47 protein-coding genes (1 of these 47 running past the window's edge) are annotated in these 57,671 nt (G+C 34.2%); 16 read left to right on the top strand and 31 right to left on the bottom strand.

Translation table 11 applies throughout. The features are described from left to right. Window positions 1–220: the 3' portion of a DUF3817 domain-containing protein gene (locus tag C6368_RS12120; RefSeq protein ID WP_107039477.1), read on the top strand. It extends 95 nt beyond the left edge of the window; only the last 220 of its 315 coding nucleotides appear in the window; its start codon lies beyond the left edge, outside the window; the stop codon is at window positions 218–220. A gap of 463 nt (window positions 221–683) precedes the next feature. Here the strand turns inward: C6368_RS12120 and C6368_RS12115 are convergent, their stop codons facing one another. The 3 genes from C6368_RS12115 to C6368_RS12105 form a co-directional block, all read right to left on the bottom strand. Then, window positions 684–1,871, bottom strand: a complete 1,188-nt coding sequence (locus tag C6368_RS12115; RefSeq protein ID WP_234369136.1) for a 1-deoxy-D-xylulose-5-phosphate reductoisomerase — start codon at window positions 1,869–1,871, stop codon at window positions 684–686. 501 nt (window positions 1,872–2,372) lie between these two features. Then, the gene (locus C6368_RS12110; RefSeq protein ID WP_107039476.1) at window positions 2,373–4,775 is read right to left on the bottom strand and encodes a TonB-dependent receptor; all 2,403 of its coding nucleotides are present in this window, start codon (window positions 4,773–4,775) and stop codon (window positions 2,373–2,375) included. 157 nt (window positions 4,776–4,932) lie between these two features. Beyond that, complete coding sequence (locus C6368_RS12105) at window positions 4,933–5,472, bottom strand: hypothetical protein (protein ID WP_107039475.1); 540 nt, start codon at window positions 5,470–5,472, stop codon at window positions 4,933–4,935. Between the two features lie 215 nt (window positions 5,473–5,687). On the opposite strand from C6368_RS12105, the gene C6368_RS12100 reads away from it, so the two are divergent. Then, window positions 5,688–6,284: a hypothetical protein gene (locus tag C6368_RS12100; RefSeq protein ID WP_107039474.1), complete on the top strand. Its 597-nt coding sequence runs from the start codon at window positions 5,688–5,690 to the stop codon at window positions 6,282–6,284. Window positions 6,285–6,409: 125 nt separating this feature from the next. On the opposite strand, the gene C6368_RS12095 is transcribed toward C6368_RS12100, so the two are convergent. From C6368_RS12095 to C6368_RS12085, 3 genes are all read right to left on the bottom strand, one after another. After that, a complete protein-coding gene (locus C6368_RS12095) occupies window positions 6,410–7,438 on the bottom strand; it encodes a hypothetical protein (protein WP_107039473.1) in 1,029 nt (342 codons plus the stop codon). Window positions 7,439–7,512: 74 nt separating this feature from the next. Next, window positions 7,513–8,673 (bottom strand): iron-containing alcohol dehydrogenase, encoded by a 1,161-nt coding sequence (locus C6368_RS12090; protein ID WP_107039472.1) that lies wholly within the window; start codon window positions 8,671–8,673, stop codon window positions 7,513–7,515. Between the two features lie 919 nt (window positions 8,674–9,592). Then, entirely contained in the window at window positions 9,593–10,225 is a 633-nt protein-coding gene (locus tag C6368_RS12085) for a nitroreductase family protein (protein ID WP_107039471.1), read from the bottom strand. A gap of 125 nt (window positions 10,226–10,350) precedes the next feature. On the opposite strand from C6368_RS12085, the gene C6368_RS12080 reads away from it, so the two are divergent. The 4 genes from C6368_RS12080 to C6368_RS12065 all read left to right on the top strand — a co-directional run bounded on the left by C6368_RS12080 (window position 10,351) and on the right by C6368_RS12065 (window position 14,165). Then, complete coding sequence (locus C6368_RS12080; protein ID WP_107039470.1) at window positions 10,351–10,734, top strand: TraR/DksA family transcriptional regulator; 384 nt, start codon at window positions 10,351–10,353, stop codon at window positions 10,732–10,734. A gap of 13 nt (window positions 10,735–10,747) precedes the next feature. Beyond that, complete coding sequence (locus C6368_RS12075) at window positions 10,748–11,398, top strand: signal peptidase II (protein ID WP_107039469.1); 651 nt, start codon at window positions 10,748–10,750, stop codon at window positions 11,396–11,398. 395 nt (window positions 11,399–11,793) lie between these two features. Then, entirely contained in the window at window positions 11,794–13,104 is a 1,311-nt protein-coding gene (locus C6368_RS12070) for a M43 family zinc metalloprotease (RefSeq protein ID WP_107039468.1), read from the top strand. A gap of 113 nt (window positions 13,105–13,217) precedes the next feature. Beyond that, window positions 13,218–14,165 carry an NAD-dependent epimerase/dehydratase family protein gene (locus tag C6368_RS12065; protein WP_107039467.1) on the top strand — a complete coding sequence of 316 codons (948 nt, stop codon included), beginning with the start codon at window positions 13,218–13,220 and terminating at the stop codon, window positions 14,163–14,165. A gap of 210 nt (window positions 14,166–14,375) precedes the next feature. Here C6368_RS12065 and C6368_RS12060 read toward each other — a convergent pair whose 3' ends face one another. The 8 genes from C6368_RS12060 to C6368_RS12025 form a co-directional block, all read right to left on the bottom strand. Next, the gene (locus tag C6368_RS12060; RefSeq protein ID WP_107039466.1) at window positions 14,376–15,212 is read right to left on the bottom strand and encodes an ABC transporter permease; all 837 of its coding nucleotides are present in this window, start codon (window positions 15,210–15,212) and stop codon (window positions 14,376–14,378) included. 7 nt (window positions 15,213–15,219) lie between these two features. Next, the gene (locus C6368_RS12055; protein ID WP_107039465.1) at window positions 15,220–16,506 is read right to left on the bottom strand and encodes a glycosyltransferase; all 1,287 of its coding nucleotides are present in this window, start codon (window positions 16,504–16,506) and stop codon (window positions 15,220–15,222) included. Window positions 16,507–16,576: 70 nt separating this feature from the next. After that, complete coding sequence (locus C6368_RS12050) at window positions 16,577–17,440, bottom strand: polysaccharide pyruvyl transferase family protein (protein WP_107039464.1); 864 nt, start codon at window positions 17,438–17,440, stop codon at window positions 16,577–16,579. A 7-nt stretch (window positions 17,441–17,447) separates the two neighbouring features. Beyond that, window positions 17,448–18,251: a GT-D fold domain-containing glycosyltransferase gene (locus tag C6368_RS12045; protein WP_107039463.1), complete on the bottom strand. Its 804-nt coding sequence runs from the start codon at window positions 18,249–18,251 to the stop codon at window positions 17,448–17,450. Next, entirely contained in the window at window positions 18,248–19,417 is a 1,170-nt protein-coding gene (locus C6368_RS12040; protein WP_107039462.1) for a glycosyltransferase, read from the bottom strand. Before C6368_RS12040 ends, C6368_RS12045 begins: the two co-directional genes overlap by 4 nt. Next, window positions 19,414–20,535: a glycosyltransferase family 4 protein gene (locus C6368_RS12035; protein WP_107039461.1), complete on the bottom strand. Its 1,122-nt coding sequence runs from the start codon at window positions 20,533–20,535 to the stop codon at window positions 19,414–19,416. The genes C6368_RS12040 and C6368_RS12035 overlap by 4 nt, the downstream gene beginning before the upstream one ends. A gap of 106 nt (window positions 20,536–20,641) precedes the next feature. Next, on the bottom strand, window positions 20,642–21,382 hold the full coding sequence (locus C6368_RS12030; RefSeq protein ID WP_107039460.1) for a class I SAM-dependent methyltransferase: 741 nt from the start codon (window positions 21,380–21,382) through the stop codon (window positions 20,642–20,644). Between the two features lie 6 nt (window positions 21,383–21,388). After that, the gene (locus C6368_RS12025) at window positions 21,389–22,480 is read right to left on the bottom strand and encodes an ABC transporter ATP-binding protein (RefSeq protein WP_107039570.1); all 1,092 of its coding nucleotides are present in this window, start codon (window positions 22,478–22,480) and stop codon (window positions 21,389–21,391) included. Between the two features lie 330 nt (window positions 22,481–22,810). Between C6368_RS12025 and C6368_RS12020 the strand changes: the two genes are divergently transcribed. Beyond that, entirely contained in the window at window positions 22,811–26,290 is a 3,480-nt protein-coding gene (locus C6368_RS12020; protein WP_107039459.1) for a PKD domain-containing protein, read from the top strand. Between the two features lie 191 nt (window positions 26,291–26,481). Here the strand turns inward: C6368_RS12020 and C6368_RS12015 are convergent, their stop codons facing one another. The 12 genes from C6368_RS12015 to C6368_RS11960 form a co-directional block, all read right to left on the bottom strand. After that, on the bottom strand, window positions 26,482–26,670 hold the full coding sequence (locus tag C6368_RS12015; protein ID WP_234369137.1) for a DUF559 domain-containing protein: 189 nt from the start codon (window positions 26,668–26,670) through the stop codon (window positions 26,482–26,484). A gap of 247 nt (window positions 26,671–26,917) precedes the next feature. After that, the gene (locus tag C6368_RS12010; protein WP_107039458.1) at window positions 26,918–27,295 is read right to left on the bottom strand and encodes an endonuclease domain-containing protein; all 378 of its coding nucleotides are present in this window, start codon (window positions 27,293–27,295) and stop codon (window positions 26,918–26,920) included. Between the two features lie 269 nt (window positions 27,296–27,564). Beyond that, on the bottom strand, window positions 27,565–28,578 hold the full coding sequence (locus C6368_RS12005; RefSeq protein WP_107039457.1) for a lipoate--protein ligase: 1,014 nt from the start codon (window positions 28,576–28,578) through the stop codon (window positions 27,565–27,567). A 116-nt stretch (window positions 28,579–28,694) separates the two neighbouring features. Beyond that, entirely contained in the window at window positions 28,695–29,153 is a 459-nt protein-coding gene (locus tag C6368_RS12000; protein ID WP_107039456.1) for a peroxiredoxin, read from the bottom strand. Between the two features lie 183 nt (window positions 29,154–29,336). Next, window positions 29,337–30,635 (bottom strand): cryptochrome/photolyase family protein, encoded by a 1,299-nt coding sequence (locus C6368_RS11995; RefSeq protein WP_107039455.1) that lies wholly within the window; start codon window positions 30,633–30,635, stop codon window positions 29,337–29,339. A 151-nt stretch (window positions 30,636–30,786) separates the two neighbouring features. After that, complete coding sequence (locus C6368_RS11990; RefSeq protein ID WP_107039454.1) at window positions 30,787–31,425, bottom strand: flavin reductase family protein; 639 nt, start codon at window positions 31,423–31,425, stop codon at window positions 30,787–30,789. 29 nt (window positions 31,426–31,454) lie between these two features. Then, window positions 31,455–31,889, bottom strand: a complete 435-nt coding sequence (locus C6368_RS11985) for a 6-pyruvoyl trahydropterin synthase family protein (RefSeq protein WP_107039453.1) — start codon at window positions 31,887–31,889, stop codon at window positions 31,455–31,457. Continuing rightward, on the bottom strand, window positions 31,882–32,415 hold the full coding sequence (gene idi, locus C6368_RS11980; protein ID WP_107039452.1) for an isopentenyl-diphosphate Delta-isomerase: 534 nt from the start codon (window positions 32,413–32,415) through the stop codon (window positions 31,882–31,884). Before idi ends, C6368_RS11985 begins: the two co-directional genes overlap by 8 nt. After that, window positions 32,415–33,251 carry a phytoene/squalene synthase family protein gene (locus C6368_RS11975; protein WP_107039451.1) on the bottom strand — a complete coding sequence of 279 codons (837 nt, stop codon included), beginning with the start codon at window positions 33,249–33,251 and terminating at the stop codon, window positions 32,415–32,417. The genes idi and C6368_RS11975 overlap by 1 nt, the downstream gene beginning before the upstream one ends. Next, on the bottom strand, window positions 33,252–34,739 hold the full coding sequence (locus C6368_RS11970; RefSeq protein ID WP_199851636.1) for a phytoene desaturase family protein: 1,488 nt from the start codon (window positions 34,737–34,739) through the stop codon (window positions 33,252–33,254). It lies immediately after the preceding gene. After that, window positions 34,739–35,251 carry an RNA polymerase sigma factor gene (locus tag C6368_RS11965; protein ID WP_107039450.1) on the bottom strand — a complete coding sequence of 171 codons (513 nt, stop codon included), beginning with the start codon at window positions 35,249–35,251 and terminating at the stop codon, window positions 34,739–34,741. Before C6368_RS11965 ends, C6368_RS11970 begins: the two co-directional genes overlap by 1 nt. A 189-nt stretch (window positions 35,252–35,440) precedes the next feature. Further along, a complete protein-coding gene (locus C6368_RS11960) occupies window positions 35,441–36,292 on the bottom strand; it encodes a MerR family transcriptional regulator (RefSeq protein WP_107039449.1) in 852 nt (283 codons plus the stop codon). Window positions 36,293–36,489: 197 nt separating this feature from the next. On the opposite strand from C6368_RS11960, the gene C6368_RS11955 reads away from it, so the two are divergent. Both C6368_RS11955 and C6368_RS11950 read left to right on the top strand, forming a co-directional pair. Beyond that, window positions 36,490–37,032: a hypothetical protein gene (locus tag C6368_RS11955; protein WP_107039448.1), complete on the top strand. Its 543-nt coding sequence runs from the start codon at window positions 36,490–36,492 to the stop codon at window positions 37,030–37,032. Between the two features lie 47 nt (window positions 37,033–37,079). Continuing rightward, complete coding sequence (locus tag C6368_RS11950; RefSeq protein ID WP_107039447.1) at window positions 37,080–37,571, top strand: hypothetical protein; 492 nt, start codon at window positions 37,080–37,082, stop codon at window positions 37,569–37,571. Window positions 37,572–37,910: 339 nt separating this feature from the next. Here C6368_RS11950 and C6368_RS11945 read toward each other — a convergent pair whose 3' ends face one another. Continuing rightward, entirely contained in the window at window positions 37,911–39,158 is a 1,248-nt protein-coding gene (locus C6368_RS11945) for an LETM1-related biofilm-associated protein (RefSeq protein WP_107039446.1), read from the bottom strand. 136 nt (window positions 39,159–39,294) lie between these two features. Here C6368_RS11945 and C6368_RS11940 point away from each other — a divergent pair, with 136 nt between their 5' ends. Beyond that, window positions 39,295–40,125 carry a hypothetical protein gene (locus tag C6368_RS11940; RefSeq protein ID WP_107039445.1) on the top strand — a complete coding sequence of 277 codons (831 nt, stop codon included), beginning with the start codon at window positions 39,295–39,297 and terminating at the stop codon, window positions 40,123–40,125. Next, window positions 40,122–40,787, top strand: a complete 666-nt coding sequence (gene hxpB / locus C6368_RS11935) for a hexitol phosphatase HxpB (protein WP_107039444.1) — start codon at window positions 40,122–40,124, stop codon at window positions 40,785–40,787. The genes C6368_RS11940 and hxpB overlap by 4 nt, the downstream gene beginning before the upstream one ends. Before the next feature lie 41 nt (window positions 40,788–40,828). Here the strand turns inward: hxpB and hemL are convergent, their stop codons facing one another. Continuing rightward, a complete protein-coding gene (hemL, locus tag C6368_RS11930) occupies window positions 40,829–42,118 on the bottom strand; it encodes a glutamate-1-semialdehyde 2,1-aminomutase (protein WP_107039443.1) in 1,290 nt (429 codons plus the stop codon). 294 nt (window positions 42,119–42,412) lie between these two features. Between hemL and kynU the strand changes: the two genes are divergently transcribed. From kynU to paaZ, 5 genes are all read left to right on the top strand, one after another. Continuing rightward, window positions 42,413–43,690: a kynureninase gene (gene kynU, locus C6368_RS11925; protein WP_107039442.1), complete on the top strand. Its 1,278-nt coding sequence runs from the start codon at window positions 42,413–42,415 to the stop codon at window positions 43,688–43,690. A 172-nt stretch (window positions 43,691–43,862) separates the two neighbouring features. Then, a complete protein-coding gene (locus C6368_RS11920) occupies window positions 43,863–45,797 on the top strand; it encodes a WG repeat-containing protein (RefSeq protein ID WP_107039441.1) in 1,935 nt (644 codons plus the stop codon). Between the two features lie 138 nt (window positions 45,798–45,935). Continuing rightward, the gene (locus tag C6368_RS11915; RefSeq protein ID WP_234369134.1) at window positions 45,936–47,009 is read left to right on the top strand and encodes a saccharopine dehydrogenase family protein; all 1,074 of its coding nucleotides are present in this window, start codon (window positions 45,936–45,938) and stop codon (window positions 47,007–47,009) included. Window positions 47,010–47,429: 420 nt separating this feature from the next. Further along, window positions 47,430–50,249 (top strand): DNA polymerase I, encoded by a 2,820-nt coding sequence (gene polA / locus C6368_RS11910; RefSeq protein WP_107039440.1) that lies wholly within the window; start codon window positions 47,430–47,432, stop codon window positions 50,247–50,249. Window positions 50,250–50,327: 78 nt separating this feature from the next. Next, window positions 50,328–52,397, top strand: coding sequence for a phenylacetic acid degradation bifunctional protein PaaZ (gene paaZ, locus C6368_RS11905; protein ID WP_107039439.1), 2,070 nt, complete (start codon window positions 50,328–50,330; stop codon window positions 52,395–52,397). 213 nt (window positions 52,398–52,610) lie between these two features. On the opposite strand, the gene C6368_RS11900 is transcribed toward paaZ, so the two are convergent. The 3 genes from C6368_RS11900 to C6368_RS11890 form a co-directional block, all read right to left on the bottom strand. Next, window positions 52,611–54,878: an OmpA family protein gene (locus C6368_RS11900; protein WP_107039438.1), complete on the bottom strand. Its 2,268-nt coding sequence runs from the start codon at window positions 54,876–54,878 to the stop codon at window positions 52,611–52,613. A 20-nt stretch (window positions 54,879–54,898) separates the two neighbouring features. Continuing rightward, window positions 54,899–55,822 (bottom strand): PorP/SprF family type IX secretion system membrane protein, encoded by a 924-nt coding sequence (locus C6368_RS11895; protein WP_107039437.1) that lies wholly within the window; start codon window positions 55,820–55,822, stop codon window positions 54,899–54,901. A 35-nt stretch (window positions 55,823–55,857) separates the two neighbouring features. Then, on the bottom strand, window positions 55,858–57,671 hold a 1,814-nt coding region (locus C6368_RS11890), incomplete at its 5' end, for a gliding motility-associated C-terminal domain-containing protein (RefSeq protein ID WP_159038581.1).

The following is a 57,671-nucleotide window of genomic DNA, read 5'->3' as shown; positions in this document are numbered from 1 at the left end:
TATGTATGAAATGCCAATGCCGAACAAAATTGTAGGAATGGCACATGGATTCTTATTTATCTCTTATTGTATTATGGTTTTTGTTGTAAATCAAGAGAAAAAATGGTCACTAATGACAAACTTTTGGGCGTATTTAGCTTCACTTATTCCTTTCGGAACTTTCGTGGCTGATGCGAAGATCTTTAAGAAAGAGCAGGAGAAAGAGTTGAAAACGCTTTAGTTTGTGATGGAACGTGGGCCTTCTACGAGCTCACATTCGGCAAGCTCAGTAACCGCAGTCACCGCAAAAACGGATGCAAGCAACGCGGATACGCGCGGATTTCTTCACCTGTATGATTTAGGGTTATTACCGATTTTGAAATAGCATTGATTGCAGACATTATATAAGAGCGTTGTGTTTAATTACATAACGCTTTTTTTAGTTTATAAAATCTTAACTAAGTAGGAGTACCTAGACGTTTCCTTTAAACCTAATCAATAGACAGCTGAAATTGTTTAAAAGAGATCCCTCCATTCCTAAAATCACAGATTTTAAGAAATGTTCGGGATGACAGTGGGGTGGGTTTAAAGTCAAAAAAAGGGGAGAAAAATTAGTATAGCGATGAGGATCCTATATTTATCGGATCTCTTTTTTCTTAATAAAAAACGATAAAATCAATTGGAATAGCGCTCTTAAATAATTATCAATTGCCCTCTATCAATCCCTCTGCAAAATCTCTTGCCGCACTATCCACAGAAACGTAATCTTCGTATTTTGGTTTAGCGATATGTGCTACTCCCAACATCGTTTTCTCATTGATGATAGCGATATCTAAGAATCCGATTTTCTTATCTAAGAAAGCTTGAACAGTGATTTCATTGGCTGCATTTAAGGCACATGCTGCTGTTCCTTCCATTTCCATCGCTTTGTATGCCGTATCCAAGTTTCTAAAAACTTCTCTGTTCGGTTGTTCGAAAGTTAGATTTGGGTAGTCCATAAAGTTGAATCTTGGGAAATCTGTTTTCAAACGCTCTGGATAAGTCAACGCATATTGAATTGGCAATTTCATATCTGGCAATCCCATTTGTGCTTTCATACTTCCGTCCTCAAATTGCACCAAAGAATGTACAATCGATTGAGGATGAACAATGACATCAATTTGATCTGGTTTTAAAGCAAAAAGCCATTTCGCCTCAATCACTTCCAATCCCTTATTCATTAAAGTAGCAGAATCAATTGTGATTTTTGCACCCATTTCCCAGTTGGGATGTTTTAATGCTTGTTCTGGTTTTACTGTTTTTAATTCTTCTGTTGTCCAACCACGGAATGGTCCGCCTGAAGCTGTCAAGTAGATTTTTTCAATTTTATTATGGAATTCTCCAACCAAACATTGGAAAATAGCTGAATGTTCAGAGTCTACAGGATAAATATTCACTCCGTTTTCTCGGGCCATTTTTGTGATCATCTCACCTGCCACAACCAATGTTTCTTTATTGGCCAAAGCAATGGCTTTTTTCGCTTCGATGGCATGCATTGTTGGTTTTAGTCCTGCATAACCAACCAAAGCAGTTAGAACGATATCAACATCTGCAAATTCTACCACTTGGCAAAGTGAATCTTTCCCTCCGTAAACGTGAATATCGTGGTCTTCAAGCGCTGTTTTTACTTTCTCAAGCAAATCAGTATTGACAATTACAACAGTATTGGGTTGGAATTTTATCGCTTGTTCAATCAACAAATCAGCATTGTTATTTGCAGTGATGACTTCCAAATCGAATAAATCCGGATAAGCCTCAATCACTTCTAATGCTTGTGTTCCAATAGATCCAGTACATCCTAATATGGCGATTCCTTTTGTCTTTTTTTCTTCTTGTTGAGCTCCTGTAATCACGGTAAAATAGTTTAGTGGACGAATTTAATCAATTACGAATGATTTAATTGCGAAAATAATCAATTACGGATGATTTAATTACGAATTACGAATGAAATAAATCCAGTCGTCGAAGTCCCATAACTTAGTTAATTTCGAGCCGATATATCGAAAGGGAGAATTAAATATGTTGAACATAAATGAAAGGTGTCCTCCCTCTTTATCTCCCTCCCAAGGGAGAAATTAAAATCTTTTCAAGATTTTCTCGTAAAAATGCCGTTCATTATTAAAAAGCAGAATCGAATAAAAGATCCTTCAATCTCAAAATCACAGATTTTAACGATTATCAGGATGACAATCACATGGGGATTAAGGGCAAAAACTGGTTTAGAAACAGTCCAAATTATCATCCTGAAGAAATAATTCTTTATCAACTTGTTGAAAAGGATTATTACGAAGGAACTTTTACCAAAAAAAGGACTGCCCACCGACAGTCCTTCCTAAAATCAACTTTTATGCTTTTTAAAAATTAGCAATCAACGACAAAACAAAGTTTCGTCCAGCTCCAGAAAGTCCAGAACTGTACGTACGGTATCTTTGGTCGGTGATATTTTCTAATCCTCCACTCATTGTGAAATTATCGTGGAATTGATACATCGCTTTTAAATTCACAGTGTACCAACTTGGAGCGTAAGTGTTTCCATTGTCATCAATCGCGTAAATGTCACTTTTCCCTTGCTCGGTCACGGCCAAATCTTCGTGAGCTCGTTCACCTTGATATTGTGCATTAACTTCAAGTTTCAATTTTCGGTAAGTATAGCTAAAACGTGTTACACCAAACCATGGAGCAGCATGGCGAGAAGTACTCAAAGAACCATCGTCCATTTCTTCTTGCCCCATTTGGTAATTGAATTTCGAACTCAGCATAAATCCTTTCGTCAAATTGATTTCAATTCCTGCTTGAATTCCATAAACATCAGCTGTTGCAGCATTTTGAATCGCTTGAACTTGACTCATTGTTCCATCATAAATAATGCTGTCCATTCCGTTTAATTGAAAATCACGGCGAACTAATGCATTATCCAACAAAGTATAATATGCAGTTAAATCCAATTTCAACACATTACCAAATACTCTTGTTAACCCTAAATCAACGTTATAAGCATACTCTGCGCTTAAATCGGGATTTGGAATCACAACTGTTCCTGGTTCAGAATCAAAAACTTTTCCGATATCATCTACGTTTGGCGAACGGAAAGCTGTTGAAGCATTAAAACGGAAAACTGTTTTAGCATCTAAACTATATACCGCACCAATTCCTCCTGTCAAAGCTCCATTATTCAAATTAGCTTCTTGAAACGGGAATGAATAGAAAGTGTTATCGAATTGCGCATCCAACAAATAATGTGTGTAACGCAGCCCTCCTTGAACGGTCAATTTATCAGTAATTTTATGTTCATCATTCAAATAAACACCCATCGATTGCCATTGAGATTGTGGATAGCGCGCCGCAGCTGCATCGGTCACTCCTGTATTGATATTTTCTTCAATTCCAGTGGACACAACATCATTAATCACGTATTCAACACCGTAAAACAAGTTATTTTTGGCACTCAGTCGCTTAGAAAAATCAACATTCGCTGAATAAGCATTTACCTCTTCCACTCGTGTTCTTCTGTTTAAATTATTGAATTTTCTATCAATTCTGCTCTCCCCAAAATTTTGATGAGCAATTTTTATACTCATTTGATCGTAAAGGAAATTGGAAGAATAGTTATTTATGGAAAGTTGATTCATCATCCATTTTTGCGGACCATATCCCCATTCTGCATACTTTGGTTCATCACCTTTCATTTCAAGATGACGGTCATAACGCCCGTATGAACTCGTCTCAGAATAATGAAAAGCATACTCCATGTCCCAGTTTTCATTAGGAGAGTATCTCACTTTTTGCATCAAATTCATTTGACTATACGCACTTGGTGATTGCAACAACTCATCCTCCTGATTTACAACTACATCCATACTGTCAATTCGTTGAACATTGTAGGGTTTCAAATATTCTTCCGGACCATTGCTTCCCTGGCGTAAATCGCCAAATTTATTTGCAGAAACGCTTGTCAAAATGGCCCACTTCTTCCAACCTACATTTACATTGAAATGACCTGTATTTTCGTTGTTTGCCGAAGAATAACGCATCATCGCTTTACCTTTCACAAAGGGTTGATCATCCAAAGAAAATTCTGGTTTCAAAGTTTGAAAACTCATTACCCCTCCTATCGCGTCACTACCATAAATTGTAGAACTCGACCCAAACAAAACCTCTGCACTTTCCATCGCTAATGGATCCAAGGAAATAACGTTTTGAAGGTTTCCACCTCTAAAAATTGCGTTATTCATTCTTACTCCATCAATTGTGTACAATAATCGATTTGTAGAGAATCCACGTATCATTGGACTTCCACCACCTTGCTGGCTTTTTTGGATGAATACATCTCCAGAAACACTCAATAAATCGGCAGCTGTTTGAGGATTCTGTAGCGCGATATCTTTCGCAGTCAAACGACTCACTTTGTAAGGAACATCAGAAGAAATCTGACTCCACTTATTTGCCGAAATTACTACTTCATTCATCATGAATACACTCGCTGTCATCTCGATTTTAAAATTGAGATTTTCTATCTCTGTGTAATCAAATTCCTTAGGTTCATATCCGTACAACCTGAAATTGATATCATTCAACCCATAAAATTCGGTAATATCAGCTTGACCTTGTCCATTTGTAATCAACATTTTTATTGAACCTTTGCTCCCAATTTGAACAAATTCAATAGGTTCTTTTGTTGTTTCATCAATGACAGTAATTTGTTGCGCCATTGATATGGAAATACTGAATAGCATTCCCACGAGTATTATTAATCTCATTTATAATATTTTATTAATTCCTTCGCTTTTCAGCGAAATAAAACGACTATTAATTTGTTGGTTCAATTCATAATTTGAAAAAACCAACAAATATAATTCCAAAGCAAATTTATCCTTTCTAAAATCTAGAAGGATTCAACTACAAGTTGGAATATTTTTAAACGCTAAATTGAGGAGGCGGGGAAATGGGTTTTACATCTCGAGAAATGAGAGAATTATTTACGTTATCATAATTCAAAACGTTATTGCTATTTTCAAAAGGAGAACTCAAAACCACCTGATTATCATCATAATAAATAGATTTCAACACGAATGATATAAATCCATTTTTTGAACTTTCTTCAGAATTTTGATTGATTAGGCTATTGGTTAGTTTAGCTAGTTTTCTATTTAATTCTGTTTCTTCATGATCCCACCACAGGTCATATTTCACAGAGTCAGTAGAATAATATCGCGTCACGACATCATACATTTCACCATTCAATTCGAATTCTTTACCATGTTTCCAATCCAAAATTGTTGATGTGTCACTCAAGGCGAAAGTAAATTGTATCAATTCTTCTTTTGGAATTCCTTCCATCAATTGTCGCTTAACTGTTTTTTGAATTGCAGCTTTTTCAAATTTCAACCAACCATAAATCCCAACAAAAGGCAAGGTAAGCGCCAGAATAAATAATATTGGAATACGGTTTTTCATTAAAACAAAATTAAGCAAATGAAAATAGATAAATATAAATTGTCAATTTTAAATTCTGTATTTGTTTGAGACGGTAGATTTGAATGATTTATATGAACATTACTATATTAAATTATTGGTATTTAACAGTTGGCATAAAATGTGCAAAATGAAGTAGAAATAGAATTTCTTTTTATAGAAGATTATTCTTTACTTTTGCATTAAATATTTAACTGATGAAATTAATCGCTGTACTTTTTATAATGGCTATTGTGCCTGTTTCAATTTCGCAAAATGAATGGTGGAGAATTGGAAAGAGTTCTGAAACTGAAACAAAAACCGAGGAAGAGGTTGAACAAATTCCTGAAAAGGTTGAAGAAGCAACTCCATTGGAAGTTGAAAAACACAACAACCAAGAATGGGTTGAAGATAGTATCGCAGAACCTAAAAATATAAGTCCTGGAAAAATTAACATAGTTAAAAGTTCTGCGGTCGATAAAATAATAAAATTTAAATCCGCAACTATCCCTCCTAATATGGGACCTTTAATGGATGGATATAGAATTCAACTGTTTTTTGATCAAGATAGAAGTGCTGTTGATAAAGCCAGAACTACAATGTTAGGTCTAGATGATAAATCAAGAACATATATTGAATACAAAGCTCCAAATTACTTTTTATTACATGGTGATTATCGAACACAATTAGAAGCTGAGAAATTTCGTGCTACCATCATTTCAGAATTTCCTGCTGCTTTGGTTTTAGAGGACAAAATATATATGCCTGAGATTCCAGAAGAGGAAATAAATGAAGTTGAGGAATTTGATGAGTAGTTTTAGTTAGTTATTAAGTTTTAAAGTTTGATGTAGTTAGATAGTTTGATGTAGTTAGATAGTTATAAAGTTCGAAATAGTTTGGAAACTTGATAACTAACAAACTTGACCACTTGATAACTACCTCAAATAAAATCAAATCCTGTCACGTACGTCGGAGTTTCAAAGGATTTCTTGGCTTTTCCTTTTTGAGTTCTAATAACTAAATCCACCTCTTGTACTCCGTTCACTTTATTCAACAACCCCCAATTCACTTTGTCTTTGTTACTTTTATAAAGCGGCTCTTTTTCATCAACCCACCAAATTATAGTATTGGTTTTCTCTTGGAATAGGATTCCATGGAACAATTTTTCTAAATATTCTGGTTTACTTTCTTTACTCCAAACAGAATCTACAACAGTGAAAATATGAGAATTTGGACGAATTACTTTTCTTAACCCCGGTACAAAAGGAATAATATTTCTCATCAATCCTCCATTTTTACCTGGCAATCTCGTAATTTTCCATTCCGCTCTATGTGATTTTGCCAAAGCAACAATCTCACCGTTCAAAGTTAAGGTATAAAATGGATCATCATTAAAAGTATGATGCGTGAAAAACAATGGATATTTACTATACTTTTCTTGAACTTTTTCGCGTATAAAATCATTGACTTTTACCGCTTCAACTTCTTCTTGTTTCTTCGGTTTTACCCGACTAAAACTTTGCGTTGCTATTTTTGCAGCAGTATAAAATTCAAAGTTCTCACTCATCCACAAGGAGCGCTCATTCCTAGGATCTATGTATGCATAAAACAAATCAGGGTTATCTTCTTCCAACATAAAGACGCTTTCAAAAAAACCACCAATCCTTGTTTTCAGTCCTGAATTCTCCGCTTTTGATCTAGGCTGATTACCCGTGGCTTGCATTCCCAAATTAAAAGCGAAATAACGTACGTACCAATTTTTAGGTCGGCGACAGAAAGTAATGTTTCCTAAAACCTTACCGTTACGTTCCAAATTCATGAACAGCGGGCGGTAAACTTGATTGATACGTTGCTCCAATCGTTGATGTTGATAACGTGCGCCATTCGAACCCAATGTTACGGATTTCAGCAAGTCGAGAACGTCGTCATTATAACTTTCACGCAATACAAATGGAGGCTTTACTTGCATACTTATATAGGTTAAATAATATAAAAACTCCTCATCCCGATTTGATCATTGAGATGAGGAGTCCAATATTAAAATTAAATACTCATTTCAACAATTTTTTCAGCTTCTTTTGGTGTCAAATCTTTTCGTTCTCCAATACCTTCCCATCCTCTATCTTCAAAACGTTTTCTTATCGTTTCAGAAGTTGATTGATAATCATCTGTGTAATCAGAAAGTTTAGTTTTAATTCCTAATGACTCAAAGAAAGTCTTTGTTCTGTGAATTGCTTCCTCGCCACACGAACCTTCGAGTCCAAATATGCGCTGACCATATTGGATTAGTTTTGCTTTTTTATTTTCAAATTTCATGGTGAATAAATTTGGAGCAATAATGGCTAACGTTCGTGCATGATCAATTCCATGTAAAGCTGTTAACTCATGTCCTATCATGTGTGTTGACCAATCATAAGCTACACCAGCTCTTAAGGTTCCATTCAACGCCATAGTTGCACACCACATTAAGTTACTTGCTGCTTTATAATCTCCAGGATCTGCCATAACTTTTGGTCCAATCTCAATCAAAGTTGATAAAATTCCTTCGGCTATTCTTTCTTGCAATAAATTATCAGATGGATAAGTCATGTATTGCTCCAAAGTATGCATATAAGCATCAACAATTCCGTTAGCAATTTGCTTTTGCGGCAATGTTTTAACCACAGTAGGGTCCAAAAATGAAAATTTAGGAAAACCTTGTACTCCTCCCATCGTTCTCTTTTCTTTCAATCTACTGTTTGAAATTACAGCTCCTGAATTCATTTCAGAACCTGTTGCAGGCAATGTTAAAACTGTTCCAAACGGAACTGCATATTCAAATTTACAACCTTTTTTCATTGTTAAAACATCCCAAGGATTTCCATCGTATTTCGCCGCCGAAACAATGAATTTTGTTCCATCAATAACAGAACCTCCACCAATAGCTAATACAAAATCTACTGGGTTATCTTTGATTTGCTCAACCGCTTTCATTAAGGTGTCATACTCTGGATTAGCTTCGATACCTGAAAACTCAACCACTTCATAATCTGAAAGGGATTTCATTACGGCATCATAAACACCATTATTCTTGATGCTTCCACCTCCATAAGTGATCATTATTCGATTTCCCGCAGTGGCAGACTTTATTTTAGTCGGTATTTGATCATAAATATCTTTACCGAAAATTACTTTTGTTGGATTATAATATTCGAAGTTGTTCATTTTACTTTCGTTTTATCTATTTTCATGAAATGCAAATCCTTCATTTGTTTGGATTGCAATTGAGTTTAACAGTATTGTTATAATTATGTTCTCGAAGTTAACGAAATTAGTGCTCTTGATTTGTTAAAATATACGAAGAGATTTCAATTAAATAATCTATCCCTAATAAGGAACCGCAGTTGTCCGCAACACAATGTATTGCACCCCGTGGAGATAAAGCCAATTACGAATTTTAAAAAGTTCAAAATTTATAGCGTCGTACTTTCTGATTGGCAAAAAAAGGATTCCTCGGCGTTTTAATCTTCTTCGAAAATTAAAACTTCGTCGGAATGACGCGCTTTCGTTTGAAGGGTGGTAGAAATTTGTTCAAGCTCCGCTTGAGCAAATTTCTACCCAAAAACACCCCTGAACATCGTCATTCCGATGAAGTGCCAACGACTGAGGAATCTTTTTTTTAAATGCTAAAAAATTATTCGAATATTTAGAGGTTGTTTATAAGTCATTCGAATGCTCGGCATTCCCTTTCCATATAACGACAAGCATAATTCTATTTGACTGGCGAAAAAGGGATTCCTCGGTATTTTAATCTTCTTCGAAAATTAAAACTTTGTCGGAATGACGCGCTTTCGTTTGAAGGGGAGGTAGAAATTTCCTCAAGCGGAGCTTGAGGAAATTTCTACCCAAAAACACCCCAAACATCGTCATTCCGATGAAGTGTCAACGACTGAGGAATCTTTTTTTTAATGCTAACGCACACAACCCAGGATTTGACAACTAATTATCCCTACTAAACTGGTTTGAATAATTAGATGTAAAAGACAAGGCTTGGCTTATTTTTAATTCTCAAGCGTTTATCTTTATAAATAACTGAAATTCAAAATAGGGTATAACGTAGGATTTTACATCTAATTCTTCAAACTCAAATTGTGGAAAACAAATCCTTCATAGGACGACGAACTTTTTTGAATTTCAAGCGATAATCTTCTTCAGAACGATAACCCAATGCAAAAATCACAACTGCATCCAGATTTTGATTGGTAAAACCTAAATCTTCATTTAACTTCTTGCGGTTGAACCCCTCCATTGGACATGCATCAATTTCCTCAACTGCACAAACTGTCATTAAATTTCCTAAAGCAATATACACTTGATTATCCATCCATATCTTTTGTTGTTCCTCAGGAATAGATAAACTCACGCGCAAAGATTTGTCATAATCTTGCATTGATTCATGGGAAACCTCTAATTCATTGGTTAAAGCTGCAGTTTCAATAAAAGAATCTATATCAGTCGATTGAACATCTGTTTTACGACACATAATAATTAGATGAGAAGCATCCTCAATTTGAGGTTGATTATATGCAATTGGGGTTATTTTCTTTTTGATTTCATCAGATTCAACCATTACAAACTTCATCAGTTGCAACCCCATTGAAGTGGGCGTTAACTGCAGTGCTTTTTTAACTTTATTTATTTTTTCATCCGTCAATTTCCTTGAAGCATCGAATTTTTTCACTGCGTACCTCCATTTCAAAGCCTCTATAATGTCCATTTTATCTTGTGTTTTTTTCTAAAATACAAAAATACTTTTTCACATTTGAAAAAAGCCCTTGATTGGAATCGAAATTCGATTATATTTGTTCCTTATCATTTTTAATATCTAAACTATTACATAAAATGGCAAACGAAAAAAACAGATTCTCAGACGACGAACTTTTAGAGTTCAAAGAAATAATTGATGGCAAATTAGTTGAAGCAGCAGAAGATTTGAAAATCTTAAAAAACACGCTTTCTTACAAAGATGACCATGGAACAGATGACACCGGTCGTTCTTTCAATATGATGGAAGACGGTTCAGACACACTATCGCGTGAAGAAATGGCTCAATTGGCATTGCGTCAAGAAAAGTTCATTCAAGCGTTGAAAAATGCCTTGGTTCGTATCGAAAACAAAACATACGGACTTTGTAGGTCAACAGGAAAATTGATCCGCAAAGAACGTTTAAGATTAGTTCCTCATGCTACTTTAAGCATTGAAGCAAAAAATGCACAAGATTCCTAAATTGATTTAAGGTTTGAGAAAACGCTATTTAATTACATTCGGCACGGTTCTTTTGATTTTGATTGTTGATCAAGTGATAAAATTTTGGATCAAAATGAACTTTGCCTATGATGACCCGAGCATTCCTATTCTTGGAGACTGGTTGCATTTAAACTTTGTCGAAAATCAAGGAATGGCATTCGGAACACAACTTGGTGGAGGTATGTGGGGGAAATTAACCCTTTCCCTTTTCCGGATAGTAGCCATAGCCGCAATAATTATTTACATTTTCAAACAAATTAAAAAACCAGAAGTTAAAACAGAGTTCTTTATTGTTGCAGGACTTGTGCTTGCTGGTGCAGCAGGAAATCTCTTCGACTCAATGTTTTATGACTTTATTTTTAGAGATTATTTTGACCCTTGCATTTCATATAATCAAGTTAATGGCTCAGGAGTCTATGCAGAATGTTCTTACTTTGGATACACCGAAATGGTAGAAGTGAGGCACCGTGGTTTTCTCTTCGGAAATGTTGTCGATATGTTTCAATTCAATGTGATTTGGCCTTCTTGGGTTCCTTATTTAGGAGGCGGACAAGTCTTTCCCGCGATTTGGAATGTTGCTGATTTTGCTATTTCATGCGGAATGATCCTGGTCCTACTTAGACAAAAAGTTTACTTCAAATAAACTTTATAGTAGATTGTCTATTTTCCTCTTTTGAAAAAATCCCTCCACAACTGGATACCACATATCTTAAGTAATGTTCCGTATTCTTATATTAGCGTTTTGGAAGTGCAAAAACTCAACAAATCAATAACGTTAAGTAATGTTCGGGATAAAGTTCATTTTTGATAAGTACAATACCCTCATCAGGCATTCTGTCTAACCAATCAAACCGGAACACTGTTTCGGAAAATTGTCAATTATCAATTACCCGATCCACCATTAAAAAACCATTCACACCATTTAAAAAATAACCATATTTAAAATTAACCTTTATTGTATATTTGCTCCTATAAAAAAAAACGTTTAATATTAAACATATAATCGTATCTTTCTGAAATACAGATAAATTAAACAATATGAAAAAAAAATTACTTTTTGGATTCACACTTTTCGCAGGAATTAGTTTTGCTCAGCAAGACGTTCTAGAAATGGAACGCTGTTATTCACATAAATTCATTGAATATCAAGATCAACAAACTCCTGGATTCATTCAACATGTGAATGAACAATTTGAAATCGCTAAGAATAGCCCATTAACAAAATCAACTTGGGAATATAAAATCCCTGTGGTTGTTCATGTAGTTCATTTTTCTGGTGCCCCTGAACAAAATATTCATGACAGTATCATTTTGAATCAAATCGATATTCTAAACGACGATTATAACCGTTGGAATGAAGATACAATTAATATGAGAAGTGATTTTGAAGAAATTGCTGGAAGTCCTAAAATCCTTTTCGGATTGGCATCTATTGACCCTAATGGAAATCCAACTACGGGAATTACAAGAACCGAAACTTCTGTAAGTACTTTCGGTGATTTAGCGATCTTGACTTCTGGAGATTTAAGTGCGGCTGAAGCTGTGAAAAATTCGAGCGAAGGTGGAATTGACCCTTGGGATCAAAGTCGTTACTTAAACATTTGGATTTGTAATATCGACATCTTAGGATTCACACCTTTGTTAGGATATGCTACGCCTCCAACAAATTTACCAAATTGGCCTGCTGGTAGTACAGGTAATTTGAATGACGGAGTTGTTCTTCAATTTCAAGCGGTAGGTTCAAACAACCCAAATGATTTACTTTTAGGTGGTGCAGCGCATGAGGTGCTTGGAAGAACAGCAACCCATGAAGTGGGGCATTATTTAGGTTTACGTCATATTTGGGCTGATGGTGGTTGTAATCAACAAGATGGAATTGATGATACGCCAAATGCAATTGAACAATCAGGAGAATGTGATACAACTGCAAATACTTGTGTAGATGACATTAACGGAATTGATTTGCCAGATATGGTCGAAAACTACATGGATTATTCGGATGAATCATGTCAGAACTCTTTCACAAAAGGTCAAGTTGCTTTAATGAAAGGTGTTTTAGAAAACCAACGATACGATTTGGTGTATAACAACCCTGCTTCTGTATCCAAAAATGTTCTAAATGCTTCAATTTATCCAAATCCAACAACAAATGAATTAAATATTCAATTGGATAACGGACAAATAAAAACAGTTGAAATTTTGAATATGCACGGTCAAACACTAATGCAAACAGAGCAAAATAACGCCGCGGCCAAAATAAATGTAAGCAATTTAACACCAGGCGTTTACATCGTTAAGATTTTAAACTCAAATGGATTGAATACAGTAAACAGATTTATTAAAAAATAAGTTTTATCTGACCATCAGTACGATTAAAATAAAAACCTTTACATAAAAATAACTACCACACAACTGCTTTCGTGTGGTAGTTTTTTTACCTTTATCCCAAATCGCAATACATAATGATCAAAATTTTAATCACTGGAGGAGCGGGCTTTATACCAAGTTGCTTAGCAGATGAGCTGTTGAAAGACCCGAATAATAAAGTTATAGCTGTAGATAACTTCTTAACTGGAAGTCCGGCTAAAATTTCTAAGAGTGAATTCGATAACTATCAATTTATAGAGGGAGATTGCAACAATTATCAACAAATGGAAGCCATTTTTGATGCCTACACTTTTGATTTTGTTTTTCATTATGCTGCCGTAGTTGGGGTAAAAAGAACAACGGACTCTCCAATATCTGTATTAAAAGATGTTGATGGTTTAAATAACATTTTCAAATTAAGTGCCGAAAGAAAGGTTAAACGTATATTTTTCTCTTCTTCTTCCGAAGTTTATGGTGAACCCGTTGAAATGCCACAAAGTGAAAAAACAACACCTTTGAACTCTAAATTACCTTACGCTATTGTAAAAAATCTTGGCGAAGCTTATTGTCGCTCGTATACACATGAATACGGATTGAAATACACAATTTTTCGATTCTTCAATACATACGGACCTAAACAAAGTCCTGATTTCGTGATGAGTAAATTCATTAAGCAGGCTTTAAATAATCAAGATATTACAATTTATGGTGATGGTGCTCAAACGCGTACATTTTGCTATATCGATGATAATATTGAAGCGACTGTTAAAACTTTGAATGAAAATAAATTCGTGAATGATGTAATTAACATTGGAAACGATAAAGAAACCTCTATTCTTGAACTGGCAAGAATAATCATCCAAATTACAGAATCAAAATCAAAAATCGTATTCTTACCTCCTTTAAAAGAAGGTGACATGACCAGAAGACAACCGAATTCTAGTAACATCAAAGGATTATTAAATAGAGATTTTTTACCACTTGAAGAAGGCATCAAAAAGGTCATTAAATCTGAAATTTATAAGAAGTTGAATAATTTGTAATTATTCAGACTTATCGATTGTATAGTAAATAAGGTGAATTAAATGCTGACTTCAATCCCTCTTACTATTTGAAAGCCAACAAGGGTTTTTAGCCATATCTTGGAATGAGAAAACTTAAACGACTTACAAATTATAATAGGAAACCAAACCCATTTATTAATACATGAATTCCCCTCAATTCTCCGATTTCAAAAATGGCTACTGATTCTGCTAAACATAATCCGCCATATCACCTTCTACTTTTCTAAAGTAAAATAGTCCGGAAATGAAGATTACAAGTATCATTAAGATAGAAACCCACATTAATGGACCTGGAGCATCTCCACCAAACATCGACCAACGGAAACCTTGTACCACACCTGCCATTGGATTAAGGTAATAAATTGTACTTGCCCATTCGGGTAATTGTTTAACGGCAAATTCTGCAGGATAAGCAACAGGTGTAATATATAACCCAATTTGCACCATAAAAGGGACAACATGTTGGAAATCTCGGTAACGAACAGTTAAAGCACTCAACCAAATTCCAACAGCCAAAGCAGCAACAACCCCTACTAAAATAAATATTGGAGCCATCCAAATATATTCTGAAGGAGGAACTTGAAAGTAAAACATTAAAACTATCATAATCAACAATGCAACCCCAAAATCGATAAAACCTACAACGGCTTTTGATAGCGGAATAATTAAACGGGGAAAGTAAATTTTCTTGATCATGTTCTGGCTTGCAATAATAGAACTTCCTGAATTGGTCATTACATAAGAAAAATAACTCCAAACGCTCATCCCGGCTACAGTGAACAAAATATGTGGCACTTCTGTTTCAACTCCTACAAATCGACCAAATACTAATGATAGAATTAACAAGGTGATCACAGGCTGAAGAATTGCCCATAAGAACCCTATCGATGTTTGTGCATAACGAACTCTAAAATCACGCCATGCTAAAGTGACAAATAAATCTTTGTACTGATACAACTCTTTAAAATCTGGAATGATAGACTTCTTACTGGCGTCTATTATAGTTTTGTGGACTGGTTTATTCATGAATAAGTTACTTTTCTAACAATCGATCTAAGGCTTCTGCAAGCAATTTAGTTTGGTACTTTCTCGTGTAAAAGTAAGCATTTTTTGTATTTCTAGGACCGATTAATGCTTGACCATTTTTTTTCTTCTCAACTAAACTCTCAAGAATAATCTTACATTCATCCTGAGTATTTGCGATATATCCCGATTCTGTTTCTTCGATAAAATTTTCCATCAAATCATTGTCAGATGGGCAAAGTAAAATTGGCTTACCTGAATTGTAATAATCGTAAATTTTTACGGGTAAAATCCCTGTAAGATTTTGAATACTCGTTAAAACTACAACATCTGAGTTGGCTAGGTAATTTGTAACCTCTTTGTGTTGCACCTTATCCATTAAAGTCACATTCGGACCTAAAATCTTAGTTTTACTTTCCAATGCCTTTTTTCCTTCTTCGTTAGAATATGAACCCAAAAAACTAAGATGAATTTTTGCTTCCTGCTCATTTTTATTAATCTCATTTATAGCCTTAAACAAAATTGAAAAGTTTTGTTCTCCATATAAAGAGCCCATATAAAGAAGCCTTATCTTTTTATTCTGCTTTAAGTTTTCTTCATCAGAAACCGAAATCTCTTTATCAAAACCATTTGCACTAACAATACCGTTTTTAGATATAAGTTTGGAAATATCATTCTTCCAACTTTTTGAAACAGTAATGAATGAAGAGCAATTTGATGTCCATTTTTTCTCGCTTTTCTTTTCAAGATTATAAATTACTTTCTCAAGTGCATTATTTGGAGTAACCCCTTCATTATTTGACCATTTATCTCTATAGTCAGGAATCCAAAGTATCCCTGGGAAATCTTTCTTTAATTGATATCCAATAGAAAAAGCTTGAAATGGTCGGCCACTAACAATTACAATTCTTATACTTGGATCATTCTTAATTAATTCCTTTGAATAATCGTAAAAATTAGAGAATGGTAGACTGCTCAAAAAGTAATTTGAAAAAACCAATTCTTGAAGAGTAAGTGCTTTTTGAATGGGTTTTAATTTAGGGTAATTAGAAAGTCGATCGCGAATACTTCTCTTGTAGGGTAAGCGATGAACTTCGTGAGTTTTAAGTTCTTCAACCTCCAATTGATTATTTCCCTGCTTATCAATTAAATCTGTTTGTCCCTCATTCCATTTACGTGTAATGACAATAGGAAAATATCCAAATTCATGTAAATAATTTGCCCATGCAGCCGTTCGTTGTGCCCCAACAAAGTTCGCTGGAGGGAAAAAATAAGAAAGGATCAGTATTTTTTTCATTTCGGTTTTATTCTAAAAAATAATGATTATAAGTTTAATTGATATCTAAATCATAATTCTGGTATCCTAACTACTTAAATTTGGGAAAGGAATTCAATAAGTTACTTTGAATTTCGGAAATCGTATCTCGGGAAATGGAATAATCATCAATCAGAGCATTAATTTCACTTTGAAATTCACTGGATTTTTCTGGTTTAAAAAATGCTAAATCCTTCAACCCAAAAACAGAATAATAGTCGTTAAATTTATAATTACCGCCAGCTATTTTATCAGAAAAAACAGCTCGAACATTCGGAATTCCTAAACTGTCAGCTGCAATAAGTCCATGCATAGCACTTGAAATAATATTTTCACATTCCGATACTTTTGTTAAAAAGGTAATAGGATCATCCATGATATCTAGAATTATAGATTCATTCAAATTCTTCTGTAAATCGCTAACTAATGGATTATCCTTATCAACATAATGTGGAACAATTCCATATCGGTATTTCTTTATGGTTTTATCGGTATTAATGAGTTTTGAAGCCAATAACCCTGGATCACCTAAAGCAATATCAAAAGGTCTATCGAACATTTGTTCCACACGTTGCTTGCTTGACTGGCCTCTTAAAGCATGAATATTTACTTTTCTAAAAAATGATTCTTGTTTTAACTTAGGGTTGATAATTCTGGTTTCGGGAGGTGCGATAAAACCAGATCCCCAAATATTTAATTGTGGCAATGTTAGTTTCTTAACCGCTAGTTTTATCTTTCCACTCCCATGTAAAAAAGATTCTAGAAGACTTCCAATTGCAACCAATTGACATTTATATACAGATTCAAAAACAGGTTCAACATTCAATATTTTTTGCAATATTGCAATGTTTAATTGATCTCCAAAATTACTGTTTTTATTAAAGAAATATAATGATGTCTTCGGTGATTCATTCATAAATTTATTATTTAGAATAAGGTAAATTTTCAGGTTTTGGAAAATTAAGTACCAAGTTGTCGTAAGAGTTAGTAAAATGACCTAAATCTAATGTTCTTATATTTAATTTACTCAAATCATAGGCTAAAACTGATGCAGTAGGACCTAATGAACAAATCACAATTGGGTTCTCGACTTTATTTGAAACTTCAAGAACTTCTTCAATTGTTTGGTTATATGCTTGCCAAGCATTTACTGGCTGAGAATAAACCATGTGTTTAGTTAACATATTATCAAATAAAAAATGTTCTTCGTTTAGTCGAGAACCTTTTCCTGAGACGAAAATAACATTTCGTTTGTCCCATATTTGTTTCATTAATAGAAATTGTTCTTTACTTAAACTCCTCGTAATATTTGAATTAAAATATGTTTTACCTAAATCTAAGAGTCTACAAATACTGACTACATTTTCATACCAAAACATTTTAGAATAATCACTCAATTTATCATTTGGGAAATTCAATATTGAAACAATACAATTTTCGGTGCTTCCTTTGATTAAGATTTCCCTCATTCTATTACTCAAGGTCTTACTAACTTCTTGAAAACCGATTCCTCTTCCCAAACATAAAGAATATTCACCATCACCAAATCTAGAAATCGATTTATCCGTGTGTATTAATTCGTTTAAAGTTTCTTTTATCCCTAATACCTCTGGATGCTTTTTTTTGAGCCTATGAATACTTCTATATATTCTTTCGTCTGATAGGTTTAACAGTCTTAAAATACCTATTCTAAAAGCACGATTTATTTTAGGTAAGTTTACTCTCATTGAATTACATTTAGTAAAATACGTTCCTGCTGATTCCAGCTGTAAATCAATGCTGCTTCTCTACAATTCTCTTTGAAAGGATGCGTATCTAACGCAATAAGTTCATTTATCGAAGAAGAGATCTCATCAATATTATTATTAGTTTGTATTCCGATTTTAAATTTATTAAAAACAATATTGTTTTCAAAAGAATAACTTGCAATAACTGGAATTGATGAATGTATGTACTCAAATAGTTTATTTGGTGCCGCTAAGGATTTACTTAAATTAAAATTCTCAAGTAAATTAATTCCACAAAAAGCCGCTGAAGTATAACTAGGTAAATCATCGAATGGAACTGCCTTTTCAAAAAACACTCGATTTTCAAGTTTTAAATCTTTCGTTAGTTTAATTAAGTGATCTTTTAATGGTCCATTTCCTAAAATAAATAAAACACATTCTTTGTCAACTAATGGAAAGGATCTAATTAACAAATCCAATCCTCTACCGTTGTTCAACATACCTTGATATAGTACAATTTTAGTAGAAGGTGTCAACCCTAACTTAGAATGTAAATCAATTGTTTTTAAATTCTCTTTAAATTCCGGACAATTCATTACCACATGAATCCCTTTGTAATCATATTTTTTTTCAAAATATTCTTTTACCCCTTGTCCAACTGTAATAAATTTATCCACACTTTTTAGGTACTTTTTTTCAGCTGCTTCTCCTACGTATTTTAAGAACTTGAGGTTGAATTTATAAAAAAGTCCTTTTAATCCTTTTGCTTTTGTTGGCAGAAATTGATTTAAAGTTTCAATATAAATTTCGTGAGAATCATAAATCACCTTGGTGCTTTTCTTAGCCTTAATCAATAAGGCTGGCTTTAAACATGGTAAATCATTTGCGTAAATATAATCGTATTCTTTATTCGTTTTTAATACTTGATGCGAGAGAAAACTGTACTCATTATAGAAAAATGTATGACGAATTATCTTTGTTTTAAAACCTACTTTCTTAACCGTATGATATAACTGTACATTATCATTAAATAACAATTGATCGTCCGGACTTCCATTAATATAGAAGATGTCTACAAAATTATTCTTTGAAATTGTACGTGCTATTTTTATAACTCTAGGGTCATTTTTTATGGGGCCATTTAAGAGAATGCAAATCTTCTTCATTTTTTTATAAAATTTTCATACCGATTAAAGTTAGCCTTAAAAGTATAGTTATTAATTATGTTTTTATTGGCTTTCTTTCCAACAGTTTCAAAGTCTATCTCTCCTTTCAAAAGTTGAATCAAAGTGTCTTCCCAATCTTGAGAATTATAAATCAAAAATGAACTTATTCCATCCTCAACGATTTCTCTATTAATGGTTATTGCACTAGCAACGCTCACAATACCCAATCCCATGTATTGAATGAGTTTAAATCCACCTTTCCCTTTAGATCTTTCATCTTCTAAAAGTGGCATTAAACCAACATCAATTTTATACAAATTTTCTATTTCTGTTTCTAAAGACCACTGAATAAATTCAATTTCAAAATCTGTATCTCTGCTATATTTTTCGCCCCCAATAACAATGAGTTTAAAATTATAAGTTTTCGAAAGTTTGTTGAGCGTTGGCAACAGAGTGTCCAACAAAAAGTAATTGTGATCTCCGCCAATCCAACCAAAAGCCAACTTTTTAATTTCTGAAGGATACTGTTTAGCTGTATAGTTATTATAATCTACACAAGTGGGAATAACTAAAATATTATCGGAACTAAGGTGTATATTTTCTTTCGAAACTTTGTCTTTTAAATAATTACTGGCAACGATAAACTTTTTATATAATCGTAATGTGTCATTAAACTTATTCCCTTCTTCGCCCATTATTTTCCCATACCGATTGGTGATTTTTTTGGGTTGATTTTTAGCTGCAGCGATATCATCATCAAAATCGAGAATTACATTGTCATGAATCTTTAATAGCAATTTATCTAAAAACAAATTACCATAATCGTTATACAATAACAATTCTCTTCTTACAATAACAGTTTCAAACTTACGCGCCATTAAGACATGCTTAAATCTTCTTTTCAAAAAAGTAATAAAGAACTTAGTTCTATTATTTTTAAGCAAGTTATAGAATTCATTTTTTTCAATAGCCGATAAAATATCAACTTTATACCCGGCTTTTTCTAATTCTTCTGCCCACAATTTAACGCGCCAATGATAACCAGCATTTTCCGGAAAAAAAGCAGGTAAAAAAAGTATGGATTTAGGATGTCTATTTGCTTTCTTTACTACGAACAAACTTTTAGAACGATAAATAAAAATCGTAAAAAATAAAGAGATATTTTGCAGAATTCTCAACAGTGAGTCTAGTTCATTAATAAATTAAAAGTGTTAAAGGCCAACGTTACAATAGCGATTTCAAATCTTCAAAAGAAATTAAGTTCATGGATTCTTTTCTATTTTCATTCATAACACCATATTCAAAAAATGGATTTTTTATTGAACTTGCACTTCCGATTTTGTGAGTTTTAGAAATAATTCCTACCCCCCAATCTGTATCAACACAGCACGAAAATAAATCTTTGTTTTGGCGCCATTTCACGAAAGCCTTCCAAGTTGTACCGTTCCAATTATTTCCAGCGGGAGAAATTCGGTATCCATGTTCTTCTCTTGCATGCCATTCTGATGGGGGATTACAATCATGTAAAATGATGAAGCCATCTTCTTTAATAAATTCTAATGCATTTTCTATATCTCTATTAACTTGGTCTGCTAAATGTAGGCCATCAATAAAAATAACATCGAATTTTAAATCCTTGCTTAGAACTTTGTTGGTTCTCAATTGACTAAAGAATTCATCACTTGTCAGTTTAAAATCAACAGGGTTTTCCTTAAATTCTAAACCAGGATCAACACTGTATTTAGTGGTTGATATAATTTTATCATAATTAATTGCGGGATTCCTTACTCCAATTTCCAAATAGGTGGTGTCTCTATTTAGTTTTTGCAATAAAAAATTGATAATATCTGAACGTAAAGGAGTTTTGTCAGCTTCCTTTTTATTTAAATCTGCAACTTTAATGTGAAATGGATCTGTTAAGAAACGACCACCCCAATTATAATAATCTTTTATTTTTTTTATCATTATTGTCTAAATATTACTTTGCCATTTATAGTTTCCAAAAACATTTCCATATTCATAACTTCCATGAATTGCTAATGGAGAAGTTGCATCATAAATTGAAAATCCACAAACATCATTAGCAACATCTATTTGTTCAACTTTAGGTATATGAATAAATGTTGTTATATCGTATTGCCCTCGGGTTAAGAACATTTTATCTAGTTTTAGGACTAAAACCTCGTTGTCGATTGCTTTTTCAACTGAAAAAATCGGAGAACCATATTTATCCTTGAAGATCACAAAGAGTGAATAAGGGTGGTTTTCTTTCCTAACTTCAAAAGAAAATTTTAATAATATTTCATCTTCACAAGTAAATTCATTAGAGTTTTCACCATCTCCATTAAATAATTCAATTGATTTAAAAGCAACTGGAATATCAGGTTTAACGATTTCAGGTTTATATTGATAACTTAATTTTCCTGATTTAATATAAGCCTGGATAACTTCACTAATTTCTCCTTGCTTTATAATCTTTCCATGTTCTAAAAGAATTCCCTTAGTACAAAGTTTTCTAACTGCTGCTAAGTCATGACTTACAAAGATAACTGTTCTACCTTCACCTGCCACATCTTTCATTTTCCCCAAACATTTCTTTTGAAATTCAGCATCTCCTACTGCAAGTACCTCATCAATAATCAAAATCTCTGGTTCCAAATGCGCCGCAACAGAAAATGCAAGTCTAACGTACATCCCTGAAGAATAATGTTTCACTGGAGTGTCAATAAATTTCTTTACACCTGAGAACTGAATAATTTCATCTAGTTTGGCTGAAACTTCTTTTCGAGACATTCCAAGAAGAGTTCCATTCAAATAAATATTTTCTCTTCCAGTAAGTTCAGGGTGAAATCCAGTACCCACCTCTAACAGAGATGCAACTCTCCCATTTATTTCTATCCTCCCTTTAGTAGGTTGAGTTATTTTGGAAAGTATTTTTAGTAATGTCGATTTTCCTGCGCCATTTTTACCTATAATTCCAATTACTTCACCCTCATTTATTTCGAAGGAAACATTTTCTAATGCAAAAAAAGATTCCGTTGAGCTTTCCTTTTTCTTAAGCATTCCAGTTAAAGACTGCCTAAGTGAGGAGTCCTTTTTCTTACCAATTAGATAAGATTTGGAAAGGTTCGAGATTGTTATCGCATTTTCAGTGGTAATCAAAGACTTTGTATTAAGTTATTCATCTAGTTAGCGCTGCTAAATTACTAACTATTATTCAAGTTTTTGTAATTATAACTCAAGCAATCCTATTCTTATCAAATTGTTTTTTGAATTAATGAGTTGGAAGTAGCTATTTTTTTGGTTAATTTGAATGGTTCTACGTAAATTTACGTTTCAGTTCAGTTTTTTTCTAAAAATATAAACCTGCTATTTGAATTGAATAACTTAATTATGTTCAAAAATCTAATAATAATACCGTTAGTAATATTGCTTTCTAGCTTAGCAACTTTTGCACAACCTGGTTTAGTTTTCCCTAAAGCAAACTATGTTTTTGATAGTACTACAATTTATTTTGAATGGAACTCTGTTCCAAATGCTTCTAGTTACGATTTTCAGATTTCAACAAGTGCTAATTTCAGTACGTTAGTAGAAAACGCTACTTCCTTAACCCTCACAAATTTCACATCCTCTCAACTTCCAAGTAACACTCAGTTTTATTGGAGAAGTAAGGCTAACAACAGTTCCTGGTCGGAAGTACGTTCATTTAGAATTGTAGATTTCACAGGGTTTAGCCAATTGGAAATGTGGTTAAAAGCAGATAGTGTTCAAACAGTTTCAGGAAATAGAATTGCCGAATGGAATGATTTATCCGGAAATTCAAATAGTTATTTACAATCATCACCTAGTAACCAACCTTATTTGCTACCTGCTCAAAACAGTATAAATAACCATAACATGGTTGAATTTCAACCAAGTGGCCCAAACTTCTTTCAGCCGATTGACTTTTCCAGCCTAGCTAATGCTGAAATTTTTTCATTAATTAAACTCAAAAATACTCCTGCAACTTCTGCTTCAACAAGTGGCTTGTGGTCTTTTGGAACATCTGCCTCTCAAGATCATTATCCTTACAATAATAATGTTGTTTATTCTGGTTTTGGAAGAGCTACACGATTCACAATAGGTGATATTTCTAATTCCATCGACTTAAAAAAGCCTCACATCTTAAATATTAACTCTGGATCTACTTTCGATTTTAGAATAAACAGTGATTCATTTTTCTCTACCGCTGTTGGTGCACCGTCTTTCAATACAACAGTGTTTTTAGGCCGTTCCACAGGAAGTCATTTCATGGATGGCGAAATAGGAGAAATAATTCTTTTTAATGTTAAACTTTCCGATTCGTTGCGTGAGTTAACACATGAATATCTTCGTCATAAATATGCACCACCAACCAACCTAGGTGCAAATATCTCCAAATACGGTTTTTGCGACACCACTATTTACGCTGGTGAAAGATTTGAGTCCTATTTGTGGTCAGATGGATCCATTGCAGATAGTTTAGTTGTTAATTCTTCAGGAACATATTGGGTTGAAGTTGAAGATGTTTTTGGTTTCATTTCAAGAGATACTATTAAAGTAAACTTGGGTCAATTAAACTACCCTCTTTCCAACCAATACTGCTCCAACGATTCAATAATTTGGAACACCAACTTAGGCCTAAATTATTCCTACCTCTGGTCGGACTTTTCAACTGGTGATACTTTGATCATCGATTCTCCTGGAGATGTACATGTTGTAGTCACAGACACCAACGGTTGTATATTCGCATCAGATACATTAAATTTCACTGAAGATATATTTGCAACCACAGCAACATTAGGTCCAGACACCACAATGTGCTCAGGAAATGATATTGTTCTAAGTTCTGGAGCAAGTAGCGCAACAAGTTACCTTTGGAACACAGCAGAAACAACTCCTCAATTGGAGATTAATACCTCAGGAACTTATAGTGTAATCGTTCAAAATGCAAACGGTTGCGAAGCAAAAGACACTATTGACGTGATCATAACAGGTGATGCACCAATCGTTCAAATGCAAATTCCAAGCAATGCTTGCGTAAACGCTCCGATAAACTTCTCAGACCTTTCCTCTACCACAGACGGCTCAACAATAATTGGTTGGACATGGGCGTTTGGAGATGGAGACAGTTCAACTGTTGCCACAGGTAATCATGCTTATTCAAATAGTGGAATGTACGACATAGATTTAATCATAGAAACGTCTTCGGGTTGTTTCAACAAACTAACGCAAACAATCGAGGTGAAAGAAAACCCGATGTTGACTTTTGCAACTACCAACCAATGTCAATTTGAAGGTATTTTATTTAGTGGAGGTCAAATTAGTCCAACAACTATTTCAAGTTGGGATTGGAATTTTGCAGATCCTTCAAGCGGAATTGAGAACACTGCAAATGGTCAAAATACATCTCATACTTTTAATGATGACGGAGATTTTGATGTATTGTTGGTCGGAACAGATGTTTTTGGCTGTGTAGATTCATTAATTCAAACCATAAATATCGTTCCTGCACCTACTGCTGATTTCATTTTCGATGAAGTATGTGAAGGCAGTATCGTAAACTTCCAAAATACTTCTACAATCGTAGCTCCAGCTGTAATAACTGGAAAGCTGTGGGATTTTGGAGATGGAACAGCGTCAACTCAAAACAATCCTCAAAAACCTTACAGTTCGCATGGAATTTACGATGTTGAATTACTGGTTAATTCAGATAATGGCTGTAGTAATAGTATCACACAAACTGTAAAAATACACGCCACTCCTCAAGTTCAACATTCTGTTGATCAGAATTGTGCAGGATTAGAAACTTCATTTATAGACGCATCATTTGTTCCGAATGGGAGTGTTGCACAAGTGAGTTGGAGATTTGATAACCAAGCACCTTTAAATGGATTTAATATCACCAATAACTTTTCCAATAGTGGTATTTATGAATTGGAGCATGAAGTGACCTCTAGTTTTGGATGCATTAATGCTAATGTTTCAGATGTTACGATTAACCCTTTTTTAAATGCTGATTTCACTTTTACACCTGGAGCATTTATCACAGATTATCCAATTGTTTTTGAAAGTACAGGCTCAGGAGCCAACGAATATTTGTGGAGTTTTGGAAATTTCGCGACTTCTCAACAAGCAGACACAAGTATAGTGTTTGAAGAAAGTCAGATTGGAACGACCCAAATTGTGCAGTTGAAAGTAGAAAACGAATGGAACTGTGTAGATAGTATGCGTATAGAATTACCAGTTTTAGATCAAAGAACAGATTTAGAAATTTCTCAATTGTTTAGTCAGGAAATCAATGGATTCCTAACGATAGCAGTTCGATTAAAAAACAAAGGGACGACTCCAATTACAGAAGTTGATTTAATTTCTCAGAGTCCAAACACTGGATCCATCAAAGAAACTTGGTCTGGAATGTTACAGGCCAACGAGGAAGAAATTTACATTTTCTCAGCATCTCCAAGCGCTCAAATACCAGCAGAAGACACCATTCAAAACTATTTATGTGTGAATGGAGAGATTATTCAACCAGTGCAGTTTATTGAGGAAGATTTGACGAATAACGAGGTGTGTAAAACAATGACTGAAAATCAAGCGGTAATCATCAATCCTTATCCTAATCCTGTAAAAGACCAATTAACGATTAAGCTTGTAATGCCTAAAAAAGGAGCGGTTACATTAAAAGTGTATAACAACCTTGGAAAAATAATCCATGTAATTTCAGATAAACAAGCATTAGATAAAGGCTTGACCGTTTTTGTATTGGAAACAAGCAGCTGGGCGAATGGAAATTACAGGATAGTTTATGAAGGAGATGGGAATGTTGAGGCAGTTGAGTTTGTGAAGATTTAAGTTTTAGTTGGGAGAATCCTCCCCCCATTCCTCCCCCCAGCCCCCTCCAAAGGGGGAGATGAAAACAATCTGGTTTTGATGAATAAGAATGGAATTAGCTTTTTTATTAAAGCAAAAAAGCAAGGTTGCGAAGCCCTAATTCCCCCTTTGGAGGGGGATAAAGGGGGAGGATAATCCAGTGGAAGGAATTCTCAATCTACTCCTTTTCTACTTTTCAAAACTTCAATTGCTTTTATGATTGTGTTTTCTACATCAGGGTAGCGGTGAATTACTTCTCCTTCTTGAAAACGAATAACCGTGCAGCCTAATGATTCTAATTTATCTTGTCTGTATCGATTATATAAACCTTTCGCGTCATGTGAGCTACCATCTACTTCTATTATTAATCCTATTTCTGCACTGAAAAAATAGGGTAATTCAATGATTTTCAGTATTCATTTAAAAATAGTGCTTCCTTTGATATCCTCCCCCCTGCCCCCCTCCGAAGGGGGAGACGAAATCAATCTGGTCTTATTGATTAAAGATTAGAATTATCTTATTTATTAAAATAGAAAAGTTTAGTTGCGTAGCGCAATTTCCCCCTTTGGAGGGGGATAAAGGGGGAGGACAATCCAGTGAAAGGAATTCTCAATCTACTCTTTTTCTACTTTTCAACACTTCAATCGCTCTTATAATTTTATCTTCCACATCAGGATAGCGATGAATCACTTCTCCTTCTTGAAATCGAATTATGGTATAGCCAAGAGACTCTAATTTATCTTGTCTGTATCGATCATACGAACCTTTCGCATCATTGGAGCTACCATCTACTTCTATTATTAATCCTATTTCTGCACTGAAAAAATCTACAATGAAATTCGTTATCGGCCGTTGACGTTTGAATTTAACTCCGAGTTGGTTATTTCGTAAACCTGCTTTCCACAAGTATTTTTCTGCTCGTGAAACAGTCATGTTTCTTAAATCATTGGCGTTTTTCTTTAAATTAGGGTTGTAATGATTATTCATAAGTGGTGGTTTTAATTGAAGATAGTTAAAAAACGGGGTAATTCAATGAATATTTGAAAATAGTTTTTCCTACGATTTCCTCCCCCCTGCCCCCCTCCAAAGGGGGAGACGAAACCAACTAAATCCAAAATTTTTAGAATGGACTATCTTTTTTTAATTAAAGCAAAAAAGCAAGATTGCGAAGCCCTACTTCCCCCTTTGGAGGGCGATACATGGGGAGGATAATCCAGTGGAAGGAAATCAATCAGTTTGAAACGCCTCAAAACTCGTTACTCATGCTCTAAACTGTTTTTCCCTACCAAAAAGTCTAAAAACGCCTCTTTTTCGATTGCTCCAAAGTAATTCGTTACATCAATGTTCTCTAAAGCTTCTGTAATGGAAGGCTTGTCGTAGGGTATATCAATCAATAATTTTTCAATGTCTTCTACGGCATCTCTTCCAAAGAAATCTCCAAAGATATTAGCTTCTTGAATCAGTCCTTTTTCTACAAAAATACGGACGTCTAATTCTCCAACAGTGAATCGTTTATTATGCTGAACATTGAATTTTGGTGCTCTTCCGTAATTCCATTTCCAAGCATCATATTTTTCATCTTTCAGCGCATGAACAGCTTTCCATTCTTCCTCGGTCAATTTATAGGTTTCAAAATCTTCAGATTCAGAGAAAAGTCCTTTCAGCAATAACGCCCTAAATTCTTCGATTTCTAGCGGGTTTTCAATAAACTCACTGATGTTTGCCACACGACTTCTTACAGATTTGTGTCCTTTAGATTCTAATTTACTTGGTTTTACATTTAATGCATTCGCTACTTCACCTAAATCTGTGTTGTACAATAAGGTCCCGTGACTAATCATGCGGCGACCTGTAGAAAATTGAGCTGTTCCAGAAATCTTCTTGTCACCTACTAAAATATCGTTTCTTCCTTTGAGTTCAGCTTCTATTCCTAGATCATTCAGCACTTTAATTACGGGCTCGGTAAACTTTTTGAAGTTATGTAATTGTTTTATGTCGTGATTGGTAATGAAACTAAAGTTTAGGTTCCCAAAATCATGATAAACTGCACCACCACCACTCACTCTTCTCACGACATGAATATTGTGATTGTCGATATAATCCTGGTTTACTTCCTCAATCGTAATTTGATTTTTACCAATAATAATAGAAGGTTCATTGATGTAAAACAATAAATAATCGTTTTCGGGGCTAAACTTTCGAACGATATATTCTTCTAATGCAAGATTTAATCTTGGGTCTGTGATTCCTTGGTTTTCTACAAAAATCATAATGTGTTTCCCGTTTGTGAATGGCTAAAATAATTATTTTAAATGGTTTTGGTTGGTGGCCCCAAAAATGTAGGCTTGCCCTAATAGGGCATGCCAACATTTCGGGCGTGCCAACATTACAAACCATTAATAATTTTCAATGCCTCTGGAACGTGTTGGTCGAATTTCATTTGTGAATTAAACACTCCTTGAACGATTCCTTTTTTATCGATAACGTAAGTTACGCGACCAGGAATTAAACCCAATAGATTTGTGGGTACGCCAAAAGCTTTTCTTACTTTTTTATCTGAATCCGCCAATAAAGTAAAAGGTAATCTGTTTTTTTCTACAAATTTCTTGTGACTTTCTTCACTGTCGCTTGATATCCCAATAACCCTTGCTCCTGCTTCGATAAAATCTTCATATGCGTCTCTAAAAGAACAAGCTTGTTTTGTGCATCCTGCTGTTTCATCCTTTGGATAGAAATAAATCACAAGGTTTTCTTTTCCAATAAAATCGGAACTATTGAATGTTTTCCCCTCTTGATCGTTCAATGTAAATGATGGACATTGATCCCCTTTTTGTATTGTTTTCATTTTTAAATTTTTTTAACCCATTCTATCCTCCTTTAACTATCTATTTAATCCTCCTTCAAATGGTGTGGCGCTCCCAATCAGCTTTCAACACCATGAAAAAACGTGCTCTTTTTTAACATTGAGGATATGCATAGATGAACTTAAAAACGTCCCTAAGCCGAAATTCCGGGAATTCATCGTTCATCATTCATCATTATTTACCGCGTCCTTATAAACGGATATCGCTTTTTCCCTTGCATTTTTGTGCTCGACAATTGGTTTTGGATATTCATTCGTTCCATATTCGGGCACCCATTTTTTGATGTATTTGTCATCGGGATCAAACTTATCTTGTTGACTAGTAGGATTAAAAACACGAAAATAGGGTTGCGCATCTACTCCTGAAGAGGCTGCCCATTGCCATCCCCCAACATTACTTGCCATTTCGTAATCGAGGAGTTTTTCAGCGAAATAAGCCTCTCCGTAACGCCAATCTGTTAACAAATGTTTGGTGAGAAAACTTGCAACAATCATTCTCACTCGATTATGCATAAATCCTGTTTCATTGAGTTCCCGCATACCTGCATCCACAATTGGATAACCAGTTTTTCCTTCCATCCACGCTTTGAAATGATTTTCATCGTTTTCCCATGGGATATTGTCGTACTGAGGTTTAAATGATTTGTCTGCTGTATGCGGAAAATGGTCGAGTATCATCTGATAGAAATCTCTCCAAATTAATTCATTGAAATACTTCTCGTTTTTCTGACCTTGACGACATAATTCTCGAATTGAAATAGTTCCAAAACGCAAATGCAAACTCATTCTTGTTGTTCCTTTTAATGAAGGAATGTCTCTTGTTTTTTCGTAATCTTTTATAATCTTATCGCTTGCTTCAATTGGCGGAAAATCTTGTGTTTGTTCCTCTGAAAAACCCATTTCTTTCAAGGAAATAAGTTTCGAAATCTCCTCAGGTTTATTCAGGTTCTTAAAATATTTTTCTGTTGGATAAGATTTCAAGTGAAAAGGAGTTAATTCATTTTTCCAAACTTTCATGTAAGGCGTGAAAACACGGTAAGGTGTTCCATCGCCTTTTAAAACTTCATTGCGTTCAAAAATTACATGATCTTTAAGTGTTCGAAATTTGATTTCTTCTTTTTCAAGAAGTTTTTCGATTTCTTTATCTCGCGTTTTAGCATAAGGTTCATAATCACGATTGGTAAAAACTGAATTAATATTGTGTTCCTTTATCAAATTTTTGAATATAGTTTTTGGATCTCCATAAAAAACCCACAAATCACTTCCCTCTTTTACGTATGCTTCTTTAAGCGCTGTAATATGCTGATAAATATATAAGACACGTTGATCGTTTTCTTTTAGATCCTCCAAAATATTTTCATCAAAAATAAATATCGGTTGCACGTTATTTCCCTTTCTCAAAGCAGCAAAAAGTCCAGCATTATCGTTGGTTCTTAAATCTCTTCTGTGCCAAAAAATGTTCATTTTTTTAATGTTTAATTATCAAGTTTCCCACCGAATTGATTGTTTATGATTCTCTGAAATAAATTCTTTCCTCCCTCTTGATTCCTACCAATTATTATCGCTACGGGCTCTCCAAAGGGAGAGACGCTCCGAATTGCGCTTTATCGCAAGCCTAATTCGTAATTATTTCAATTGGTGAATCTGGTTTTGCATAACTGTATCTTGCAATTTCCTTTGTGGAAAGATAACTGTCTATTCCTGTTCCTCCAACAATATTTTGATCGTGTAATGAAAGAAATCCGTCCTCTTTAAGGAATTTTTCATCCAATTGAATGAGTTTTACTTCACCCACAACGAGCTGCGTTCCATTTGCTGGAATTGGAATAATATCAACACATTCTAATCCGATTTTTAGCGGAGATTTAGCAACAAATGGCGCATGGAAATCATCCAAAGAAACGCTTTCTAGTGAAGTTTCACCGAATTCACTTTCTGACCTTTCATAACGTGCTGCAGTTTGGTGCGCTTGTTTGTGAATTTCTTCTGTTACAGAATTTATTGTAAAAAATGAAGTTTCTTGAATGTTTTCGAGCGTATGTCTATCCACAGAATTTGGGCGTTGAATAAACCCCATCAACGGAGGGTGAGCACCCAAGTGAATGACTGAATTAAAAATCGCAAGATTCGTTTGTCCCGCTTTATTTCTAGTTCCAATCAAATTCAACCCTTTTAATCCGCTCAAACAGTTGATTAAATTTGTTCGGTAGCGTTTATCGAGCTTATTTATTTCCTCTAAACTGAATATTTTCATATAATTAATTATGAATTACGAATTTAATATTACGTATTAGTCTCATTCGTAATTCGTAATTCTTTCCCTGTGTATTCCACCATATTATTTTGCGTTTCGTAGAGTCTAATTGTTAATTTATTATTTGCTAACCTCGGTTTTAACTTTTCATAAATCACTTTAGCTATGTTTTCAGCTGTTGGATTCAGATTTTCAAAAGCAGCAACATCCAAATTTAAATTTCTATGATCGAATTCTTCTTCAATTTCCTCTTTGATAATATTTTTTAGTTCGGTCAAACTTATAACAAACCCAGTTTCAGGATCAATTTCGCCTTCAACCCAAGTTTCTAAAACGTAATTATGACCATGGTAATTTGGTGAATTGCATTTTCCAAAAACTGCAATGTTTTTTTCTTGCGACCAATTGTCATTATGCAATCTGTGTGCTGCATTAAAAGTTGTTCTTCTTCCAATTTTAACCATTTGTAATCAATTCCGTTAAATAATTTTCCACAATTTTTTTAAACCATACTGTGTAATTATGTGGTGCCTTTTCAATATCTAATTTTAGTTCATTGATTCCAATGTACTTGAAATCTTCAACTTCTTCTGGATTTGGGATTGGAGTGCCATTGAATTTCCCTATAAAAAGGTGATCCAATTCATTTTCAATCAATCCATTATCAAATTCCGTTCTGTAAATAAATTGTCCAACATAATCCAGATCAGTTGTAAACCCCATTTCTTCTTGCATTCTTCGAACTGCAGCATCTTTAGAATCTTCGTTAAACCTTGGGTGTGAACAACATGCATTTGTCCACATTCCTCCACAATGGTATTTATTTTTAGCTCTTTGATGAATTAGCATTTCGTTTTTATCATTAAAAATAATCACAGAAAATGCACGATGCAATCGACCTTCTTGGTGCGCTTGCATCTTTTCCATTGTTCCAAGAACCTGATCGGTCTCATCAACGAGTACAACATTTTTAGTTCCTGTATCTTCCATTAAATTAAATTCAATTTGTGACGTAAAAATGAAGAACAGAACAACATATATTTTTTGTTATTTGGTATTCTCACGCGTTCCACGAGAATTGATTCTGCCTTTGTATTTTTAATTTTTACAAAAAGTTTATAGTAATAAATATAAGCCATATAAGTACCAAAACGTGCTTTTTTAGGTAATTTTTTTATCCCTTCTAATCCTTTTTTAAAATCTTTTTCGATGTCTTTTTCAATTTCCTTTTTGATTTCATCATTAAATTTTGACATATCCACATTTGGGAAATATGTTCTATCTAATTCATTAAAATCTGCTTGTAAATCGCGTAAAAAATTAATCTTTTGAAAAGCTGAGCCTAAACTCATGGCATCTGGCTTTAATCTTTGATACTCTTTTTCATCACCATTTAAAAAAACCTTTAAGCACATTAGTCCTACTACTTCTGCAGAACCCAAAATGTATTTTTCATAATCATTTTGATTGTATTCGCACTTTTTCAAATCCATTTCCATACTGTCCAAAAAACAGTCAATCAGATCTTGAGTAATATTATAACGATGAACCGTTTCTTGAAAAGAATTTAAGATAGGATTTAACGCTATTTTTCTATCTATTGCAAGTTTAGTACTTGCTCTAAATTCATTCAGTAGTTCTTCCTTTTCAAAATCATGAAAAGAATCTACAATTTCATCGGCCAAACGCACAAAACCATAAATATTATAAATAGGTTGTTGTATTTCCTTACTTAAGAATCTTATCCCCAATGAGAAACTAGTACTGTAGGCACGTGTAAGACGCTTGCTAACATCCTTCGAAAGATTATCATAGAGTAGTTTCATTTATATTTTGTTTGCGTTAATACGTTTATTAATTTCTTCAGCAACGACTTTACCAGAAATAATGCTCGGTGGAACCCCAGGTCCAGGAGTAGTTAGCTGTCCTGTATAAAATAAATTTTTCACCTTTTTGTTGACGATTTTCGGTTTGAAAAACGCTGTTTGTTTTAGGGTATTGGCTAATCCATAGGCATTTCCTTTATATGCATGATAATCTGATTTAAAATCTTTGAGGCAAAAACTTCTTTTATATTCGATATGTGATTTAATTTCTGATCCCGTTTTTTGTTCTAATCTTTCCATGATAATATCGAAATATTTCTCTCGTAATTCTTCCGTATCTTCTAAATCTGGAGCAATTGGAATTAATAAAAACAAATTTTCTTTTCCTTCTGGAGCTACGGAATCATCGGTCTTAGAAGGACAACACGCATAGAACAACGGTTGAGATGGCCATTGCGGTTCTTTATAAATTTCTTCTGCATGAATTTTAAAATCTGTATCAAAAAATAAATTATGATGAAGTAAATTATCAATTTTTTTATCTAACCCTAAATAAAATAACAAGGATGAAGGCGCCATCAAACGCTTGTCCCAATAATCTTCTGAATAATTGGAATTCTCACCTGCCAAGACTTTATCTGTATGGTTGTAATCCGCTCCAGAAACTACAATATCTGAAAGATAACTTCCATTATTTTGAGTATTTACCTCATAGATCAACCCCTCTTTGTAGTTGAAGTTTTTGGCTTCACAATCCGTTATTATTTTCACACCTTGAGCAATTGCAATTTGCTCAAAAGCTTCAATGATTTTATGCATTCCACCCATCGGATACCACGTTCCCAACTTAATATCAGCATAATTCATCAAAGAATATAATGCTGGAGTATCTTTTGGCATTGCTCCTAAAAACAATATAGGAAACTCAAGTAACTCTATAATTTTAGGATGGGAAAAATATGTTTTAATATATTTAGAAAATGATGAAAATAAGTGTAATTTCAATGTTCCTTTAACAATTCTCATGTCAGCAAACTCGGTAAACCTCAAACTTGGTTTGTGAACCAAATCATTCATACCCACTTCGTACTTGTATGCTGCCTCCGCTAAAAATTTATCTAAATTCTTAGTCGAACCAGGTTCAAGTTTTTCAAACCACGCATAAAATTCATCAATATTTGCCGGAACATCATCTTGGCTTTGATCTTTCCAAAACACACGATAACTAGGATCAAGCCTTTCTAACTGATAAAAATCTTTCGTTGTGTACCCAAAAGCATTATAAAATTGTTCAAACACATCTGGCATCCAATACCAGCTAGGACCCATATCAAACACAAAACCATCAACTTCGAATTTTCGAGCTCGACCTCCAATGCCCTTATTTTTTTCAATAAGCGTTACATCGTGACCAGACTTAGCTAAATAACTAGCTGCTGACAACCCTGCTACACCACTTCCTATAACTGTTATTTTCTTTTTTATCATTAATTATTGTTGTACTTATATTCAGGAAGAAGGTCCATTAATTTCTTTCTGGCAATAAAAATTCTACTTTTCACAGTTCCTAAAGGAATATCCAATTTATCGGCAATTTCTTTATACTTATAACCATTGTAATGCATTTCAAACGGCTCTTTATACTCTGGACTTAAAGTTTCTAATTGAGCATTTACCTCGCCATCTGCAATGTAATTATAAGGAGAATCTCTGTCTTCTGAAGAATTATTTAGTAAATATAAGTCAGTTGAGTTATCAAAAATAGTTTTTGACCTCACTTTTCTTCTATATTGATTAATAAAAGTGTTTTTCATGATCGTGAAAATCCATGCTTTGAAATTCGTTTTAGGTTTGTAGTAATCCTTATAGCGAATTGCTTTTAACATAGTTTCCTGCGTTAAATCTTTAGCATCTTCAAGATTCTTCGTGTAATTCATCGCAAAAGCCAATAAATAGGACTCCATCGATATAAGTATATTATTAAATTCTAATGTTGACATTTTATGATTGTTTAATTTTGTTAACTTAAGATTAAACAGAATTGTGCCAAATATATGTATATTTATAAGAAGTGCAAGAAAGTGAGGAAAATCAGGTCATTAAAACGACAAACTTATTGGAGACAAAGTAAACAAATAACCTGAATTATTTAAAGTGTGTAAATTAATACACAACAATTGTGTTTTTTATTACTCAATCCAGTCTTGAATAGGAAATATTATTTCTGATTTTGGTAGCCCATAATTATCCACCATTGCACCACCCAGAAAAACAGGAAGCCTCACTTCATCAGTGAGAAACTTCATAAAATCTGAATACGACTCTTCACTAACACCCGCGATGATAGAAACAATAAGATTTTTAGGGTTAATGGTGGATAGTGTAGATTTTAAATCAACTATTGGAAGATTAGCTCCAAGGTAAAGTGTTCTGAAATTCCTTTTTCTTAAGATATAATTATAAAAGAGCAAGCTAATTTCATGGAATTCTCCTTCAGGTGTAAACAAAACGGCATCAATCCTTCTTTTTACAACAATAGGCAGTTTATCAGTTTCCACAATAATTGTCTGACGAATTAGATTCGAAACAAAATGTTCTTGCACTGGAGTTATAGTTCCTACCATCCAAAGAACTCCAATTCGATTTAAAAAAGAAACCAAGTAGTTTTTGTAAACGGTTTCCAACCCCTCTTTCTGAATGGTATTTTTCAAAACACGCTCAAATGTTTCACAATCTATCACAATCATTGACTGAACCAACAAACTTACAACAGCACTATAAGAATACTTGTGATCATACAAATCTGTTACTTTTTGTTGAATTTGATTGGAAGAAAATTCGGCTATTTTCGAAATTTTCACTCCACTATCATACAGTATCGCTACGTTGAGTAATTTCACTAAATCTTTGTCAGAATAGGTTCTTATTTTGGTTTCAGTACGATTAGGAGACAACAAGTTATAGCGTTTTTCCCATATTCTCAAGGTATGAGCTTTAATACCTGTTAAAGTTTCTAAATCTTTAATTTTGTATTCTGCCATAATTCATAAACAGTTCGATTCGGTTTTGGTTCAATGTTAACAAAGATAGTTTAAACAATGTAAGAAAAGTGACAAAATCTATATTTTAACTATAATCTGTAAACCTCATTTCTAATAATCTCTTCCATATGGACAAAATGAACAATAGAGATCTTAGTTAAAAAATTCTTACTTTCGGATTCCAAAAAGAAGTCAAAATGAAGAGCAAATATTTTCTACTAGGTTTTATCGCTATTGCCCTATCCCTTTCGAGTTGCAAAACCGATTCAGGTGAAAACGTTGAGAATCAAAATTCAGATGGAACGGAGATTTCAAATAAAGATTATAGTGATTTTGTTGAATTTGATTTGAGACCCTATGAATTAAAGGCTTCACTAATGGTTCCAAAAGAGGACAGAACATTAATTAAACATGAGTTAGACACTTATACTTGGGATCTTATTAAGGGAAAACAAACTTTCCTTAAGATTCAAGATTGGGGAATGATAGATGGATTTAAAAGGTATTTAGAAGAACTTGATAAACAATCCGAAAAGGTTGAATTCATTGAAAAAGAAAAGAATTTCACCGTTTATAAACTAACCAAAGGAACAAGTAAAGTAACTTATCACACTGCTGCTCAACATGAAATTGATGGAATAAATTACATATTTGAATCTAGTGATCAAGGACTATCTGAAGAAGGCGTGAAAGATGCAATTGTTGCTGTGAAAAGCGTGGAGGCAATTATTAATGAATAACGCGATAGGAGATAGATATCCAATCTTCTTCATAAAGGCAAATTCCGATGAAAATATTCTATGTCTTTTTCTTAATTATTGCAATTTCAAGTTGCGGAACAATCAGCAATAAAACATTAGAATCAATTAATTATCAATGGAATAAATTCGAAGTAAACAGCGAAGAAACGATTTTCTTAAAACTAAACCCAATTGACTCAACATCTACTGCTCACCTCTTCATTTTCGGTGGAAATGACACCTTAGCTGTTTTTGGTAAAATCACTTTCACTGGCAAATATAAAGTTCGAGAGAACGGAAAAATCTTTTTATTGGGAGGTATCATAAGTGAGAATGAGCTAAAAACAAATGACGGAAGAACTGTCAAAGCTCCCATAGATCAAAATCCAATGTTAAGATTTAACTCTAAAAATCGCACTTTGAATTATTACGGTAAAGAGTTTAGTGCTAAATATGGGGATCGAATTGTCGAATTAGAATTTTTATTGAAGAAATTTGACAATTGGGAAGGAGAATATATTTCAATCCATGATAATTAGTAAATTCAAAAAGTCCTCCCCTCGCCTTCTTCAAAGGTGGAGACGATACTTTTCCGGCTTTTATGTTAGCAATGTAAACTGTTACAACCTATAGAAAGAGATTTTTTTCTGCCTTACAGTCTTAGTTCGAAGCGTTTCCCCCTTTGGAGGGGGATAAAGGGGGAGGACCCTAATAATCAAACTCATCATTTAACAGTGAAACGCAAGAACATTAAGCCTCGTCCTGAAAATAAGATGTAATAATAAATTTAAAAATCCTCCCACCGCCTCCTCCAAAGGGGGAGACGATATAATTCCATAATATCGCTTTAATGAAAAGGCTTTAGATTAGAACAACTATCATTTCTCCACCTCATTCTCCTTAAAAGCAGAAGGAATTAAATCTGGTATTATTTTCAAAATTAGCGGTAATAGTATCAACCCTCCTGGCAACATAAATATAGCCAATGCAGGTAGAGATTTCGCTAAGTCTTTAAATTGTGATTTCACTTTTTCTTTTTCTTCAATGCTCAGTTCGTGCGTGAAAGATTTATTCACTAAAAAAATGAGTTCTTTACTTTCTCTTAGTTCTTCAATAAATTTATCCTTGTTCCTCCCCAAAATCTTAATCCACCGTTTGGAAAAGTTTCCATATAATTGTTCGTAAGAAGACTTTTCTTGTAAAAAGGTAATTTGATGATTATTCTCCATAACAAATCTTTCAATCATAATAATTGAACGATCCATATGTTTCTTTTTGACACCCAAATACGCACATAATTTATTGAGATAATATGTCTCTTCACTCATTTCAGATAAGTCCGATTGCACAGTAAGCACTGCCATATCCAAAAGATAGAATTTATACAAATCATCATTTTGATCAGGTAAAACGATATCCTCGATAGTTAAAGAATCGTCCGCCAATTTCTGTTTAAAATCCTTTCGTGCTTGATCATCCATGTTTGCGGATGCGAGGTAAACTGATAAAATTTGATCTTCAATTTCTACAGTTTTATGATCCACGCGTGACAGAACCCCTATAGTGTTTAGTGCGCCTAAAACAAAAGAATCATAACTTTCTTTGAGTTGTTTTTGGTTAATCAAGAAGGAACGAAAACCTAATACATCAAGGTAAACCAAACTATTATTCAAATAGTTGACCCACAACTGATTCCCCATTGTTTTCTTTAAATGAACTCGTTTTTTAAGAATACTTTCGAGTTTTATTCCATCCTTCTCTTTAAATAAAAGTTTTAGGACGTTAATCGAACTTTTGTTGTTGTATTGTTCATAAAACTCCAATAAGGACGAAATAAACTCATCTTTTACAACAATCTCTTTTTCTGTACGATAAACTAATAGCAAGCATTCAAATAAAAGAAAAGTTGTTTTCTCGTCAGAAGTCCATTTGGAAGACGCCTCATTTTTAAAGAATAAAAACTCACTAGGAAATCCAAATACAATTCCAGAATTAAAAAATACATTTCGTAAAAATGAGGCTTTAGAGATATACGAAGGCTGAACAACAGACTCTAAATCAATCACCTTTTCATCAATCAATGAAAAATATTTATCAATCCAATTTTTAGCACCCGGTTGCATCATTTTGGCAAAATTCTAAATTTTAGAGATAAAAGTATAGAATTATCGTGTTAATTAACAGTTTGATAAAATAAAATTTTTTTTTGCCCTCTTAATTTACTTATCATTGTATGTAATCACAACATATAAATAGTTTTCAATGTATAAATTTTTGATATCATTTCTATTTCTTCTAATCAACACCTTAAATCACGCACAAAATAAAGTTACTGTCTTGCCTCCAGTTTTGGTTGAAACTTCGGCTTTAATCAAATATAAATGTTCATTTTTAACTATCAACGATTCTGGAAACGAAGAGAAAATCTATGTTTTCAATAAAAGAGGGAAAATTAAACATACTTGCGTATTAAAAAATGCAACAAATGTAGATTGGGAAGCATTGGCTTATGATGGTGAAGAATACTTGTATGTTGGTGATTTTGGAAACAATGCAAACAAGCGTAAAGACTTAGTTATTTACAAAGTTAAAATGGAAGATGTATTAAAAAATGAAAGTGTCGATGCCGAAAAGATATTCTTTAATTATCCTGATCAAAATCAATTTCCACCTCAAAAATCTGAATTATACTTTGATGCAGAAGGGTTAATTTTGAAGGACAATCAACTAATTGTATTTACGAAAAACAGAACTGTTCCTTTCGATGGAATTTCAAAGGTTTATACCTTACCAACGGAGCCAGGAACTTATCAAGCTAAGCTGCAAAATGATTTGAAATTACCTCCAACTAACTGGAGAGAAGAAAGTATTACAGACGCTACTTATTTTGACGGTGAATTGTTTATTCTCACTTATGCGAAAGTTTATCAGCTGGTTTGGGAGAATAGTTCTTGGGTGCAGAAAAAAGAATACAAACACGATTCTTGGACACAAAAAGAGGGAATTACTGTGGATGATAAATTCATTTATTTAACGGATGAAAACGCTTCTGGATTTTTCACTGGAAACTACCTTTACAAATTAAAGAAATGATAGATTATAAAAATATCGATACAGTTATTTTTGACATGGATGGAGTTTTAATTGACTCTGAACCTCTATGGAAAGCAGCAGAAATTAAGGTTTTTGCAACTATCGGAATTGATTTCATCAAAGTAGGCGGAGAAAAAACGGTCGGATTAAGAATTGACGAAGTTGTTGATTACTGGCATGCGCTATATCCATGGAAGAACAAAACGCAAGTAGAAGTCGTTGATGAAATCATGTTGGAAATGGTCAACGGAATTAAAGCCAATGGTCAGCCTATGAAAGGTGTTGTTGAACTCTTAGAATTCTTTAAGTCTAAAGGAATGAAAATCGGTTTAGCGAGTTCTTCGTATCAAATTTTAATTGACACAAGTTTAGAGAAAATAGGAATCGCTCATTTTTTCGATGCAACACTTTCTGCTCAGAATTGCACTTATGGAAAACCTCATCCAGAAGTTTATATTGAAGTAGCAAAACTATTGAATAGCGAACCTCAGAACTGTTTGGTTATCGAAGATTCTTTAAACGGAGCAATCGCTGGAAAAGCAGCGAAAATGAATGTTGTAGCAGTTCCAGATGGAACACATGAAATTTCGGAGCAATTAAAGGTCGCAGATTTACGGGTGGATAATTTAAATGAATTGTTAGATGTTTTTTTAACCATGTAGAGGCGCAATGCATTGCACCTCTACATGGTTAAAAAAATTCATCAAGAAAATACCGCATCCAACGCATTCTTAAATTGCTGTGCTGCGTTTTCAAGAATCTCTTTTGTATGAACGTAAGAAACAAATCCAACTTCATATCCACTTGGTCCAACATAAATATTTCTTTCCAATAGCGCTTTATGTAACTTTGTAAATGGCGACATGTCTGCATCAATTTGTGAAGCACTTCTAATTGTTGTTTGATCAGAAAAAGCAATCCAGAAAATTGATCCGATTGTAACCAATGCGAAATCATAGCCTTTCTCTTTTGCGTGAGCATTTACACTATTCACAAATACTTGCGTACGTTCTTCTTGGTCTTCGTAAAAACCAGGTTGACTACACACAGTTAATTGTGCTATACCCGCTGACATAGCCACTGGATTCCCGCTCAAAGTTCCTGCTTGATAAACTGGTCCTTCAGGCGCAACACTTTGCATAATGTGATTTTTTGCTCCGTAAGCCCCAACAGGCAATCCACCACCGATGATTTTCCCGTAAGAAACGATATCTGGAGTAATATCATAATATTCTGCAGCTCCTGAAAAAGCAACACGGAATCCTGAAATTACCTCATCAAAGAACAATAAAACATTGTGCGCTGTACAAATCTCACGTAATTTCAATAAGAAAGAACGCTCTTGCAACAACAATCCGTTATTTGCTGGAATTGGTTCAATGATTACACATGCTAATTCATGCGCATATTTTTCAAAAGCAGCTTCCAATGCAGCTTCGTCATTCAATGGAATTACGATAGTGTCTGCCACAACATTTTCTGGAACACCTGCACTTGAACTTAGTCCAGTTGTAACCAAACCTGAACCCGCTTTTACCAACAATGCATCTGCATGTCCGTGGTAACAACCTTCAAATTTGATGATTTTATTTCTTCCTGTATATCCTCGAGCCAAACGAATTGCCGACATTACCGCTTCTGTTCCAGAACTTACAAATCTAATTTTATCAATATATGGATTACGAGAAATAATGATTTCCGCCAATTCATTTTCTAATTTTGTTGGCGCACCGAAACTTGTTCCATTCGCTAAATTATCAACGATATTTTGGTGAACATCTGGGTAATTATGACCTAAAATATGCGGACCAAAACTACAACAGAAGTCAATAAATTGATTTTCATCTTCATCCCAAATGTAAGGACCTTTTCCTTTTTTAATGAATAATGGAGCACCTTCAACTGCTTTAAAAGCACGTACCGGAGAATTTACTCCTCCAGGGAAATAGTTAAGCGCTTTTTCGTATAATTTTTCAGAATTCGAACGTTTCATTGACAACATTTTTTATTTGCTGCAAACTTAAGGATTACTTGGCAGATTCGTGAGATTTCCAATTGAATAATATTGGAATGATTTGGTTAAGATAAGTACAAGTACCGATTTTTACATTTGTATTTACCTGATGGTTTCTAGTACATAATTACACTTATAGCTTTTTATATTTGAATTTAACTCTGTTTTTAGATCGATAAGCACTACTGAACCTTATCTACATTTTCTTCTCTTTTTATAGAACACTACTGTATAATTTTATATTTTCGGATTCTAAAATTAAAACACTCCAAAATGTCAGAATATAAAAACACACTTGCTTTCGCTCAAGAAAAAGACCAAAATGATCCATTGAGAAAATGGAGAGATGAATTTTTTATTCCTGATTTTCACGAAAAACCTGTGGTTTATTTCACCGGAAATTCTTTAGGATTACAACCAAAGCGAACGCAAGAATATATTCAACAAGAATTAAATGATTGGGCAAAATGGGGTGTTGAAGGTCATTTTGATGCTAAAAACCCTTGGTTTTCTTACCATGAATTATTGACAGAAAAAGCAGCTAAAATTGTAGGAGCAACAAATAAAGAAGTTGTAATCACACACTCTTTAACTACAAACTTGCATTTATTGATGGTTTCGTTTTACAAACCAGAAGGAAAACGAATCAAAATTCTTTGTGAAGGAAAAGCTTTTCCATCTGACCAATATGCGTTGCAATCACAAGTGAAATTTCATGGTTATTCTATTGACGAAGCGATTGTTGAATTATTTCCTAGAGAGGGAGAACATTTAATCAGAAATGAAGATGTTATTGCTAAAATCAACGAATTAGGTGATGAACTAGCAATGGTCATGATTGGTGGAATGAATTATTACACTGGTCAACTTTTCGACATGAAATCGATCACAGAAGCAGGTCATAAAGTCGGTGCAAAAGTTGGTTTTGACTTAGCACACGCAGCAGGAAACGTTAAACTTTCTTTACACGATTGGAACGTAGATTTCGCAGCATGGTGTACATATAAATATTTGAATTCTAGTCCAGGTGGTGTTTCAGGAATGTTCGTTCACGAAAAACACGTTTCAAATGATGAACTAACTCGTTTTGCAGGTTGGTGGGGACATGACAAGGAAACACGTTTTAAAATGCAACCTGAGTTTCAACCGATTCAAAGTGCTGAATCTTGGCAATTAAGTAATGCTCCTGTTTTAGGAATGGCAGCTCACATGGCTTCGTTAGATATTTTCAATGAAGTTGGAATGTCAGCAATCAGTAAAAAACGAAATGATTTAACAGCGTATTTGGAGTTTGTGATTGGGGAGGTTTCAAAAGAATCTGAAAATGCAAATTTCGAAATTATAACACCAAAAGACCCAGCAGAAAGAGGTTCTCAATTGAGTATTTTAGCCCACGGACAAGGAAAAAGTTTATTCGATGCGATGTCTAAAGAAGGTGTTGTAGCAGATTGGCGTGAACCCAACGTAATTCGTATTGCTCCAGTTCCTTTGTATAATTCGTTTGAAGATGTTTATCGATTTGGGGAAATTTTGAAAAATTCAATTCTTTAAGAATTGAATTTTTTGAATTACGAATGGGAGAATTATGAATTACGAATTTTGTGCTAACTGCTTTAATTAATAAGTTTTGGATAGTTGAGATTTATCAATGAAGAATTGATGTTTTATCGAAGTAGTAACCAATTTATTGATATAGGTTATATTATAGCAACATGTAATAAATATGAAACTAAAATTCATTCTTATAATTCAACTTTTACTTGTATCAATGGTCTCCTTTGGTCAAGAAGAAACGTTGTTTAGAATTATCGAAAAAGGGAACGTTGGTTATATAAATAGTGAAGGGGCAGTTGTTATTGAGCCCAAATTTATTGTTGGTGGAGAATTTTCTGAAGGGCTTGCTGCAGTTAGAGAAAACGGACTGTATGGTTTTATCGATTTAAAAGGTGAATATGTTATTAAACCTCAATTTGATTTTGCTTCTGGATTTCTTAATGGAATTGCTAACGCAAAAATCAAAAACAAATCGATTTACATTTATAAAAGCAATGGGGAAATTAAAACCATTGAATCGAAAATTTTTTCACTATACAGATCTACCGACGAAAATTATATAATCGAAAGTGCATCGGGTAAAGCGGGTATTTGGAATCCAATCACAGAGCAACTTATTATTGATACAATTTATGATGGTATAGCCGATTACCATGAAGGAACTTATGTTGTTTTTAATTTAGATGGAAAAATTACAGATGGTTTTCAATGGGGAATCAACTACTCTTTAATTGACACAGCTGGAAACGTACTCATTCCTTTTGATTCCTTCTGCAACTTTTTAGAATTCCATAACGGGGTTGCAATTACAATAAATAAGAGTTGCGAAGCAGATGTATTTTACTCTGATTACTCGGGTCCTGTTGATACTAATGGAAAATATTTTTTCAAGATTATGCTCGCAGAAAATGAAAACTTCAATGGATATTTTCAAAATGGCTTAGCTCCAATAACTATTAGTAACAAGCGAAATAGATTCGATGAAATCATAGAGGATAAAGACCATAACAATACACATAAAGGTTACATCAATCTTAAAGGAGAAATTGTTTTAAATGATACATTAATTAAAAGTGTTTCTAATTTTTATAATCATCGTGCCTTTGTTAAAAGAAAAGATGATGATAAACTCTACATGATTAACACTCAAATGGAAAAAGTTGGGAGTCATTCTTTTGATTTAATAATGTCAAGTAGTTTTTATGAAAATGATTATGCTTCTGTAAAATCAGAGGATAAATGGGGTTTAATTGACACGAATGGAGTTTATAAAATTCCACCTAAATTTGAAGACATAAAAATCCAAGGAATGGATGAAGGTTTTTTCTTTTATGCAAATGAAGAAATCGACGGTAGAACATTGTATGGCTTAGCAAGAATTGACGACACTTATATAACAGAACCTATATTTGATAACATCCATTATTACAGAAATGGTGTTTTTGCCGTTGATATCAATGGTGAATTAAGCTATATCAATAAAAAGGGCAAAATTTTATGGAAAACGAAGGAAGATTATCCTGTTTTAGATTACAATATTGATTATATCAACTATTCGTATTTCTATGCGGATGATGAAGAAAAAGACTTCAGTTTAATTGAGAATGAATTGAAAAAGGATGTCTTGAACTTTAAAGTAAATACAAACAAATTGGATACATTACGATTTGAATCTGATAATCCTTCAAACAGCTATTTGTTTTATTCTGTAGTATTAGCGAATAACACGAAGGAAGATGTTGAAGTTAAAGTCTATGATGGGAGGTTATTTGCATACACTCAAGCTTTAGACGAAGATGGTATTTGGAGAGACATTAGTATAGTCAACACTGCACGTTGCGGAAATGGTTTCCGTGATAAAACTTTAACATCTAAAAGCTATTGGGAACTTAAAGCACCTGCGTATGTTGGTTCATTCAAAACAAAATTGCGTTTGAAAATAAAGTTTGTAAAAAGCGGTGAACCAATTGATTCAAAAGAAGGGAAAACCATCTACAGCAATGAATATGAAGGAAGTATAAATCCGGGACAGTTTTGTAATGAGTTACCAATTGGACTTTTTTACCGAGCCAAAAACCTTCGAGATCCGTACTCCTATTATTAAAAACTTGGATTATAAATCTATAATCCAAGTTACCGTTCTTAAATCTCAAATATTACTTGTAAATTTCGATACAATTTATTAAAATGAAATATCACTATCACGTTAATAATTAAACATTGATAATTAACAATTAAAAAAATGATTAAGAAAATAGGTGTTTTAGGATTGGGAAAAGTAGGTAGCCTTGTAGCAACCTTATTGAGCTCCAAATATGAAGTTGAAGGAATGGATCAGGCAAAATCTGACGAGGAATTTTCTTTTGAAGTTAAAATTGGTGATGTTTCAAAGGACGAAACTATTCGCGATTTTCTTAAAGATAAAGAAGCTATTGTTTCTTGTTTACCTTACTTTTTGAATATTAAGATTGCGCAAACAGCGGCCGATATGGGCGTTCATTATTTCGATTTAACGGAAGATGTACCGACTTTGAATGCTATTCAAGAAATGGCAAAAAATAGTAAAGCTGTCATGGCACCACAATGTGGATTAGCCCCAGGATTTATTGGGATTTTAGGCGCAGGATTGTATAACCAATTTTCTGAAATTCGAGCGGTTAAATTAAGAGTTGGTGCTTTGCCTCTTCACCCGATGGGACAATTGGGTTATAGTTTTACTTGGAGTGCCGACGGCGTAATCAACGAATACATCAACGACGCAGAAGTGATTCACAATGGCAAACGTAAAATGGTGAGTTCACTTGATGATGTGGAAATTATCAACATCAACGGAAGACAATATGAAGCTTTTTCTACTTCCGGTGGTTTAGGCACAATGTGCGCAACTTTGGATGGAAAAGTAGATACTTTAAACTACAAAACGATGCGCTATCCGGGTCACCGAGATGGAATGAAACTTTTACTTTACGACCTAGGATTAAAGAACGACAGAAAAACAGCCAAAGAAATTTTAACGAATGCCTTACCACTAGTTGATGATGATATCGTTTTGGTTTACGCTGCCGTAGAAGGAAAAATCGATGGTCAATTAAGACGAAAAGAATTCAGTGAATCCTACAGAAATATTGAAATCGAAGGGAAAGATTGGAGAGCAATTAGCTGGACAACAGCTTGTAGTATTTCAGCAGTTGTGGATTTAGTTTCAGAAGGCAAACTGAAAAACAAAGGATTCATTAAGCAAGAAGAAATTGATCTCACCTTATTTATGGAATCACATTTTGGGAGTATGTATGAGAAATATAAAGACGGGAAATAATTACGAATTGTTGCGCTGTAATGGAACGCGGATGACGCGGATCTACGAACGCGGATTTACAATTGATGCTGCAAGCCCTAAAACATCATTTTGAAAAGCCATTGCAATACGGACGTTTACTCCCGTTGGTCGTGAGATCGCTTCGCTAAGTATACAAAACGTCCCTACAATTTCAATTCCATCATTCGTAATTCGTAATTAAAAATTTTCCATTTATAAAACCTTAAATCAAAACAATTCCTAATTCTTTATAAACATCGAAAAAGGTTTTCTTACATTTTGAAAAATCCGTGAAAATCCGCGCTGCTTGCATCCGCGTCATCCGCGTTCCATTGCGCAAACCACCCACCCTACTTTAAGCTGCAATAGTCACGTCTTTGTCTAAATAAAAAACTTATCTTTGAATCAAATTTTTACATTATGTTAACTCCAAAAACGGATAAAAAACTTTTCTTACTCGATGCATTCGCCCTAATCTACAGGTCATATTTTGCATTTTTCAAAAACCCGAGAATTAATTCTAAAGGAGAAAATACTTCTGCTGCTTTTGGATTCACAAATGCAATGTTGGATGTTATTAAAAAGGAGGAACCAACACATATTGCAGTAGTTTTTGATCCTCCAGGTGGTGCAACAAATCGTATCGAAGAATTTTCTGAATATAAGGCGCAACGTGAACAAATGCCGGAGGATATCCGCAGCATGATTGAGCCTATTAAACGCATTATAGAAGCTTTTAAAATACCGATTTTAATGAAAATGGGCTTTGAAGCGGATGATGTAATTGGAACCTTGGCAAAAATGGCAGAAAAAGAAGGATTCACAACTTATATGATGACGCCTGATAAAGATTTTGGTCAGTTGGTTTCTGAGCATATTTTTATGTATAAACCTGGTCGTGGTAAAAAACCAGCTGAGGTTTGGGGAGTTCCCGAAATTCAAGAGAAATTTGAAGTTGAAGATCCTTTGCAAGTAATTGATATTCTTGGAATGTGGGGTGATGCTTCAGATAATATCCCGGGAATTCCAGGAATAGGCGAGAAAACCGCCAAAAAGCTCGTTAAGGCTTATGGTTCAATGGAAGGACTTTTTGAAAATGTTGATCAACTCAAAGGGAAACAAAAAGAGAACGTCATCAACTTTAAAGAACAAGGTGAATTATCCAAAAAATTAGCGACGATTATCACGGACGTAGATGTTGTTTTTGATGCCGATGATTTAGAAATTTGTCCGCACGATGATGATAAAATCCGTGAGATTTTCACCGAACTTGAATTTAGAGGAATTGCAAAACGTGTTTTAGGTGAAGAATTGGTGATTACTGCATCCAATGCTGGAGTTTCAAACGATAACGGACAATTAGATTTATTTGGAACAGCGGCTAATTCATCTCAAGATAGTCCAGCAGAAGTTCCAGCGGAAGAAATGAAATCTTTGGAAACGGAAAAGGCGAATTATCATTTTGTAGAAACAGAAGAAGAACAACAAAAGCTCATTTCAACACTTTTAGAACAAAAATCTGTGTGTTTTGACACAGAAACATCAAGTTTAGAGGCCAGAAACGCAGATTTAGTTGGAATCGCATTTTCTTTTAAAGCCAAAGAAGCTTATTATGTTCCATTTCCAGAAGAATTCGAAAAGGCTAAATCCTTATTAGAAAAATTCGCTCCTTTCTTTACTTCAGAGAAAATTGAGAAAGTTGCACATAATATAAAATACGACGAACAGGTCATCAACCGATACGGTATAAAAATTAAAGGACCTCGTTTTGATACAATGATTGCTCATTATTTGCTTTCACCTGACAGCAGACACGGTATGGATGATTTGGCAACTTATTATCTAAATTATACGACCGTTCCAATTGAAAATTTGATTGGTAAAAAAGGGAAGAATCAAAAATCAATGCGTGATTTAGAACAAAAAGACATTGTTGATTATGCTTGTGAAGATGCAGACATCACTTGGCAGTTGAAAGAACTTTTTGAACCAGAAATTCAGAAAGATCACTTAAAGGAATTGTTCTATAACATGGAAATGCCATTAACTTCTGTGTTAAAAGCAATGGAACAGGTAGGAATTCAGTTAGATATTGAAAGTTTAAAGGCTTTCTCTGAAGAATTAGAAATCACCCTTAATGAAATTACAGAAAAGGTTCTAGAATTAGCTGGAGTTGAATTTAATTTGGACTCTCCGAAACAATTGGGTGAAGTTTTATTCGAAACTTTAGAAATTTCTAAAAAACCAAAAAAGACCAAAACAGGTCAGTATTCGACCTCAGAAGATACGCTTCAAAAACATGTAAATGACCATGAAATAATTCCTTTGATTTTGGATTATCGTTCATTGCGAAAATTAAAAAGCACTTATGTTGATCCATTGCCAACGCTTGTGGATGAACAAGATGGAAGGTTGCACACACATTACATGCAAACTGTGGCCGCAACAGGTCGATTAAGTTCTACAAATCCGAACTTGCAGAATATTCCAATTCGAACACCAAAAGGTCGTGAAATTAGAAAAGCATTTGTAGCGAAGAATGATGATCATTACCTGATGGCAGCCGATTATTCACAGATAGAATTGCGTATTATCGCGGCATTGAGTGGTGATAAAAACATGATTGAAGCTTTCCAAAACAAATTGGATATTCACGCCGCAACAGCAGCGAAAGTTTATGGAATTGAAATTGATGAAGTAACGAGAGAGCAAAGAAGCAACGCAAAAGCGGTGAACTTTGGAATTATCTATGGTCAATCGGCATTTGGATTATCTCAAAATTTGGGTATTTCAAGAAGAGAAGCAAAATCAATTATTGACAGTTATTTTGAGCAATATCCTACGATAAAATCCTACATGGACAAAGCGAAGGAAGAAGCCAAAGAACACGGATATGTTGAAACGATAATGAAACGTCGTCGTTATTTGCCAGACATTCATTCCTCGAATGCAATTGTGAGAGGATTCGCAGAACGAAATGCCATCAACGCTCCAATTCAAGGAAGTGCTGCCGATATTATTAAAGTAGCGATGATCAATATTTACAATAAAATGCGTGAACAAAACCTAACTTCAAGAATGTTACTTCAAGTGCATGATGAATTGGTTTTTGATGTATTAAAATCAGAAAAAGACATCGTTTCAAAAATAGTAAAAGAAGAAATGGAAGGCGCTGTAAAGTTGGTCGTTCCATTGGATATTGAAATGGAATTCGCGACGAATTGGTTGGAGGCGCATTAGTAGGGGCGTTTTTTACCCAATCCCCCCTTAAAATCACTAAAAGAAAGTTATATTTAGAGTTCAAAAGAGATTAATGTTATGCAAGAAATAAAAAGTTACGTTTGTGGTGAGTGGAAAAGTGGAGAAGGTTCTGAAACAGAGCTACACAACGCCATCACAGGTGAGAAAATTGGAAGTGTTTCAAGTAAAGGATTTGATTTTGCTGAAATTTTAGATTACGGTCGCACAACTGGTGGAGAGAAATTAAGAAAAATGACTTTCCATGAGCGTGGTCGAATGTTGAAAGCACTTGCACTTTATTTGTTAGACAACAAAAAGAAATATTACGAAGTAAGTGCTTGGACAGGTGCTACAAAAGGAGATTCGTGGGTTGATATCGAAGGTGGTATTGGAAATTTATTTGCCAATGCCTCTTTAAGAAGACAATTCCCAGATTTACCGTATTATGTAGACGGTGAAGCAGCTCCACTTTCTAAGAATGGAACTTTCATTGGTCACCACATTATGGTACCAAAAGAAGGTGTTGCAATTCACATTAACGCCTTCAACTTTCCTGTTTGGGGAATGTTGGAAAAAGTAGCGGTGAATTTAATGGCGGGTGTTCCTGCTGTGGTTAAACCGTCAAGTGTTACCAGTTATTTAACGCAAGCAGTTGTTGAAGATATTATTGCTTCGAAAATATTACCTGAAGGTTCTTTACAGCTTGTTTTGGGTTCTGCAAGAGAATTAATTAACCATGTTACATCTTCTGATATTGTGACATTTACAGGAAGTGCGAGTACAGGTTTGAAATTGAAATCAAACCCTGTTATTACAAACAATAATGTTCCGTTTAATTTAGAAGCAGATTCATTAAATGCCATTGTTTTAGGAAAGAAAGCTACTCCAGACACTCCGGAATTTGCAATTTTCGTAAAAGAAGTTGTACGTGAAATGACAACAAAAGCAGGACAGAAATGTACTGCGATTCGTCGTATTTTCGCTCCAGAAGAATTGATGGATGAAGTTCAATCAGCTATTTCAGACAGATTATCTAAAACGATAATGGGTGATCCTTCTGCTGAAGGTGTGAGAATGGGATCTTTGGCTTCTCCTGATCAAGTGAAAGAAGTACGTGAGAAAGTTGAAGAACTTTCCAAATCACAAAAAATCGTTTATGGTGACATGGATGAATTTGATGTGACTGGTGCAGATAAAAACATCGGTGCGTTCTTCCCTCCTATTCTATTTAGAAATGATGTTCCTTTTGAAAAAATTGACGTGCATTCTATCGAGGCATTTGGTCCAGTTTCGACAATTATGCCATATAAAACCTTGGAAGACGCCATTGAATTAACTAAAATGGGGAAAGGTTCTTTGGTTTCCTCAATTGTAACTCCTTGCAACGATGAAGCAACACAATATGTACTTGGCGCAGCGAGTATGCATGGTCGTATTTTGGTGTTGAACGAAGAATGTGCTAGAGAAAGTACAGGTCACGGTTCTCCATTGCCTTTATTAACTCACGGTGGTCCTGGACGTGCCGGAGGTGGTGAAGAAATGGGTGGTAAACGTGGAATTATGCACTATTTACAACGTACTGCAATTCAAGGTCACCCAACAACGATAACAGCGATTACGCAGGTTTATCAACAAGGTGCAAAAGGAACCGAAATTGAAGAACATCCTTTCAAAAAATATTACGAAGAATTAAACGTTGGTGATCAATTGATTACTGAAGCACGTGAAATTACAGCAGACGATATCGATCAATTTGCTGCTTTATCAGGTGATAATTTTTATGCGCATAAAAGAGATACAAATTTCGAAGGAACAATGTTCGATGAACAAGTTGCTCACGGTTATTTCTTAATGAGTGCATCAGCAGGATTATTTGTTGATAGTTACGAAATGAATCCAGTTCTTTTGAACTACGGAATTGACAATTTACGTTTTACAAAACCAGTTTATGCTGGGTCTAAAATGCACATTCGATTTACGTGTAAAGAAATGGTTCCGAATGACACAACACCAAAAGAAGATGATCCAAAAACCTTAATAAAGCGTGGAATCGTAAAATGGTTTGTGGAAATGTTGGACGAAGATGCAGAAGAGCCATTGGTTGGTTTTGCAACGATTCTAACGATGGTGAAGCTCAAAGAGCAATAGAGAAGGAAGAGAATACCGATAAAATCGGCTGGGTGAGTGCGAGTTTTAAGATAAAAACGACTCCCTACCTCTGAACAAATTGAAAATCAAATAAAACCAAAAAGCGACTCTCGAAAGAAAGTCGCTTTTTTCATGAAATTAATTTTGTGAGCAAGAAAAAAGCCCAAAAGAGTAAATCTTCCGGGCTTTTATTGTTTGGTAATCATTCTGTTTTTAATCCTTAAAACTATTGGAACTTGAGTTATCCACTTTTACTTTATCATTTCCAGTAGAGATAACTTTAAACTCAGTTCTTCTATTCTTTTGATGCTCTTCTTCTGAACAATCAGACTTCACATTTCCTTCACATTCACAATCATTTAAAAGTATGGATTCTCCATATCCTTTTCCATAAATTCGAGATGGATCTGTGATACTTTTTCTAATATACTCAGCAGAAGCTTTTGCTCTTCTATCTGATAGTTTTTCGTTATAAGCTCTCGATGCACGACAATCTGTATGTGCTCCAAGCTCAATAATCATATTCGGATACTGATTCATTATTGCAACAATCTTATCTAACTCCAATGCTGCATCCGGTCTAATATTGTACTTATTTAAATCAAAATTAATTGGATTGATTTTAATCATTTCTGAAAGGTCTTTAACTTCTGGGTCCATCCCTAAATCTAATTTAGCATGTATATCATATTGACCCGGTTTATCAAATAGGATATTATAAATTACCATTTTTGAAAAGTAACCCTCTTTCTTCAATACTATACTGTAACTTCCCCTATCATTTAATTTCTTTTCGTGAAGGGCTCTTCTAAAATCACCCGTAACAGGTGTTAATATTTCTGATGTGGAATCATTCAAATTATCTGTAAAGAAAACTTGAACTCCGTCTAAAGGAAGTCCTGTTTTTTTATCTGTAATCAAAGCATATAATGATAAACCTGGATTTTTTTCTAAAATCACATCAGCATAAATGATGGACTCATTTGAAAAAGTGCTTGCTTTATTGTTTCCATCAAAATATTTAGCTTTTGAACCTGTTAATTGATAGTTTTTTTCATATTCTGCTACAAAAGAATAAGCTCCATTTTCGTCAGCAGTTACAGTTTTTAAAATATTACCCTTTTCATCCTTTAAATCGATTTTTGCCAAAGGAACAATACTGTCTTTTTTATCCTTTGCAATTCCTACAATTGCTACACCAAATGATATTGGACGTGTTGACTCAACTGAATAAATATCGTCTAATCCTTTCCCTCCTTCTCTATTTGAAGAAACATATCCGTTAGCTTGATCATTTGACAAATTAAATCCAAAATCATCAAAACGTGAATTTATTGGCGCTGCAAGGTTATGAATTTTTCCAACAGAACTTTCTTCAAGTAAAGCCACAAAAACATCTAATCCTCCTAATCCAGAATGACCATCTGTTGAGAAAAACAACTTATTTTCGTGATCGATATAAGGAAACATTTCTTGACCCTCAGTATTGATTTCACTCCCAAGGTTAATCATTTCTCCAAATTCACCATTCTCTAAAATATCAACTTTATAAATATCGGCTCCACCAAATCCCCCTGGTTTATCAGAAGCCAAATACATAACTTTTCCATCTTTAGAAATAGATGGATGACCTACTGAATAATCAATTGAATTATATTCAAATTCTCTTTCATTTGTGAAAGAACCATCTTCTTCAACATCCGCAACATATAATTTTAAATTTTGAATGCGCTTTGCATCTTTTCTCTGTTTTCCTTTAGAGATATTATTTCTCGTAAAATAAACTACTTTTCCATCAGGAGCGTATTCGAGTGGTCCTTCATGAAATCTTGTATTTACTTTTGACACCAATGAAATTTCACCTAATTTATTGGTTGAGTCTAGTTTTGCCTTATATAAATCTAAAAATCGATTGGCGTTCCATGACCACTCATTTTTGACGAACGCTCTATTCCTTCTAGAAGAAATAAAGTATAATTCATCCATATTCGGATTATAATAACCACCAAAATCAGTAGACGCTGTATTTAGCTCAAGGTTTTCTATCTTGAAAAAAGGAACCGTATTGTCTATCTTACTTTTGTAATCTAGATTTGCTAAAAATAACTGTGCTCTTATATCAGAAGTAGCAAAATCGCTGTATTTGCTCATCCAATGATCACTTTCAGCATATTTACCATTCTTTTTCAATACGTAAGAATAATTGTAAAAATCTTTTGGTTTGGCTTCACTACTTTCTATCATATCTGAATAGTATTTGATTGCCAAATCAACATTATTCATCTTAAGATAACTATACGCTAATTTGCTCTTCAATTCAGGAGAATCTACTTCTGAACCTATCAGTTCTTCATACAATTCGGCTGCATAAGCGTAAGACAAAGTATTGAAGTAATCATTTGCTTTTTTGAGTTTACCTGACTGTCCAATTACAGACAACGACAAACTACATGCGACTAATATTAATAATATTGCTTTCATTTAAACTGTCTATTATATGATTAAAAATAACGAGGTGATACAATTCCTTTTTTCTTAAATACAAAGTCATAAGACATCAATAGTTCAAAAGTTCCACTGTTATAGTTTCGTATTTCCTGAGTACCAAAATCGCTTGCAAAGCCAACTTTGAACTGTGGCGAAATTTGAACCTGAACAAATGCTCCAAATGCTGCTTCCACTCTATACGTAGCACCCAACCAAAAGATCTCGTTATAAATACCAGCCAATGTAATATCTAAACTTAATGGTGCATTTTGAGTCATCTTTAACATTGCTGTGGGCCTAAGTTTCCATTTATTTGAAACATTAAACACACCTCCTATTGTTCCAAAATAATGGCGACGTTCAAGGTTTGTTTCGCTTAATCCATCATAAGCTTGTTCAAGCATCTTTGGAGTACTTAAACCTAGGAAAAATTTTGGTGTGTGATAGTAAATTCCAAAACCAAAATTAGGATTAATGTTGTTTCGAATATTTGAAAGTAACTTTGGATCATTAGGATCATCCGTATTTAAACCATCAACCCCAATATTAATTAAATTGATTCCACCTTTTAATCCAAATGCCAATTTCCCTCTGTGATTTTTAAATTTCAATGTATAAGAAGCATCAACGTAAAACATTGTTTGATTCAAAGGGCCAACTACATCATTTACAGCTGTCAATCCAACACCTAATGACTCATATGATAGAGGCGAATGTACGCTAAATGTAGATGATCGGGGCCTTCCTTCAAATCCAACCCACTGTTCACGGTGAAGACCTGTCACATTCAACATGCCACTGCTACCTGCGTATGCAGGGTTTACAAATAGCATATTATCGAAATACTGTGTGAAATGCGGATCTTGCTGAGCATTCGCACTAGTATTCACAATGAATACTAGTGTAATTGCAACTATAAAAAACTTAATTGTTTTCATATCTGTATTTTTTATTATTCTAATAACTACTGTTCTTAACGTTGGATGTAAACATAGCCTTTCAATACACCTATATTTTCATCCTTGGTATCTAGGACATAATAGTACGAACCTGTTGGTAATGTTGAACCTCCAACATTTAAACTGCTATTTGATGTTCCTTCCCATTCATTGTTGTAACCTTCCGTTGAGTATACTACATTACCCCATCGATTTAAAATCACTAATTCATTATCAGGGAATTGATCAATATTCTCAATTATCCATCCATCGTTTACTCCATCACCATCTGGTGTAAATGCATTTGGAACATTCAAACCACAGATTTTTGGATCACATGGGTCTTGAGGATCAGTTCCTTCAAATACTTCAACACCATTTGATATACCATCTCCATCACAGTCCAAATCGTTCCAAACTTGAGATGGTGGTAATGTTTGACTTGATAAGATGAAATCACATGGATCCCATGGATCTGTTCCATCTAATATCTCATCACCATTAGTCACTCCATCTCCATCACAATCTGAATTACTCCATGCACCGGTCTGTGCTATAGTTACATTATCAAGTATGTAATCACATGGGTCCAATGGACTTGTTCCATCTGCTACTTCTTGTCCATTGGTTACTCCGTCTCCATCACAATCTGATTCATTCCAAGTGGTACTAGTGTTTACGGTTTGATTTGCTAAAACAAAATCACATGGGTCATTTGGATCTGTTCCATCTATAACTTCTTGTCCATTTGTTGATCCATCACCATCACAATCTGCTAATAGCCAATCTCCACCTTGAACAGTAGTTACACTAGGTAGTAAATAATCACACGGATCATTTGGATCTGTTCCGTCTAAAACTTCTGTTCCGTTAAGTACACCGTCACCATCACAATCTACATTATTCCAATCACCTCCTTGAGTTAAAGTTACACTTCCTTGAAGATAATCACATGGATCAAGTGGATTCGTACCGTCAATAACCTCTTGTCCATTTGTTACTCCATCTCCATCACAATCCGCATCATTCCATGCCGTACTTGGTGTTAATGTTTGGTTGGCAAGTACGAATTCACAAGGATCAACCGGATCTGTTCCATCAATTACTTCTTGTCCATTTGTCACACCATCCTCATCACAATCTGATGCTTCCCATGCAGCAGTTTGAGGTAAAGTAACACTTGATTCTAAGTAATCACAAGGATCAACCGGATCTGTTCCATCGATTACCTCTTGTCCGTTTGTTACTCCATCTCCATCACAATCCGCATCATTCCATGCAGTACTTGGTGTTAATATTTGGTTCGCAAGTACGAATTCACAAGGATCAGCTGGGTCAGTTCCATCAATTACCTCTTGTCCATTTGTTACTCCATCTCCATCACAATCCCCTCCGTTCCAAGCTGTACTTGGTGTTAATGTTTGATTTGCAATTATAAATTCACAAGGATCAACTGGATCTGTTCCATCAATTACTTCTTGTCCATTTGTCACACCATCCTCATCACAATCTGATGCTTGCCAAGCTGAAGTTTGAGGTAAAGTAACACTTGTTTCTAAGTAATCACATGGATCAACCGGATCTGTTCCATCCGTTACTTCTTGTCCGTTTGTTACTCCATCTCCATCACAGTCCGCTCCATTCCATGCTGTACTTGGTGTTAATGTTTGATTTGCAATTACAAATTCACAAGGATCAACTGGATCCGTACCATCAATTACTTCTTGTCCATTTGTCACACCATCCTCATCACAATCTGATGCTTCCCAAGCTGAAGTTTGAGGTAAAGTAACACTTGGTTCTAAGTAATCACAAGGATCAATAGGATCTGTTCCATCGATTACCTCTT

This window comes from Brumimicrobium mesophilum, from assembly GCF_003025005.1.
Classification (GTDB): Bacteria; Bacteroidota; Bacteroidia; order Flavobacteriales_D; family Crocinitomicaceae; genus Brumimicrobium; species Brumimicrobium mesophilum.
The sequence above is the reverse complement of the archived record's forward strand: the minus strand, read 5'-3'. Positions and strand labels throughout refer to the sequence as shown.

Excerpts from the sequence above, each read along its gene's own strand:
- C6368_RS12110 (WP_107039476.1), bottom strand. The coding sequence starts at position 4,775 with ATGAGATTAATAATACTCGTGGGAATGCTATTCAGTATTTCCATATCA.
- C6368_RS12105 (WP_107039475.1), bottom strand. The coding sequence starts at position 5,472 with ATGAAAAACCGTATTCCAATATTATTTATTCTGGCGCTTACCTTGCCT.
- C6368_RS12100 (WP_107039474.1), top strand. The coding sequence starts at position 5,688 with ATGAAATTAATCGCTGTACTTTTTATAATGGCTATTGTGCCTGTTTCA.
- C6368_RS12095 (WP_107039473.1), bottom strand. The coding sequence starts at position 7,438 with ATGCAAGTAAAGCCTCCATTTGTATTGCGTGAAAGTTATAATGACGAC.
- C6368_RS12090 (WP_107039472.1), bottom strand. The coding sequence starts at position 8,673 with ATGAACAACTTCGAATATTATAATCCAACAAAAGTAATTTTCGGTAAA.
- C6368_RS12085 (WP_107039471.1), bottom strand. The coding sequence starts at position 10,225 with ATGGACATTATAGAGGCTTTGAAATGGAGGTACGCAGTGAAAAAATTC.
- C6368_RS12080 (WP_107039470.1), top strand. The coding sequence starts at position 10,351 with ATGGCAAACGAAAAAAACAGATTCTCAGACGACGAACTTTTAGAGTTC.
- C6368_RS12070 (WP_107039468.1), top strand. The coding sequence starts at position 11,794 with ATGAAAAAAAAATTACTTTTTGGATTCACACTTTTCGCAGGAATTAGT.
- C6368_RS12065 (WP_107039467.1), top strand. The coding sequence starts at position 13,218 with ATGATCAAAATTTTAATCACTGGAGGAGCGGGCTTTATACCAAGTTGC.
- C6368_RS12060 (WP_107039466.1), bottom strand. The coding sequence starts at position 15,212 with ATGAATAAACCAGTCCACAAAACTATAATAGACGCCAGTAAGAAGTCT.
- C6368_RS12055 (WP_107039465.1), bottom strand. The coding sequence starts at position 16,506 with ATGAAAAAAATACTGATCCTTTCTTATTTTTTCCCTCCAGCGAACTTT.
- C6368_RS12050 (WP_107039464.1), bottom strand. The coding sequence starts at position 17,440 with ATGAATGAATCACCGAAGACATCATTATATTTCTTTAATAAAAACAGT.
- C6368_RS12045 (WP_107039463.1), bottom strand. The coding sequence starts at position 18,251 with ATGAGAGTAAACTTACCTAAAATAAATCGTGCTTTTAGAATAGGTATT.
- C6368_RS12040 (WP_107039462.1), bottom strand. The coding sequence starts at position 19,417 with ATGAAGAAGATTTGCATTCTCTTAAATGGCCCCATAAAAAATGACCCT.
- C6368_RS12030 (WP_107039460.1), bottom strand. The coding sequence starts at position 21,382 with ATGATAAAAAAAATAAAAGATTATTATAATTGGGGTGGTCGTTTCTTA.
- C6368_RS12025 (WP_107039570.1), bottom strand. The coding sequence starts at position 22,480 with ATGCTTAAGAAAAAGGAAAGCTCAACGGAATCTTTTTTTGCATTAGAA.
- C6368_RS12020 (WP_107039459.1), top strand. The coding sequence starts at position 22,811 with ATGTTCAAAAATCTAATAATAATACCGTTAGTAATATTGCTTTCTAGC.
- C6368_RS12010 (WP_107039458.1), bottom strand. The coding sequence starts at position 27,295 with ATGAATAATCATTACAACCCTAATTTAAAGAAAAACGCCAATGATTTA.
- C6368_RS12005 (WP_107039457.1), bottom strand. The coding sequence starts at position 28,578 with ATGATTTTTGTAGAAAACCAAGGAATCACAGACCCAAGATTAAATCTT.
- C6368_RS12000 (WP_107039456.1), bottom strand. The coding sequence starts at position 29,153 with ATGAAAACAATACAAAAAGGGGATCAATGTCCATCATTTACATTGAAC.
- C6368_RS11995 (WP_107039455.1), bottom strand. The coding sequence starts at position 30,635 with ATGAACATTTTTTGGCACAGAAGAGATTTAAGAACCAACGATAATGCT.
- C6368_RS11990 (WP_107039454.1), bottom strand. The coding sequence starts at position 31,425 with ATGAAAATATTCAGTTTAGAGGAAATAAATAAGCTCGATAAACGCTAC.
- C6368_RS11985 (WP_107039453.1), bottom strand. The coding sequence starts at position 31,889 with ATGGTTAAAATTGGAAGAAGAACAACTTTTAATGCAGCACACAGATTG.
- idi (WP_107039452.1), bottom strand. The coding sequence starts at position 32,415 with ATGGAAGATACAGGAACTAAAAATGTTGTACTCGTTGATGAGACCGAT.
- C6368_RS11975 (WP_107039451.1), bottom strand. The coding sequence starts at position 33,251 with ATGAAACTACTCTATGATAATCTTTCGAAGGATGTTAGCAAGCGTCTT.
- C6368_RS11970 (WP_199851636.1), bottom strand. The coding sequence starts at position 34,739 with ATGATAAAAAAGAAAATAACAGTTATAGGAAGTGGTGTAGCAGGGTTG.
- C6368_RS11965 (WP_107039450.1), bottom strand. The coding sequence starts at position 35,251 with ATGTCAACATTAGAATTTAATAATATACTTATATCGATGGAGTCCTAT.
- C6368_RS11960 (WP_107039449.1), bottom strand. The coding sequence starts at position 36,292 with ATGGCAGAATACAAAATTAAAGATTTAGAAACTTTAACAGGTATTAAA.
- C6368_RS11955 (WP_107039448.1), top strand. The coding sequence starts at position 36,490 with ATGAAGAGCAAATATTTTCTACTAGGTTTTATCGCTATTGCCCTATCC.
- C6368_RS11950 (WP_107039447.1), top strand. The coding sequence starts at position 37,080 with ATGAAAATATTCTATGTCTTTTTCTTAATTATTGCAATTTCAAGTTGC.
- C6368_RS11945 (WP_107039446.1), bottom strand. The coding sequence starts at position 39,158 with ATGATGCAACCGGGTGCTAAAAATTGGATTGATAAATATTTTTCATTG.
- C6368_RS11940 (WP_107039445.1), top strand. The coding sequence starts at position 39,295 with ATGTATAAATTTTTGATATCATTTCTATTTCTTCTAATCAACACCTTA.
- hxpB (WP_107039444.1), top strand. The coding sequence starts at position 40,122 with ATGATAGATTATAAAAATATCGATACAGTTATTTTTGACATGGATGGA.
- hemL (WP_107039443.1), bottom strand. The coding sequence starts at position 42,118 with ATGAAACGTTCGAATTCTGAAAAATTATACGAAAAAGCGCTTAACTAT.
- kynU (WP_107039442.1), top strand. The coding sequence starts at position 42,413 with ATGTCAGAATATAAAAACACACTTGCTTTCGCTCAAGAAAAAGACCAA.
- C6368_RS11920 (WP_107039441.1), top strand. The coding sequence starts at position 43,863 with ATGAAACTAAAATTCATTCTTATAATTCAACTTTTACTTGTATCAATG.
- C6368_RS11915 (WP_234369134.1), top strand. The coding sequence starts at position 45,936 with ATGATTAAGAAAATAGGTGTTTTAGGATTGGGAAAAGTAGGTAGCCTT.
- polA (WP_107039440.1), top strand. The coding sequence starts at position 47,430 with ATGTTAACTCCAAAAACGGATAAAAAACTTTTCTTACTCGATGCATTC.
- paaZ (WP_107039439.1), top strand. The coding sequence starts at position 50,328 with ATGCAAGAAATAAAAAGTTACGTTTGTGGTGAGTGGAAAAGTGGAGAA.
- C6368_RS11900 (WP_107039438.1), bottom strand. The coding sequence starts at position 54,878 with ATGAAAGCAATATTATTAATATTAGTCGCATGTAGTTTGTCGTTGTCT.
- C6368_RS11895 (WP_107039437.1), bottom strand. The coding sequence starts at position 55,822 with ATGAAAACAATTAAGTTTTTTATAGTTGCAATTACACTAGTATTCATT.